Origin of the sequence: Coleofasciculus sp. F4-SAH-05 (genome assembly GCF_040222985.1) — a bacterium.
Classification (GTDB): Bacteria; Cyanobacteriota; Cyanobacteriia; order Cyanobacteriales; family Coleofasciculaceae; genus Coleofasciculus; species Coleofasciculus chthonoplastes.
In genome coordinates, this window is sequence record NZ_JAVKBY010000087.1 from 1 (window position 1) to 57,671 (window position 57,671).

The 57,671-nt window shown below is 45.2% G+C and carries 57 protein-coding genes (1 of these 57 running past the window's edge); 31 read left to right on the top strand and 26 right to left on the bottom strand.

What is annotated here, in order from left to right; all coding sequences use genetic code 11:
• The first annotated feature begins 121 nt into the window (after positions 1–121).
• Positions 122–1,882, top strand: a complete 1,761-nt coding sequence (locus tag RIG27_RS10565) for a DUF3370 family protein (protein ID WP_446344946.1) — start codon at positions 122–124, stop codon at positions 1,880–1,882.
• A 426-nt stretch (positions 1,883–2,308) separates the two neighbouring features.
• Here the strand turns inward: RIG27_RS10565 and RIG27_RS10570 are convergent, their stop codons facing one another.
• The 5 genes from RIG27_RS10570 to RIG27_RS10590 all read right to left on the bottom strand — a co-directional run bounded on the left by RIG27_RS10570 (position 2,309) and on the right by RIG27_RS10590 (position 5,235).
• Positions 2,309–2,803 (bottom strand): rhodanese-like domain-containing protein, encoded by a 495-nt coding sequence (locus RIG27_RS10570; RefSeq protein WP_446345143.1) that lies wholly within the window; start codon positions 2,801–2,803, stop codon positions 2,309–2,311.
• Between the two features lie 113 nt (positions 2,804–2,916).
• Positions 2,917–3,546 carry a class I SAM-dependent methyltransferase gene (locus tag RIG27_RS10575; RefSeq protein WP_446344948.1) on the bottom strand — a complete coding sequence of 210 codons (630 nt, stop codon included), beginning with the start codon at positions 3,544–3,546 and terminating at the stop codon, positions 2,917–2,919.
• Between the two features lie 236 nt (positions 3,547–3,782).
• Complete coding sequence (locus RIG27_RS10580; RefSeq protein WP_446344950.1) at positions 3,783–4,160, bottom strand: rhodanese-like domain-containing protein; 378 nt, start codon at positions 4,158–4,160, stop codon at positions 3,783–3,785.
• 236 nt (positions 4,161–4,396) lie between these two features.
• Positions 4,397–4,930 (bottom strand): cytochrome b6-f complex iron-sulfur subunit, encoded by a 534-nt coding sequence (gene petC / locus RIG27_RS10585; RefSeq protein ID WP_446344952.1) that lies wholly within the window; start codon positions 4,928–4,930, stop codon positions 4,397–4,399.
• 98 nt (positions 4,931–5,028) lie between these two features.
• Positions 5,029–5,235, bottom strand: coding sequence for a hypothetical protein (locus RIG27_RS10590; protein ID WP_446344954.1), 207 nt, complete (start codon positions 5,233–5,235; stop codon positions 5,029–5,031).
• On the opposite strand from RIG27_RS10590, the gene RIG27_RS10595 reads away from it, so the two are divergent.
• The 10 genes from RIG27_RS10595 (at position 5,234) to RIG27_RS10640 (ending at position 12,564) form a co-directional block, all read left to right on the top strand.
• Complete coding sequence (locus RIG27_RS10595; protein ID WP_446344956.1) at positions 5,234–6,544, top strand: NAD(P)/FAD-dependent oxidoreductase; 1,311 nt, start codon at positions 5,234–5,236, stop codon at positions 6,542–6,544. The genes RIG27_RS10590 and RIG27_RS10595 overlap by 2 nt on opposite strands.
• Positions 6,545–6,643: 99 nt before the next feature.
• Entirely contained in the window at positions 6,644–7,708 is a 1,065-nt protein-coding gene (locus RIG27_RS10600) for a ParA family protein (protein ID WP_446344958.1), read from the top strand.
• Positions 7,692–8,441 carry a HEPN domain-containing protein gene (locus RIG27_RS10605; RefSeq protein ID WP_446344960.1) on the top strand — a complete coding sequence of 250 codons (750 nt, stop codon included), beginning with the start codon at positions 7,692–7,694 and terminating at the stop codon, positions 8,439–8,441. Before RIG27_RS10600 ends, RIG27_RS10605 begins: the two co-directional genes overlap by 17 nt.
• A gap of 151 nt (positions 8,442–8,592) precedes the next feature.
• Positions 8,593–8,742, top strand: coding sequence for a HepT-like ribonuclease domain-containing protein (locus RIG27_RS10610; RefSeq protein WP_446344962.1), 150 nt, complete (start codon positions 8,593–8,595; stop codon positions 8,740–8,742).
• Positions 8,743–8,853: 111 nt separating this feature from the next.
• Positions 8,854–9,729 carry an ABC transporter ATP-binding protein gene (locus RIG27_RS10615; RefSeq protein ID WP_446344964.1) on the top strand — a complete coding sequence of 292 codons (876 nt, stop codon included), beginning with the start codon at positions 8,854–8,856 and terminating at the stop codon, positions 9,727–9,729.
• Between the two features lie 236 nt (positions 9,730–9,965).
• Positions 9,966–10,457: an SMC-Scp complex subunit ScpB gene (gene scpB, locus RIG27_RS10620; RefSeq protein WP_446344966.1), complete on the top strand. Its 492-nt coding sequence runs from the start codon at positions 9,966–9,968 to the stop codon at positions 10,455–10,457.
• A gap of 169 nt (positions 10,458–10,626) precedes the next feature.
• Entirely contained in the window at positions 10,627–10,995 is a 369-nt protein-coding gene (locus RIG27_RS10625) for a DUF760 domain-containing protein (RefSeq protein ID WP_006105547.1), read from the top strand.
• A gap of 390 nt (positions 10,996–11,385) precedes the next feature.
• The gene (locus RIG27_RS10630; protein WP_446340312.1) at positions 11,386–11,730 is read left to right on the top strand and encodes a TMEM14 family protein; all 345 of its coding nucleotides are present in this window, start codon (positions 11,386–11,388) and stop codon (positions 11,728–11,730) included.
• Positions 11,731–11,784: 54 nt separating this feature from the next.
• A complete protein-coding gene (locus RIG27_RS10635; RefSeq protein ID WP_446344968.1) occupies positions 11,785–11,973 on the top strand; it encodes a hypothetical protein in 189 nt (62 codons plus the stop codon).
• An 81-nt stretch (positions 11,974–12,054) separates the two neighbouring features.
• Positions 12,055–12,564, top strand: a complete 510-nt coding sequence (locus RIG27_RS10640) for a hypothetical protein (protein ID WP_446344970.1) — start codon at positions 12,055–12,057, stop codon at positions 12,562–12,564.
• 139 nt (positions 12,565–12,703) lie between these two features.
• Here the strand turns inward: RIG27_RS10640 and RIG27_RS10645 are convergent, their stop codons facing one another.
• The 3 genes from RIG27_RS10645 to RIG27_RS10655 form a co-directional block, all read right to left on the bottom strand.
• Positions 12,704–12,907: a hypothetical protein gene (locus RIG27_RS10645; RefSeq protein WP_446340310.1), complete on the bottom strand. Its 204-nt coding sequence runs from the start codon at positions 12,905–12,907 to the stop codon at positions 12,704–12,706.
• 406 nt (positions 12,908–13,313) lie between these two features.
• Complete coding sequence (locus RIG27_RS10650; RefSeq protein ID WP_446344972.1) at positions 13,314–14,603, bottom strand: DNA cytosine methyltransferase; 1,290 nt, start codon at positions 14,601–14,603, stop codon at positions 13,314–13,316.
• A 96-nt stretch (positions 14,604–14,699) separates the two neighbouring features.
• On the bottom strand, positions 14,700–17,861 hold the full coding sequence (locus RIG27_RS10655; RefSeq protein WP_446344974.1) for a DEAD/DEAH box helicase: 3,162 nt from the start codon (positions 17,859–17,861) through the stop codon (positions 14,700–14,702).
• A 463-nt stretch (positions 17,862–18,324) separates the two neighbouring features.
• On the opposite strand from RIG27_RS10655, the gene RIG27_RS10660 reads away from it, so the two are divergent.
• Complete coding sequence (locus RIG27_RS10660) at positions 18,325–19,095, top strand: hypothetical protein (RefSeq protein WP_446340307.1); 771 nt, start codon at positions 18,325–18,327, stop codon at positions 19,093–19,095.
• Positions 19,096–19,233: 138 nt separating this feature from the next.
• Here the strand turns inward: RIG27_RS10660 and RIG27_RS10665 are convergent, their stop codons facing one another.
• Positions 19,234–19,593 (bottom strand): DUF4342 domain-containing protein, encoded by a 360-nt coding sequence (locus tag RIG27_RS10665; RefSeq protein ID WP_446340305.1) that lies wholly within the window; start codon positions 19,591–19,593, stop codon positions 19,234–19,236.
• 370 nt (positions 19,594–19,963) lie between these two features.
• On the bottom strand, positions 19,964–22,033 hold the full coding sequence (locus RIG27_RS10670; RefSeq protein ID WP_446344977.1) for a M48 family metalloprotease: 2,070 nt from the start codon (positions 22,031–22,033) through the stop codon (positions 19,964–19,966).
• A gap of 762 nt (positions 22,034–22,795) precedes the next feature.
• On the opposite strand from RIG27_RS10670, the gene RIG27_RS10675 reads away from it, so the two are divergent.
• Both RIG27_RS10675 and RIG27_RS10680 read left to right on the top strand, forming a co-directional pair.
• A complete protein-coding gene (locus RIG27_RS10675; RefSeq protein ID WP_446344979.1) occupies positions 22,796–23,488 on the top strand; it encodes a hypothetical protein in 693 nt (230 codons plus the stop codon).
• Between the two features lie 547 nt (positions 23,489–24,035).
• A complete protein-coding gene (locus tag RIG27_RS10680; RefSeq protein ID WP_446344981.1) occupies positions 24,036–24,428 on the top strand; it encodes a hypothetical protein in 393 nt (130 codons plus the stop codon).
• Positions 24,429–24,652: 224 nt separating this feature from the next.
• Here the strand turns inward: RIG27_RS10680 and RIG27_RS10685 are convergent, their stop codons facing one another.
• Positions 24,653–25,546, bottom strand: coding sequence for a hypothetical protein (locus RIG27_RS10685; RefSeq protein WP_446344983.1), 894 nt, complete (start codon positions 25,544–25,546; stop codon positions 24,653–24,655).
• A gap of 708 nt (positions 25,547–26,254) precedes the next feature.
• Between RIG27_RS10685 and RIG27_RS10690 the strand changes: the two genes are divergently transcribed.
• A complete protein-coding gene (locus tag RIG27_RS10690; protein ID WP_446344984.1) occupies positions 26,255–28,384 on the top strand; it encodes a cellulase family glycosylhydrolase in 2,130 nt (709 codons plus the stop codon).
• Positions 28,385–28,418: 34 nt separating this feature from the next.
• The gene (locus RIG27_RS10695; protein ID WP_446340300.1) at positions 28,419–28,658 is read left to right on the top strand and encodes a hypothetical protein; all 240 of its coding nucleotides are present in this window, start codon (positions 28,419–28,421) and stop codon (positions 28,656–28,658) included.
• Between the two features lie 118 nt (positions 28,659–28,776).
• Here the strand turns inward: RIG27_RS10695 and RIG27_RS10700 are convergent, their stop codons facing one another.
• Positions 28,777–30,036, bottom strand: a complete 1,260-nt coding sequence (locus tag RIG27_RS10700; protein WP_446344986.1) for an FGGY-family carbohydrate kinase — start codon at positions 30,034–30,036, stop codon at positions 28,777–28,779.
• 78 nt (positions 30,037–30,114) lie between these two features.
• On the opposite strand from RIG27_RS10700, the gene RIG27_RS10705 reads away from it, so the two are divergent.
• Both RIG27_RS10705 and RIG27_RS10710 read left to right on the top strand, forming a co-directional pair.
• Positions 30,115–30,270: a hypothetical protein gene (locus RIG27_RS10705; protein ID WP_446344988.1), complete on the top strand. Its 156-nt coding sequence runs from the start codon at positions 30,115–30,117 to the stop codon at positions 30,268–30,270.
• Between the two features lie 460 nt (positions 30,271–30,730).
• Positions 30,731–31,714 (top strand): hypothetical protein, encoded by a 984-nt coding sequence (locus RIG27_RS10710; protein WP_446344990.1) that lies wholly within the window; start codon positions 30,731–30,733, stop codon positions 31,712–31,714.
• Positions 31,715–31,729: 15 nt separating this feature from the next.
• Here RIG27_RS10710 and RIG27_RS10715 read toward each other — a convergent pair whose 3' ends face one another.
• From RIG27_RS10715 to RIG27_RS10725, 3 genes are all read right to left on the bottom strand, one after another.
• A complete protein-coding gene (locus RIG27_RS10715; protein WP_446344992.1) occupies positions 31,730–32,023 on the bottom strand; it encodes a hypothetical protein in 294 nt (97 codons plus the stop codon).
• 169 nt (positions 32,024–32,192) lie between these two features.
• On the bottom strand, positions 32,193–32,360 hold the full coding sequence (locus RIG27_RS10720) for a hypothetical protein (RefSeq protein ID WP_446340295.1): 168 nt from the start codon (positions 32,358–32,360) through the stop codon (positions 32,193–32,195).
• An 80-nt stretch (positions 32,361–32,440) separates the two neighbouring features.
• Positions 32,441–32,722, bottom strand: coding sequence for a hypothetical protein (locus RIG27_RS10725; RefSeq protein WP_446340294.1), 282 nt, complete (start codon positions 32,720–32,722; stop codon positions 32,441–32,443).
• A gap of 342 nt (positions 32,723–33,064) precedes the next feature.
• Here RIG27_RS10725 and RIG27_RS10730 point away from each other — a divergent pair, with 342 nt between their 5' ends.
• The 5 genes from RIG27_RS10730 to RIG27_RS10750 all read left to right on the top strand — a co-directional run bounded on the left by RIG27_RS10730 (position 33,065) and on the right by RIG27_RS10750 (position 38,634).
• Positions 33,065–34,234, top strand: coding sequence for a hypothetical protein (locus tag RIG27_RS10730; protein WP_446344994.1), 1,170 nt, complete (start codon positions 33,065–33,067; stop codon positions 34,232–34,234).
• The gene (locus RIG27_RS10735) at positions 34,224–35,216 is read left to right on the top strand and encodes a pentapeptide repeat-containing protein (protein WP_446344996.1); all 993 of its coding nucleotides are present in this window, start codon (positions 34,224–34,226) and stop codon (positions 35,214–35,216) included. The genes RIG27_RS10730 and RIG27_RS10735 overlap by 11 nt, the downstream gene beginning before the upstream one ends.
• 390 nt (positions 35,217–35,606) lie before the next feature.
• Positions 35,607–36,827, top strand: a complete 1,221-nt coding sequence (locus RIG27_RS10740) for an L-lactate MFS transporter (RefSeq protein ID WP_446344998.1) — start codon at positions 35,607–35,609, stop codon at positions 36,825–36,827.
• Positions 36,828–36,855: 28 nt separating this feature from the next.
• The gene (locus tag RIG27_RS10745; RefSeq protein WP_446345000.1) at positions 36,856–37,143 is read left to right on the top strand and encodes a hypothetical protein; all 288 of its coding nucleotides are present in this window, start codon (positions 36,856–36,858) and stop codon (positions 37,141–37,143) included.
• A 297-nt stretch (positions 37,144–37,440) separates the two neighbouring features.
• On the top strand, positions 37,441–38,634 hold the full coding sequence (locus RIG27_RS10750) for an aminotransferase class V-fold PLP-dependent enzyme (RefSeq protein WP_446345002.1): 1,194 nt from the start codon (positions 37,441–37,443) through the stop codon (positions 38,632–38,634).
• Between the two features lie 236 nt (positions 38,635–38,870).
• Here the strand turns inward: RIG27_RS10750 and kaiC are convergent, their stop codons facing one another.
• From kaiC to RIG27_RS10765, 3 genes are all read right to left on the bottom strand, one after another.
• Positions 38,871–40,430 carry a circadian clock protein KaiC gene (kaiC, locus tag RIG27_RS10755; RefSeq protein ID WP_446345004.1) on the bottom strand — a complete coding sequence of 520 codons (1,560 nt, stop codon included), beginning with the start codon at positions 40,428–40,430 and terminating at the stop codon, positions 38,871–38,873.
• Between the two features lie 93 nt (positions 40,431–40,523).
• On the bottom strand, positions 40,524–40,838 hold the full coding sequence (kaiB, locus tag RIG27_RS10760) for a circadian clock protein KaiB (protein ID WP_446341388.1): 315 nt from the start codon (positions 40,836–40,838) through the stop codon (positions 40,524–40,526).
• A gap of 118 nt (positions 40,839–40,956) precedes the next feature.
• Complete coding sequence (locus RIG27_RS10765; RefSeq protein ID WP_446345006.1) at positions 40,957–41,874, bottom strand: circadian clock protein KaiA; 918 nt, start codon at positions 41,872–41,874, stop codon at positions 40,957–40,959.
• A 305-nt stretch (positions 41,875–42,179) separates the two neighbouring features.
• On the opposite strand from RIG27_RS10765, the gene RIG27_RS10770 reads away from it, so the two are divergent.
• Positions 42,180–45,593, top strand: coding sequence for an ATP-binding protein (locus RIG27_RS10770; RefSeq protein ID WP_446345008.1), 3,414 nt, complete (start codon positions 42,180–42,182; stop codon positions 45,591–45,593).
• A gap of 1 nt (position 45,594) precedes the next feature.
• Here the strand turns inward: RIG27_RS10770 and RIG27_RS10775 are convergent, their stop codons facing one another.
• Positions 45,595–47,004 (bottom strand): glycosyltransferase family 39 protein, encoded by a 1,410-nt coding sequence (locus RIG27_RS10775; protein ID WP_446345010.1) that lies wholly within the window; start codon positions 47,002–47,004, stop codon positions 45,595–45,597.
• A 439-nt stretch (positions 47,005–47,443) separates the two neighbouring features.
• Here RIG27_RS10775 and RIG27_RS10780 point away from each other — a divergent pair, with 439 nt between their 5' ends.
• From RIG27_RS10780 to RIG27_RS10810, 7 genes are all read left to right on the top strand, one after another.
• Positions 47,444–47,575: a hypothetical protein gene (locus RIG27_RS10780; protein ID WP_446345012.1), complete on the top strand. Its 132-nt coding sequence runs from the start codon at positions 47,444–47,446 to the stop codon at positions 47,573–47,575.
• A gap of 588 nt (positions 47,576–48,163) precedes the next feature.
• Positions 48,164–48,802 carry an aminotransferase class III-fold pyridoxal phosphate-dependent enzyme gene (locus tag RIG27_RS10785; protein ID WP_446345014.1) on the top strand — a complete coding sequence of 213 codons (639 nt, stop codon included), beginning with the start codon at positions 48,164–48,166 and terminating at the stop codon, positions 48,800–48,802.
• Between the two features lie 4 nt (positions 48,803–48,806).
• Positions 48,807–48,989, top strand: a complete 183-nt coding sequence (locus tag RIG27_RS10790) for a hypothetical protein (RefSeq protein WP_446345016.1) — start codon at positions 48,807–48,809, stop codon at positions 48,987–48,989.
• On the top strand, positions 48,968–49,432 hold the full coding sequence (locus tag RIG27_RS10795) for a pyridoxal-dependent decarboxylase (RefSeq protein WP_446345018.1): 465 nt from the start codon (positions 48,968–48,970) through the stop codon (positions 49,430–49,432). Before RIG27_RS10790 ends, RIG27_RS10795 begins: the two co-directional genes overlap by 22 nt.
• Positions 49,429–49,662 carry a hypothetical protein gene (locus RIG27_RS10800; protein ID WP_446345020.1) on the top strand — a complete coding sequence of 78 codons (234 nt, stop codon included), beginning with the start codon at positions 49,429–49,431 and terminating at the stop codon, positions 49,660–49,662. Before RIG27_RS10795 ends, RIG27_RS10800 begins: the two co-directional genes overlap by 4 nt.
• A 23-nt stretch (positions 49,663–49,685) precedes the next feature.
• Positions 49,686–50,240 carry a class I SAM-dependent methyltransferase gene (locus tag RIG27_RS10805; protein ID WP_446345022.1) on the top strand — a complete coding sequence of 185 codons (555 nt, stop codon included), beginning with the start codon at positions 49,686–49,688 and terminating at the stop codon, positions 50,238–50,240.
• A gap of 24 nt (positions 50,241–50,264) precedes the next feature.
• Positions 50,265–50,501 (top strand): hypothetical protein, encoded by a 237-nt coding sequence (locus RIG27_RS10810; RefSeq protein WP_446345024.1) that lies wholly within the window; start codon positions 50,265–50,267, stop codon positions 50,499–50,501.
• Between the two features lie 56 nt (positions 50,502–50,557).
• On the opposite strand, the gene RIG27_RS10815 is transcribed toward RIG27_RS10810, so the two are convergent.
• From RIG27_RS10815 to RIG27_RS10845, 7 genes are all read right to left on the bottom strand, one after another.
• A complete protein-coding gene (locus tag RIG27_RS10815; protein ID WP_446345026.1) occupies positions 50,558–51,514 on the bottom strand; it encodes a Uma2 family endonuclease in 957 nt (318 codons plus the stop codon).
• Between the two features lie 173 nt (positions 51,515–51,687).
• Positions 51,688–52,299, bottom strand: coding sequence for a hypothetical protein (locus RIG27_RS10820; protein WP_446345028.1), 612 nt, complete (start codon positions 52,297–52,299; stop codon positions 51,688–51,690).
• Between the two features lie 182 nt (positions 52,300–52,481).
• A complete protein-coding gene (locus RIG27_RS10825) occupies positions 52,482–52,859 on the bottom strand; it encodes an SDR family oxidoreductase (RefSeq protein ID WP_446345030.1) in 378 nt (125 codons plus the stop codon).
• A gap of 45 nt (positions 52,860–52,904) precedes the next feature.
• Positions 52,905–53,564: a DUF2301 domain-containing membrane protein gene (locus tag RIG27_RS10830; RefSeq protein ID WP_446341408.1), complete on the bottom strand. Its 660-nt coding sequence runs from the start codon at positions 53,562–53,564 to the stop codon at positions 52,905–52,907.
• Between the two features lie 7 nt (positions 53,565–53,571).
• Entirely contained in the window at positions 53,572–54,375 is an 804-nt protein-coding gene (locus RIG27_RS10835; protein WP_446345032.1) for an SAM hydrolase/SAM-dependent halogenase family protein, read from the bottom strand.
• A 218-nt stretch (positions 54,376–54,593) separates the two neighbouring features.
• Positions 54,594–56,327, bottom strand: a complete 1,734-nt coding sequence (locus tag RIG27_RS10840) for a glycoside hydrolase family 9 protein (protein WP_446345034.1) — start codon at positions 56,325–56,327, stop codon at positions 54,594–54,596.
• A gap of 222 nt (positions 56,328–56,549) precedes the next feature.
• Positions 56,550–57,671 carry the 3' portion of a glycoside hydrolase family 9 protein gene (locus RIG27_RS10845; protein ID WP_446345036.1) on the bottom strand. It continues 768 nt past the right edge of the window, so 1,122 of the gene's 1,890 nt are visible here — the last part of the coding sequence; its start codon lies off the right edge, out of view — the gene reads right to left on this strand; its stop codon occupies positions 56,550–56,552.

Sequence of the window (57,671 nt, forward strand, 5' to 3'; positions counted from 1 at the left end):
AGTTGCCTCTAAGAAGGCAACTTGTTCAGGAGAAGGTTGGAGCTTTACAACTATTGTGAGAACTTGTTTCATGGCTAAACTATACCACTACATGGGATAGAGATTGAAAATACTTCGGGGATTGACCCCTCGCATTTTCCGCTATCCCCCTACCCCTTACTTCGTTGAAGGGGTAGCCCCTTGCGATTCGGGTGGGATCACGTTTACAGATGTGCCACAGCGTCACTGGGCATATCGGGCAATTCAAGACGCTTATCAACGGGAATTTTTCGCGGGTTATCCGGGGCGGATTTTTCAACCCAGTCAACCGATTCCCCGTGTGCAAGCGATTGGGGTTTTGGCGGGGGCGAAGAATTACAGCATTCCTAGTAATCCATACTCTACCCTGGGACAGTATTTCCAAGATGCCTCTGGTATTCCAGGATACGCCAGGAATGCGATCGCGGCGGCGGCGGTAAATACTCTGGTGGTGAATTATCCCACAGTACGACAGCTTCGCCCCAATCAACGGGCGACTCGGGGCGAAGTTGCGGCGTTATTGTGTCGGGCGTTAAATATTTATGCAGTTCCGCCTGAGTATATTGCTGGGGTTGAAATTCATCCTCAACAGGTACGGACATTACCCGGAGGACTGAATTCTGTTCCCACATTTAATAGTAATTATCCGGAATTAGTCACAAGTGAAGGAATTTTGTTATCCACGTTTTCCCCAACCGGAAAGCGAATTCCTTCTGCCCATCTGAACTTTCCCTTTCAAGGACGTTTCGATATTTTTACCCATCATATCGCTAGGGCAGAAACTCAAGCAGAAACTCGTCCCCTTTATCAGGGATTACTGCTGCACAATCCCACCGATAAACCCGTAACGGTTGAGGTTTTGCAAGCGGCGAGTTATTTAAGTACTCCCGATGCACCATTTATTGACTTACCCGATATAGTAGATAATCCCAATGGTAAGATTTATTCAGAACCCGGTAGTCGCACGATGAGTGATGTACTGCGGGGGAGTCGTCAGGATGGGTTTCCGGAACAAGTGGTATTAGCAGCAGGACAAACTCAACTCTTGATGAATCAACCCATTCCTATCCGACGCGCACCTGCATCAAATGGGCGTTCCACGATGATGCGGTTAAGCAGTAATGGTGCGGTTTATGTTGCCAATTTAGCCATGAAAGCACCACAAAACTCGAATGGTACATACCGCGCCCCGACATTAGCAGAATGGCAAACCTTATTAGTCGAAGGGGAATTAGCCGAACCCCGGAATCTGAAGCCAACCCCCCTTGACCCGCCTAGAGAACCGACGGTATTTGGACGAGTCGCTGGGGTGTCCCAAGGGGCACAATGGTTAGCAGAGATTACGGATACTTTAGAATCCGATAGTCTAAGAATTACCCAACCCGGTGAGGCATTTTCCTATGTCTTAGGAACGCTCCATTTAATCACGTTGAATACAGGTCAAATTCAAAGTGCGCCGATGTTAGCCCGTTATCCAGATACTGCTTATTATGCTCATAGTAATTATGGCGTAGAATATAATTTAATGTTACCCCTGAAAAATACGACCAGTCAATCGCAAACAGTAACGGTATCAATGCAAACACCGTTAAAAGATGAGGTAGGGTCAGATAAATTACTGTTTTTGAATCCAACCGTTGAGCAGGTCTTTTTTCGGGGAACGGTTCGGGTCAGTTATGAAGATAATCAAGGTAAAAGTCAGACACGCTATGTGCATTTAGTGCAGCGTCGGGGACAACCGTCTGATCCCTTAGTGACGTTAAATTTAGCGCCAGGGGAACAGCGAAAGGTAAACGTCGAATTTATTTATCCACCCGATTCTACACCGCCGCAGGTGTTGACGGTGAAGACATTGGCGAGGTAACAGCCCTCACCCCCAGCCTCTATTCCAAGCTGGGTAGAGGAGAGTTAGCCTCATTCCCAGGCTTTGAGAAGAGAATACTTTTGGCGAGGCAGAACCTGCCCTAGTAGCGGCATTCCGCTCAGCATGACAGATTCTACCTTAGTCTACCTTAGACTGCAACTGGGTATAAAGTGCAACGACAAACCTGGCTTGAGCGTACCATTCCTGTTAAAGTTTATTGCCACCAATGACACAAAATGAGCCGTTATTTCGTCAAAGGTTTAGAGGGTCATCTGCATTTCATATAGGGTCTTGAATAAGGCAGGGTGTATCTGCTTTCTTTCGCTTTGCTGACTCTGGGAAGGGAATGACATAGGCAGATCCCTGTCTCCCGTAGTCTAAGATACTTCTTATTCCTATTAGGGTAATTCAAGGAATTAAAGAGACTTATTTTTCTAACGGTTCGCCAGCCGCCTTCCAGCCATTAATACTGGGAGGAAAACTGCGAACATTCGTATACCCTAACAACCGCAACGCCGTCATGCCAATTGCCGTGCGATGCCCACTCGAACAGTATAAAATTACAGGTTTATCCGTGGGAATTTTATCCAAATTTTTGGTTAGCGATCGCACGGGAATATTAATAGCACCAGGAATGTGTCCTGAAGCATATTCCGACGGTTGTCGCACATCCACTAATACTACATCTTTCTCCTTTTTCAACTTGTTCTTCAACTGCTTCACTGGCATCACTGTGTAGTAATCTCGTGGTAGCGAATTCAGCAACTGATCCACTGCTGTATAGACTTCTGCGCTAGGTGGACTCGTCACCTTAGAGTCTACGGCAGCTAGGGCAGATTTAGGAACGAATACACCACTCAACAGCATTAAAACCAGTAAAAATACCAGGAGTAATCCTGATATCATTTTTTTGATTTTCATCATTCTTTTTCCTTTCTCCAACGGTTTAAAATACTTATTTAGTAAGCTTTAGCTTACTTGAGCTTTGAGCCAGAAATTTATTTCTTGGCTCCCTGGCTTTTGCAAAATTCCTGTTATAACACATCTCTACTTTTAGTAGCCACTCCAGAAATATGAGGGCTAACAATTGGAAAAGAAACCTGAAACTGTTGATAATTTAGGTTTTCAAATCCAGCCTTTTCTAACGCCAGCCCTGTTTCCCGATTTGGATGACACCCATCAAACACCGTTTTCCAAATCGGCTCAATGCTACCTTGAATCTGCCGTTGCCAACTGCTACATTCAGCCGCCACATGTTCAATAAACAAAAAGCGACCCCCTGGCTTAAGAACTCGCCGGATTTCTTGCACCGTTTTGGTAAGATTGCTGACGGAACAGAGGACGTAGGTACTGACAACAGCATCCACACTATTATCCTCAACATCGATATGTTCAGCCGACCCACTTTTGATGTCAATCCGTTTCAACCCAACCTGTTTGGCTTCCTGTTTCAGGTAGGAATGCATAAAGGGATTCGGTTCAACGCCTATCCAATGGATGTCAGTGGGATAATACGCCAAATTCGCCCCAGCCCCCGGTCCAATTTCTACAACCTTACCCTGCAAGTCGGCAAATAAAGCCTGCTTGAGTTGAGCTAGGGTAGAATTGCTACTGCAATTTGCTAATTGAATAGCATTTTCATCGGCTGCGTTTGCTTTCGCCATTCCCCAAGCAAATAACTGTTTGTACCAGTTTGCACAGGGTTGTATTTTTAAGACCATAACGATTCACCATTTACAATTAGGGAACTTTCATGGTAGCAAGTTAGCATCAGGATTGTTTCCTATCAAAGCTTCACTTAAGAAGAATGGCGCTGACTTAAGCTGGGTTCGTAGTAGGCACTTTAGTGCCAGAAGCGCTTTAGCGCTTACTACAAACTCTAAAGTCAGTAGCATTACACTTACGAATTGGTTTGAATCTCTAATCCTAACCGTCGCCATTCCACCATACCGCCCGTGATGTTAAATACCTTAGCAAAACCCGCTTTAGCCAGTTGTTTGGCAGCAATGGGACTGCGATGAGCGGTTAAACAAATAACGGCAATGGGTTTGTCTTTGGGCAAATCTTGGAACCATTGCGGTAAAACCCAGCGGCGAAACATCGGGATCATGCCGATAATAATGCGGGGTAAACTGAGGTTAATTGCGCTGGGAGCATGACCCATGGCATATTCAAAGCCACTGCGGACATCGATAAGTAAAGGCTGATTTGCAGATTGGACAAATTCTTGGGGATAACAGTCTTTGACAGAAGGAGAGAAAGAGGAGACAGAATTCATAATTTATTCCCAATTCAAGTTAAAACTCAATAGTGTTACTGTTTCCATAGACATTTTTGACCGAAAGTCTATAGGAACGTCGGAAATGCAACAAAATCTCATACCATTTTTTCGTAACATGGCACTTAATATTCATTCACCCCTCCCAACCTCCCCTTGCTAAGGGGAGGTGCCGTAGGCGGTGGGGTCAAAGTGCAACGTCATACAAACTTGGTATCAGACAAAATGATTAAAGTTTACACCCACCATGGTGTTTCCCCAGTGCGGGGATCAGTTTCCGTCCAAGGCGCTATGCGGATGTAGTCACCTTCGATATTGACCTGCACCAGTTTTAGGGGGCGGTCAGCCGGACCCCGGACAACAGAACCATCGGGACTATAACGAGACCCGTGACAGGGACATTGAAATTGTTGGTCGATATTGTTCCAAGGAAAGGTACAACCTAAGTGGGTGCAGTTATCGACAATTCCGATTGAGTCTAAGCTGTTATCGTCGGTAACGGTCAAATACGTCGGTTCACCTGCTAAACCCGCGACCAAAGCACGGGCACCTGCACCTTGGGCGACTATCTGGGACACGGGGATGGGATTCCCTAATTTATCTTTGGCGATAATCGAACCATCTGCGCCTCCTTCCTGGGGTGGGACAAAGAATTTAGCGGCTGGATAGAGGGCGGCGCTAGCTGTGGCGGCGATGGTTGCTCCGGTGAGGAAGTTGAGAAGCTGTCGCCGAGACATTGAGGGGCTTTGCATCGATAGACTGTCTTCCATGGATATCCTCCGATTTGTGTAAAAAAGATTTACGAGTTGTTACCTAGTTTAATAACTATTTGGTTATTTAGTCAAGCAATAAGTTGTATGAGATTTGCTTAACCTACTTCAGGTGCTGGTGATGCTTCGCGGCGACCCGAACCGATTGAGTGGACGCCAGTTGTTGATTGATGCAAGCGGGTCGCCCCTACAGGGTAAAGGTGTTTCGTTTTGGCATCTCGCGTTTGTGGGGTGCTGCTAAATCCCGATAGATTGTAAATATAGTTACAAAGTTGTATAGTTTTAATAAACAGTGGTGTAATCATGGCTCATATTGTGGTAATCGGTGCGGGTATTGGCGGACTACCCACTGCTTACGAACTGCGGCATCTCCTGCCTCACGTCCACCAAATTACGTTAATTTGTGACAGACCTAAATTTACGTTTATTCCCTCTCTCCCGTGGGTTGCGTTCAATTTAACTCCACTCCAGCGAATTCAAGTAGACATTGCTTCTGTTGTCCAATCTCGTCAAATAGAGTTTGTCGAAGGTAAGGTAACGGGTATTGACCCCCAGGCTCAATGTTTGAGGGTGGGAGACAGGTCGATTGATTATGACTATGTAGTGATTGCTACCGGGGCAGAATTAGAGCTAGATGCCATACCAGGATTAGGACCCGATCGCGGTTACACCCAATCGGTGTGCAATCCTCACCATGCTTTAATGGCAAAACAAGCGTGGGCGAAATTTCTGGAAAATCCCAGACCATTGATTGTGGGGGCGGTTCCGGGTGCGAGTTGTATGGGACCGGCTTATGAGTTTGCCCTATTAGCCGATTGGATACTGCGGCGACAAGGATTGCGAGAACAAGTACCGATTACGTTTGTCACCCCAGAACCCTATGCGGGTCATTTGGGAATTGGGGGTATGGCAGATTCGGCGGAATTGGTGACTGAATTAATGCGTCAACGGCAGATTGAGGTGATTGAGAATGCTGAAATTACTGCCATTTATCCCCAACAGATCACCTTAGCAGAAGGTCATAGGCTACCCTTCCATTACGCCATGCTGCTACCGCCGTTCCGGGGACCCCGTTTTGTCCGAGATGTCCCTGGGTTGAGTGATGAGAAGGGTTTTCTACCTGTATTACCGACGTATCAGCATCCCTCATTTCCCTCTATCTATAGTGCAGGCGTGGTGGTGCAGTTATCGCCACCGGAAAAGACTCCTTTGCCTATCGGTGTGCCAAAAACGGGGCAAATGGCGGAGGCGATGGGTATGGCGGTGGCGCACAACATTGCTAGAGAATTGGGTGTGATTCAAGCTGCACCGGTGACGCCAACTTTGGCAGCGATTTGTATGGCGGATTTTGGTGATACAGGAATTCTATTCTTAGCTGATCCCGTTTTGCCTAATCCCAAAACAGGTCAACGACGCCGTGCGATCGCAAAACGCGGTCGTTGGGTAAGCTGGTTAAAGATTGCCTTTGAGCGATTCTTCCTAACTAAGATGCGATGGGGGTTATCTGTTCCTTGGTTTGAGCGTTGGAGTCTGCGCTTGTTGGGCTTATCGCTGGTAGAACCAATTCCAGTATCAAAGGATTATCCAATTGAGTCAAGTTTGCAAACTAGATAAGCGATTAAACTAACAGTTTGGCAGAGTAAGTTTGGAAAAGTCAGGCTTACGCTATACTAAAGTCTAAAGTTGGAGGACTAAGAGGCAATAGTAAGTGCAATGGTTCAAAAAATAGCCCTCTTTAATCACAAAGGCGGAGTTAGCAAAACTACAACCACATTTAATCTTGGTTGGATGCTTGCCTCAAAGGGAAAAACAGTAATTCTTGTCGATACTGACCCCCAGTGTAATCTAACGGGTATGGCTTTAGGGCAAGGAACAGAGAGCGACGAGGCAAGAATTGAGGCGATTTACAATACCCATTCAAATATTAGAACAGGGCTAGCACCAGCTTTTGAGTCACAGCCAAGGGCTATTGAGGCAGTAGACTGCATTCCCATTGAGGGACAAGATGGACTGTTTTTACTACCTGGTCATGTGGGTTTTGCGGAATATGAAGTCACATTGGGAATTGCTCAAGAGCTAAGTGGCTCAATTCAGGCTCTCAAAAACTTACCCGGCTCTATTCCAGATTTATTGAATAAAACTGCTGAAAAGTTTAGTGCAGATTACCTTTTGATTGATATGAGTCCGAGTTTAGGAGCAATCAATCAGAATTTACTAATGACCAGCGACTTTTTTATAGTACCTACTACTGCCGATTTCTTTTCTGTAATGGCAATTGATTCATTAGCTAAAGTTCTACCCAAATGGTACGCATGGGCTAAACAGGCTAGTTCGCTTCCTTTATTGAAAGGAGCATCCTATCCATTTCCTGACATTACACTACGGTTTTTAGGTACTATTGTTCAAAATTTTCGGATTATTCGCGGCAAGGAAACGGCTGCTTTTGAAACATGGATTAATAAGATTGAGCAAGACGTTTCCTCTAAGCTGGTTCCGATTTTACGTCAAAATAGTATGTTAATTTCTGATAAATTATATGCTGAACATGGAATTAGTGACAGTTTTTGCTTAACAAAAATTTCCAACTTTAATAGCCTAATTGCTCTTTCTCAGGAACATCAGACTCCAATCTATGCCCTCACGCCTCAACAATTAAACCAAACAGGAATAGTGCTAAAAAATAACCAAGCAAAACAAGATGATTTTAAACAAACATTTGCCGAATTAGCCGATAAGATTATAGGACTCACTTCTCCTTCCTATGCAGTCAGCGCTTGATCAATTCCGAATCAGCATTGCTCGTGTTCGAGATCTGATTTCTATTCACAACTCTGTCAAGGCTCAATCCACTCCTGCCCTAGATTTGTCAGATATTTTGAGAGCTGCTCTAGTTCTAGCTGTGAGCGCCTTGGATTACTATGTCCATGAAGTTGTAACACTAGGAATGCTAGAGATTCACAGGGGTCAGCGTTCCGAACCTAATCCTCCACGCAACAGTTCTCAATCTGCATTTTCTCGTTTTCAAGTTTCCCTAGGTGGCGCACGCCAAGAACGATTGATTGCGATGGATATTGCATCCTGGTTAGAGAATGAAATCCAACAAAGTCAAGGTTCCTCATTTTTGCAGCAATCTCACACAGTCTCAGCTTTGCTCCCAGTTATATCAAATAGTGTTTTGAACAGACTGAATAATGCCTCTTGGCTAGAAGATGAAGTTCGAGAACGTCTTAGCTATCAAAGCTTTCAGCAACCCGAAAAAATAGCCGATGCCATGCGACTAATTTCAGATAATAAATTGTGGGAAGAGGTTGCTCAGAAGTTGGGCAGATCCGCCAAAGATGTTAAACAACAACTGAGTGCGATAGTTGATCGTAGAAACAAAATTGCTCATGAAGCTGATATAGATCCTACATATAATATTGGAAGCCGCTGGTACATTGATGAAGTTCTCGTCAGCGATGCAGTTAATTTTGTTGAGCAGGTTGTTGAGACTATTCACCAAATCCTTTAAGTTTGCGTGCAATCGGTGTATTTAAGTATAAGTTATTGTTTAGTGCCAAATTTAATCAAAACCTTGAAGCGGGCTTAGGTTAGGAGCATAGAAGTCACTGGCGAAGCGGTTAAACAACTACCCGATACACTAAGTCAGAACTATACCACAATTGAATGCCGTTGAATGGCGTGCGATCGCGGGAATGCGTGACCGCTTAATCCATAACTACTTCGGCGTTGATTACGATATTGTATGGGACGTTGTTACCAGCAAAGTTCCTGAGTTATACCAAATCCGGGGAACGCTACCCCCGTCATAACCTAGTCCGCGCAGGCGGACGCAAGTTTGTGTAGCAGCGATTTCAATCGCCGTGCCACTCTCTGCCAAGATATGATGAAATGTAAAGTTGTCCTACGATGAGTCAGACCGGATGTCCTCTGCTGTTTGTGTCCAACACGTCCAAAAAACCTACGATAAAATTCCTGTGGTTAATGACCTCTCCTTCACTATCGAATCGGGAGAGATATTTGGTCTACTCGGTCCCAACGGTGCAGGGAAATCAACGACGATTCGCATGTTAACCACCTTAACCCGACCCACCGCAGGGCAAATTGAGATTGCGGGTTACAACGTAGTGCGTCAACCGGCTGAGGTTAAGCAAAATATCGGCGTCGTGTTGCAACAAACCAGTGTTGATAACGACCTGACCGTTTGGGAGAATATGGAACTCCACGGACGTTTGCACCACATTACCAATCCCCGACGGCAAACCCTAATTAACCAGTGGTTGGAGTACGTAGAATTAGCCCAAAGGCGGGATTCGCCCGTCAAAACCCTATCAGGTGGGATGAAGCGTCGCCTGCAAATTGCTAGGGCGCTACTGCACCAACCCAAAATTCTATTTTTAGATGAACCCACGGTGGGACTTGATCCCCAAACCCGTCGCCGCCTGTGGGAGATTATTCGCGATTTAAATCGCCAAGGGATGACTATGCTGCTGACGACGCATTACATGGACGAGGTGGAGGTGTTGTGTGATGCGTATGGGGCAAGTCAGCCGGGACGCATCGGTATTATGGACTGTGGTAAGCTAATTGAACTGGGAACCCTGCAACAACTGAAAGCTAACCATGGCGAAGGGTTGCTAATGAAACAAATTGGCGATCGCTTCGAGTATAAGTTCTTTCCGACTCTAGACGATGCCAATGCCTACCTTGACAGCTTACCGGATAAAACGGGTATGATGGTTCGTCCCTCAAATTTAGAAGATATCTTTGTGGAACTAACGGGACGACAACTCGATTGATGAGCATATCGGTACTTGCCAATCCCCAATCACTCAAAATTCTCGGACTTGGTCGGGGCGGGTTTACTTAAGTTAGTGGTTTGAGCCAAAGCGTTATCGGTAAAACCCGCCCCTACACACCCACAACTCAATAAGGGAAGAGGGCGGGTTTTGAATCCAAATTATCGTCAACAGCTTGAGCGAATTCCCTAAACCCGCCCCTACACATTCAACACTCAAAAGGTCCCCAATCCCCAATGCCTCGTTTAGCGACCCAAATTGAAGCGATTCTATACTTAAAGGGCAAACCCTTGTCCCTGGCGGAAATTGCTGAGTGTGCCGGATGCGATCGCGAGGCGGTAGAAGATGCTTTAATTGAACTGATGTCAGACTATGCCTATCGAGACAGCGCCCTAGAAGTCGTCGAGACACCAAAGGGCTATAGCTTGCAGTTACGGGCTTCATTTGCTACGTTAATGCAAAGTATAGTGCCTGCTGAATTAGGTGTAGGAGCATTGAGAACCTTAGCTGCGATCGCAATCAAACAACCTATTGCTCAAACTGAACTGATCGACTTACGCGGTAGTGGTGCGTATCAACATGTTCAAGAACTCATCTCCCTCGGATTTGTCAGCAGACGCCGACAAACAGATGGTCGTTCCTATTGGTTGCAAGTCACCAATAAATTTCATCAACACTTTGAACTCGATAACCTCCTACCGTCCCTACGCACATCCTCTCAATCTTAAGCACTACTTCTCCATCTTAAGCACCACTTCATCTGATCTTATCCTTCAGCCCCAAGGACAATCCTGAATTTCTTCCTTAAGAATTAGGACTGTTGAACCAAAGCACCAAGTCGGTAGCTAGTACAATCGTTTAGAGTAGAAACAAGTAAGTCACATCTTTTAATTTCTAATGGTATTTAACTCTGACTTCCTCAATTCTCCCCCTGAAGATGACGCAACCAACCAACTCCTGAGCTATCTCCAACACCAATCCCCCGATGTGCTGTCCCAGGTTGCCAAATCTGCCAGCCCGGAAATTCAGCAAATCATTTCTCAGAATGTCCAGGGACTGGTGGGTATGCTTCCATCTGAGAGTTTCAATGTACAAGTTACCACAGATCGCGAAAACTTAGCTGGATTGTTGGCTTCGGCGATGATGACGGGCTATTTTCTGCGTCGCATGGAACAACGCATGGAACTAGAAGATAATATGACTGACACCATGAATTGGCATGGGCAATCCCATTACAACGACCACTCTAACGGTTCTTCCCTCTAAACTCATTCGAAGAAAAAGCCTAATAGAGTCATGGAAAAGCTATTCCCCCGTCTAATGAAGACGGGAGGCGGGGGATTGGGCTGCCGTAAAGGGCAGTCGTTTTTGTAGGATTTACTACCATAGCGCGGCGGAAGTAACTCATCAGTTAACCACAGACGACAAAGCAGATATAGCACTACGCATTCAGGTTAGGACAATAACATTGAGTGAAAAGGCAACAGGCAACAGGCAACAGGCAACAGGGAAATGTCCTAACGTATCTCCGTAATGCGATACCAGAAACAAGTGCAGCCTTGGAGCCTTTACATCCCAGGTAGCGGCAAAGCGAGTATAATTAATACGATAAATTAGTGGATCGTCAGTCTTGATATCCAGCAAAATTTTCCTAACATGAACAACTTATTGCCAATTATTACCGGATTTGTTTTAATCTACGCTTTACTCGTTTTGGTGGGTGGCGTAATCGGGTATGTCAAAGCCAAAAGCCAAAAATCCCTAATTTCGGGTATCAGTAGTGGTTTAGGACTGTTGGTGGCTTGGTGGCTTTGCCGGATTATCCCCATTATGGGACTCGGACTCGCCACATTCATTTCTCTAGTGTTATTTATCGTTTTTATTATTCGCCTTTTCCGCACCCGCAGTTTTATGCCTTCTGGTATGATGATGGTTTTTTCGCTAATGGCTACGATACTCTTTTCTGTAGGATTATTAGCAGCAGAGGGTTTCTTGCAATAGAAGAGTATCTTTTCTCAATAACCCGGACGCTCAAGCAAAGTAGCAGGCAATAAGATGAGAAAATCTTTTAAAACTCCCTATGTTGCACTTCCTATCTTATTGGGCTGCTGCTTTTTCGTTTATTTCATCAGTTCGGGTCAATATCCTTGGCTCAAATCTTTTTCTTTAGATATTGCCTCAGAAATTACTGGCATTCTAATTGTCGTCTTTTCGATTGATCGGGTCATTGCGATCGATCAATAAAATCAACGCAGAAAACTAGAAGCTGTGGCATTCCTGCAACTAAGGAGACCGCTTCGACGTCACTTTTATTTATTTTTTAATATGTTTAAGGCGGCTATTGCCGAAAAACCCGATAAAAATTATCAAACAGTCGTTGACTTATTTGATCATACATTTTTTGAAGAATTAGCATTTCTAGATTTTTCAAAACCAGCCCCTGTATTGGGCGCAATTGAAGCGGATTGGTCAGATTATCTATTACGTGAATGTTCGCAGTTTAAGGATTCCTTAAACCGCACGATGGAAAAATATTGTTTATTTTTACAACCTGAACTAATTGAATTGATGGAAGAAGTTATTAATTCTCCATTTCTTTGGATTGTCTTCAATGCGCCTGTAATTCGGCAATTCAGTGCAAAAAATAATACATCAAATTCTTATAATTTATTAGCCCGACAAGAAATTCGGGATTTACTGAAAGAGTATATTCAACTTATTACAGCGTTATTAGAGCAATATAATCAAAGAGTTTTCGAAGACAAGCAAATTAAAATTTCTGATGAATTATGGGCAAAGGAAGTTCTACCAAAAATTGGTAGTGGTCGAATCTAATGCAGCGGGCATGAACATACTTGAGCAGCTTCGTAGATACAATTAATCTGGGGGAAGCTGGGGAAGCCAATGTAGAGACGTGCCATGGCACGTCTGGGAGCTAGGGGAGATATTAATTGATAAGCCCAAATTAATTCTATTAAACGACTCGAATCCATCCTCGATTTAAACCTTCATAAATCCGTTCAACTAAGTGTTCCTCTTCCATTGAGAGTGATTGCTTCGATAAAAGGGCTGACATAAACAGTTGTTGATCAATCCAGCTAATTTGACGCATATCAATAATGCGATGGGCAATTTGCTGGACGGGAAATTTGGGAAAGCAAACTTGAGCAGATTTCATTGGGTCTTTGGCAACGTGGTGTATCTCTCCTTGTATAAAATATATTAAAGAACTTATCGATTTTCTAACGTGATCAAATCAGCCGATTGTCAGTGATTATGACTTAACCAAAATTGTGATAAGTATTGATTCGCCAAGTGATGCTTCCTGATGAAGGATTATGATAAGTTTGTCTTCTTTAGGTGATCTAAATCACAAAATTTTGGGAGTGACACTATAATTTAAGCTGAATGGCACACTTCCTAAGGCTGGTGGGCAATGCCCACCCTACGGATATCTTAAGTAGGTTGGTGGAAATAAACTTAACTATGTTCAGTTATATAAATACTCCTCAAACCCTTACAAAGGACAAATGACGAATGACGAATGACCATCTTCACCGTTAACTTTAATTGTCCCCACCTAATTAATAGGTCTTTTGTTTCCAATACTTAAATGCTTTGACCTGACCTAATTCTAATAGGTGCGAGTCTCTTAGGGTGAGGGTAAGGGTTGGCGGCGAGGGTTCAACTCCCAAGGCGGCGATGATTTGATCACCTAAGACTCGTCCGAGTCGTGGCGGTACAGCATTCCCTACCTGTCGAAATCCATGCCATTTCGTAACATGAAAGCGAAACCAGTCCGGAAATGAATGTAAACGTGCGGCTTCTCGGACTGAAATTACCCGTGGATATTCAGGATGAATGGGACGGGGGGAAGTATAGCTACCCCGATCATATCCAGTACCTGCTCGTAGAGTGTAGCAGGGTTTGCCCCAGTCTAGGCGTTGTAAGCGACTAATTGCTTCCAATTGACCAGGTGGTGTTTGATTAAACCGTTCAATAGAGGCTAGATTATGTTGGGTTCGCTTAGAACTGGTTAAGAGGAACGGATTCCATTGGCGGGGATGGGCGAAATTAAAGGGATCGGTGATGATATTTCGTAGTTTTTCTACGTAAGGCATCGCTAATGCCTGGAGTAATTGTAACTGGGGGAGTGTCAGTTCTACCGAGTCTAAGGTCTGGAGTTCAGTAAAATCATCTAAATTCGGTAAATCCGCGATCGCATCCCGAACGGTACAAAATTCAGAGGGTGATTGCAATTGAGGTTGAGGATAGGTTAAAGGTTTAACTCCCACCTGATTTCCCAATACAAATAACCGTTGTCGCTGCTGCGGGACACCGAAATTAACCGCGTTGAGGACTTGTATAGGTTGAGTTATCTCATATCCGGCTGCTGTAAACTCGCACTGCAACCGATTCAACAAATCTTGGTATTTGTTCAGACCTAAACCCGGAACATTCTCCATGAGAAAATAACGAGGCTGGAGTTCTTTGATCAAGCGACAGAACTCAAAGACTAAAAGGTTACGTTTGTCACAAACCTGGCGTTTCCCGATCACAGAGAATCCCTGACAAGGCGGTCCACCAAATACTAAGTCTATGTCCATCCTGTCGCGATCGCTAACTAGAACCGGACGTTTTTGGCGATCGTACCAATCCCGCAAGGCTTCTTGGATATGTGTTCCTGTCAACTCAGTCACATCCGCGCACAAGACATGAGTCTGGGGAAAGTTAAACCCATAGACAGCCGCGTGAATCGGGTCTTTTTCTATTGCGATCGCTACATCAAACCCCGCCTGTTCGATTCCCAAGGAAAACCCACCCACACCTGCAAATAAATCAATGGCGACAGGTCGATACCCTAATTTTGCCATCCCCTCATCCGTTGTTTTATACCAAGTTGCAGTCTGTAGGATAACATCAACAAAAAAGCTTTCTGCCTTCTGTCTTCTGCCTTCTGCCTTTTTAGCCTAATTTTCAGAAGTTAGAGGTAACGTCTCCATCTGACTGATAATTTCCAATAGTGAAAGTCCCAAACTCTTGTTCAACGCCGCATTACTTTCAGGACAACTGTGCTGCATCAAACAGCGAGGACAACCCTGATCACAGTCACACCCTGCGGCTAACACCTTAGCTTTGAAGGCAAAGTCCCAGAAGCGATGAAAAATAGCCTCAGATACCCCATTTCCTCCTGGTGTTGTATCAAACCAATACCCAATTGTGGGTAAGGTGTGTTGACGATTAGGTTTGTTTACGATTAGACTATTTACCTCCTGAGTCTCACTCAAAATTAATAAGGGTACAGCCAAATTAATTTGGTGAGTAATAGAATGTAACGCAATCCGTTCTGGCGGACAAGACCAAAGACAGGTATAGTCACTAGGAATATTCTTGCCATACTGCTGAATCAATTTTTGTTTGACTTGTTTAACCTGTTGAGTCAAATAGTCCTGAATCGGTTGATTAACTTCAATTTGCAGTACAGGTGCTTCCAGTCGAGTTAAATAAGGCTGCTCAAAATTCACCGTTTTAATCCGTTTCTGGATTTCAGCAAACCGTGTCCTGCGCCGACAGGCTGGACATTGAGCTTCTTTGACAGGTGTATGGTAACGCCGACATTGAAAATTTTGACAGGTTTTATCGTATTCTAGACTGTAGAGTGTATATCCAGTCACGTAATCGGTAATTTCTCCCCAACCCAGAATTAGGCGTATTCGTCCTTCCGGAATTCTTGTTTGCAGAATCTTCGGTTCAGCTAAGTGAGCTTTGAGTTCAATCTCAGTTTCTTGCTCCGCACGAGTTAACTGCTGGGGATCTTCAGCTAAAGGTTTTAAAATTGCCTTTTGATTCTGCAAATCCAGACTTTGACAAGAATACCAAACTCGCTCTCCTCCGGGCGACTGATACTGATAAATTGCCTCAGGAAATACTTCTCGCTGGGCGTGTTTTTCATCCAATTCCTCAAATTCTTCCCCCGTCTGTTGATCCACTAATGTCACCGTAAAATGGTTCGTTCCTCGCATTTGCACTTCTTTATGGGGATAAGGTTTCGTCCACAAGTGCTGGTGGCGAGAGAGGGATAACTGGTTTTGATTCATCAACTCAATAGCAATGTCTGCGGCGGACTGACCAAAATACTGATAGAATTTATCCAACGGAATACCACTCTCACAAGCCCCACAAAGTAAATGCTGTTTGAGGAAAACTTGGTAATCGGGATTACATACCGCACTTTCAACTTCACCTCTTAACAATAAGTCCGGGTTATTCCCATAAAAATAATCCAAGGCGTTTTGGGCAATGGGCAGAAAAATCACTAAACCAGGGCTTTTCCGTCCCGCCCTTCCTTGACGTTGACGTAACTGCATCAGTGAACCGGGATAACCGCGCAGTAAGCAACAATCCAGTTCCGGAATATCAATCCCTGCTTCTAAGGCTGAGGTTGCCAGAATAATGCTAATTTCTCCCGCACTCAGTTGCTGAATAATTTGGCGACGATGATGAGATTTAAGGGAACCATAAAATATCCTGACTTGGGATTTAAGATAACCTTGTCCCCGTTGCTCTAAATGTTCTTGGATTTGATTTAAGAGAGATTTGAGGGAAATGCGACTATTGCAAAAAACAATCCCCTTTAATCCTTGCTCTAACCAAGATAAGACAATCGCACAAGAGTCCATATTGGCATACTTAGATGGGGCTAAACAGAGGGTTGTCCGCGCCGCCGTTGCTGCACCACTGTTCTCGATTAGGGATAAATTTCCCTGTCTGCCACTAAAGGTTTCGGCTAATTCCCCTGGATTGCCAATCGTCGCCGTGGCAAAGATATGTTGTAATTGAGTGGAATCTCCACCACTTTGGTCGATCGCTAATCGTAATCGTCGCATTAGATTGGCAAAGTGGGCACCAAAACTACCGCGATAAGTATGGGCTTCATCAATCACTAAATAACGCAGATTTCTCAGCAACCATTGCCACGATTGCCATTGTGGTTTAAAAAGCTTAAAAAGTTGATGGTGGAGTAAGTCAGGGGTGATACAAATAATTTGCGGTGATTGTTCTAATAATTTAATCCGTTCAGCCATGGGAACATCTCCCGTCAGCATGACTACATTAATCCGCTGAAACTTCGGGATCAGATCAATAATGTCGTGAATTTGCCGCAACTGATCCACCGCTAACGCCTTTAAGGGAAAAATAAATAGGGCGGTGGCGTGGGGATTGAGCAGACAGGTTTCTAGAATCGGGAGAAGAAACGCCAGAGTTTTGCCACTGGCTGTTGGGGTTGAGAGTAAAATATCTCCCCCTTGACGCAACGCCTGTAATGAGGCGTACTGATGGGACCATAAAGAGTTGATACCAATGGTATTTAAGGCGTAGTGGAGAACCTGGGGTAAATCCTGGGGTAAGGGTGCCGCCTTTTCCTGGGAAGCGGGAGTAATTTCTAGAGCGGTTAACTTTTCTGCATCGAGTAGGCTTTGCGCGATCGCACGAAATGCAGGGGGTTGAATCGCGGCGATTTCGGCTTCACTGACTTGGGGGGTTGCTGACGGAGACGATGCAGGGGTTGAGGATAGGATAGGATGGCTGGGTTCAATTGACTCATGCTGTCGAATTTCTAGGTAGGCGCATTCCAGATGCATTTCTATCTCGGCTCGTTGATCGGGAAACGCGGCGGTGTAGACGGTTAAAGCGGCTTCCAATCGTTGAATGGCTTGGCGTAGGTTCTGAATGCGATCGCCTTTATTGCGCTCTATGTAAATTAACCCCAAATAATAGTTAGTTTCCGCCCAATCCTGGGGATCATCAGCCTGAGTGAAAACCTGAGCAGCAATTTCGTAGCCAATGCGGACAATTTCCAGATTATCCGTGCGATCGCCGCCAGGAAACTGGTTAATGAACTGACTAATTCCCTGTAGGCGTCTCGCCAGATCCGGCTTGTGACGATCATCCAATTCAGCCAAACTTGCGATCGCCCATTCCTGTAGCACCAGGGCAAACGTCTCATTCAGCTTATCAGAGTTCTCTACCAGGAACGTATGCACCACAGATACATCCTCGTTGCTGGGTAAAGTAATCAACAACAATTGGTGGAGAAACGTTTTCAGGGTTTCCCAGTTTGGATCAGCCATGATCTAAGCCAGCATTCTGCCAGCGCGTTATTCCTATCAGGTCTGCTTGTTCAATTATTGTACAGTAGGGGACAAGGAAAGCTTCGGTTAACCTTCAATCCCACCAAGTAGTGCGAGCATCTTGCTCGCTACTAATACGCAATTTAAATGCATGACAGCTTATTCCTTAAAATGAGGCAATGTCTAAGCGGTTCGTTATTTAAACCTTGTCGTCAAGAATTGCCGAATCCTTGTCGTGCAATTAACTCGCGACTTATACCCAATTTAAATGTATGACAGCTTAAGATATACCTTCGTTTATCCCAGCTCCAAGATTTGATCGTACATACCTACACAGTATGCCAATAAAATTGCTATGATAGTCAGTCGATAGGACTACTATAACATTGGTTCAGCCATCAAATCCGATGCTGTTCCAGACGTAGTCGGTTAGGGAAGCATCTCAATTAATGACAAATGACGAATGACTATGCTCAGTCAATCTTACCAACCGTCTGCCCTTAAAATGCGCCGCCTATCTTTTTTTCGGAATTGGACGATTGTAGTCCTACTATTGCTTTGGTGTACAAGCTGTTCATTTCAAGACTCAGCCGATATCAATTTAACACTTAACGCCCAAGCCGCAGGTCGTCCTGGGTTCTACAGCTTGAGTGGCACAACTAATCTCCCTGATCAAAGTCAAATTACCGTAGCCGCAATTCGCGATTTACGGTTTCCGGATCAGGCGGTTTATCGCGGTGAATCGTATTCTCCTTATTCCATTCTGGATCGTCAAGTAGTCAGAGTTGAGGACGGAAAATGGCAAGCCACGCTAAATTTATGGCAAGTAGCGCCCGATGGACATTTCCGGGAAGCATGGCAACTGGATCAATCGCCCATTGGTGACTCCTTGCAACCCTCTGCTGATGTATCATTTGTGGCATTATTTGATCCACAGGGTCAACTGCCAACTGTAGAAAATCAAACCATCCAAACACCCGAACTAGAAGGTCAATTGGTTCGCTTTACCAACGAGGGTCAGCCTTATGTTAAGGTCACTCAAAGCCAACGGATTCCTCTGCCAACGGGTCGAAAAACTCCCCCTGTGGTTAAACCTGAAGATAGGAATTGGGGTTGGGGAACGCAGCGCTATGAACTTCCCTCAAAACCCCCAACGCCTGGGAATGTGCGCCCGCCGACGTTGACAACTGAACAAACAAATCAACCCCTTTTGCCTTCAGAATTTTTGCGCTGATGGGCGAGAGGAGGTAGTCAATTGTAGGGGCGGGTTTAGCCATTCAATTGGCTTGTCAGTGATAACTGATCAACAAAACCCGCCCTGATTTAAAAGCTTTTCCTCCCCAATCCTCTGATTTTTCCAATTTCCCCAAAGTTATTCTCGTCGCTCAATCACGAGTTTCAAACGAGCAACGAGCGCCCCGATCGCGCCGACAGCAGCGATGACGGGAAACAGCGTCACACCAACGACTCCACCCACGACGCCAACGGTTAGGGGAATTTCGATTAAGATTTGATCCTCTTCGTTCTTGACGATAATCCGGCGAATGTTACCCTGATGGATCAGTTCTCTCACTTTGCCAACTAAGTCATCGCCACTAATGGTGAATTCTTCGACATTGACTTGGGTTGTGTTATCAACGTCGGGTTCAATAGACTGTAACTCATTTTCTACAGGAACAGTGTTAGCGTTAATCTCCTCGACGCTTTCTTCTGTGCGAATTGGTTCGTTCATCGTTAAGCTCTCCTATGTCACTATCTTTCAGGGTAGCGAACTCAGTTGCTGGAGAGTTCACCAGTTAGGTTGAATTGATTGGATGATTCGGGACACTATAAAGAAATCTCTACCGTATAGTTTTGCACAATACATCTATAGGCACTTGACAAAGAAAGAAAAAATGTATCCAAAAATCTTGGTAATGGTTTTTTTCCTGACTGGATTAGGATTAGCGGTTGAAACCGCAGCTACACAAACTAAACCCGCCTGCGCGGGTTTCCACACCCTTAGTTTTTGGTTACTCCGAGATCAAGCAGACTTTGTTTCGTTTGCTTGTGCAATTTCCTTTTCAACCAGGCTTAAGATATGGATAGATAAAAATACCAATCTACTCTTCAAGTATCTCCTCTTGCTCTTGGTCTTGTTCTTGCTCACACTCATCATTTTCCTCGCACTCCTGCTGTGCTTCGTAGTCCTTGAGCAATTGCGCCACTCGCGCTTGAATTTCCAAATGTCGGGCGACGCCTTCGTAGGTATAACGGTTGTACCCATTGCGCTCAATTAGGGTTTCAATGTTGCTAATCCGTTCATCTGTATTCGGGTGAGTAGACAGCCATGCAAATAAGGGGCGATCGCGGTCTTGTTCATTTAACGTAATCATAAGATTATGCAGTCCATCTGCTGCATAGCCGCCAGCGACTAAAATCTTTGTCCCTAACGCATCAGCCTGACGTTCCATGTCTCGGCTATAGTCGAGAACAATTAAATTGGTGGCAGTGCGACCAAAGGGAATATACTGGGTAACATTGGCAATCAAATTCCCCTCCGTCACCAACTGGAAGCCATGAGATAATACGGCATGAGCCAGTTCATGAGCCAATAACCCCGCTAACTCCGCCTCTGAGTCTGTTTTCATGATCGCGCCAGCATTGACAAATACCTTCCCACCGGGTAGAGCAAAGGCATTGAGTTGGTCATCCATAACCACATAAAACTGATACTCAAACTCATCCCGCCCAGCTACGATCGCGAGTTTATTGCCAATTTCCCGGACATACTCTAGAACCTGTTCATCTTCAACCATGGGGAGTTGCTTTTGTACCCTTCCGGCGAAGCTTTCACCCACGGCGGATTCACCGCGCAGCATTAACGTCGTGGTTTCAATTGCCGAAATCGGACCAAAGAGATTTCCGGTAAAAATATAACCCAACGCCCCTGTAATCACATTCGCGATCGCATTCCCTCTGAGTTCACTCCGCAAGCGCGATCGATACCGTTCCAAATTCTCCTCCGCTAGCCCCTCAAATTCCGCTGCTTGGGGATGATTGAAGTTGAGCATGGCAAACTGGCGGGCGGCTAAGGATGCTTCTAACCAGCGTTTGGTATCGGCGAGGGCGGTAACTTTGGCTTTAATTAAATCCGGCTGATTGGGATATAACGTTGTCGCCCGTTCCAATACCTGAATCGCCTCCTCCTGGCGATCGTACTCCTGGAGGGTTTGAGCATAGCGCAAATGACCGGGAATAAATTCCGGTTGCTGTTCGACTAAAAACTGGAGGGGGACAAGAATCTTGGTTTCCAGTTGCTGTTCTAACCCTTCTTCCGACTGACGCCAGTACACCGCACCCGCAGGTGAGAGTTCAGTCGGCTCATAGATAGCGACGGGTTTCTCTAGGGCTGCTTCCGTGTCAAAAGAGGCTTTGGCTTCCCGATAAAGCTGTTGGGCGGCGGTAAATTGACCACTCATGTAAAGGCGATCGGCTTCAATCAGCTTTTGTTGACGTTCTCGTTCTTCAGGCGTCAGTTCGGGGATTTCTGCGGTAGTTTCGGTGTCTTCTTCTGTATCAGTCGAGTCATCGCTGGCGGTTTCTGAGGTTTCTGTCGTCTCGACTTCAGTCGAGTTTTCTGCGGTAGTTTCGGTGTCTTCTTCTGTATCAGCGGAGTCGTCGCTGGCGGTTTCTGGGATTTCTATTGTCTCAACTTCGATAGAGTCTGGCGCTGTAGTTTCGGAGTCCTCTTCTACATCTGCTGAGTTTTCTGCTGCCCCTGCTTCCTCTGCTGCCCCTGCTGCCCCTGCTCCTCTATCCCTTGCAGTATCGGGAATTGAAGTGGGTACAGCCTCTGGAATGACGATAGTTTTTGGCGTTTCCGAGGAATCCTCAGCGACGATAACTGAAGTGGAAGCGGCTGAGGGAGTCTCTGGAATCGCGATCGCTTCAGCCCTGTTTGCGGGTAATTGGTGTTCAACCGCGATTTGTTCAGGTAATCCGATCTGCATCGGGTGATGGAGGGGATCGGGCGTCTGAACAATTGGCTCAATTGGGGAATCTGAAACGGTGAGATTCTGAGTAGAACCAATGGATTCAGGGGTTTTCGCAGACTCGGCTAAAACGATTGGGGTCGAAGTTGGCAGTAGGATGCCTAAAGAGAGTAGGAGGGAATTCCAGAGCAGTTTCATCAGCCGATCTCCAGGGATTGCTCAGTAGGGTGTGATTGTCGCAATGGGGTAGTGGCGCGAGTTGGCTCTACCTAGTTAATTAGGGTAGCTTAGTTCTGATTGAATGCTTTAGCTTTATCGGCGATAAGCCTCACGGTCTAATCTTTGATTGACCGACCAGATGAATCGCCAGTCTATTATTGAGTCTAGCATTGACAACTTGTTTTTCGCACGCTATTATTGATGGAAAAATTGTTTTTGTATTTCATTTACTTGCGCTGTAAAAGCTGGTAATTTGACAGCAGAAACTAAACTCACTTACTAAAGTTTCTCTTGCGATAAGCAAGAAGTGGGGCTGGGCATATCCTCACTGTAAAATGCTGGAGGTATAGCTAAAGGTTGTACTAAAGGAAGCCTACACGCTCCCCTACGGGTACAGTGTAGGAGGATGTCACATGACTCTCGCGACGAGGCTGGGTTCCGTCTCAGTTGCACTAGTTTTTTTAGACAGGACTTACGCAGATACGCCATCCATAGCGGGAATGGTGGGTTACGCTGCGTTAACACACGATGGCGGCGTGACATAGCTAAAATGGTATATTAGTAGGGGCGCACCGACGTGCGCCCAATTTAACCGATTTAATTGTCAAATCTATTCCATAATTTTAGTTGTGTCAGTCCACTACTGGCGTGACCCAAAGTATTAATTTTTGTATCAATTTCCTGTTTCAACCACAGACCATCGAATAGTTCTGTAAAATCTCCCTTTTAGAAAAAGGGAGAGTGTCAAAAACAAAACATCAAGAGGTAAAAATGCTATTTCATATATTTCATATTAAGAATGGATGGACTATCAAATTTTTGTTGATGGTTATATCCTTACTAACAGTTTTATATTCTAAACCTGCTTTTGCTAATCAGGCATGTTCTATTGTTGAATTTAATGGTTCGGATGCCAAGCTTCGTTATACTAATATACAAGGTAATGCAAGTAGCAGGACACTTTCCCAATCTAATTCAGTGAGAGGTTGGAGTTACAAAGGTCGTCTAGCTAGTTACGTTATCTTCAACGGTAGTGAATCAGTTGTCATTGTACAGGAATTTAATCCAGACACAGGACAATTTGGTCGTAAACTAGCAACTATTAATATTTCAAATAGTGATAGCATTCGCGGATGGGATTGGGATGAGTCAAAAGGAATAGCATCATTTTTGTTCGCAAATAGCTCAGGTACTTTCGTAGCTGTACAAGAGTTTAGTTTACAAGGATTCGGTTCTCGAATAGCAACCGTAAAACTTTCTAATAGTGCTTTAAGTAAATTAGGTTCTTCTTGGACATGGAATGCTACCTTAGCTGAATACACTTTAAATGGTCGAACTAAAGTACAATATTTTGATAGTGATTCTTTTGGTTCTGTACTTCCTAACGAGAGCCGACATGTTGGGAATAATATAGTTGGAAGAAGTTGTTACTAAGAGCCTTAAAAAAGTCAGATACAGACATTGGTGAGGGTGCATGTCAACGCAAGTAGGTTGGCCCCTTGGAACGAAACCCAACTCCCTTGGTTAACTTGAGCATTTTGTGCCAACCTGACATGCTCCCCATTGGTGACAAGTTAAAACTGGAGTTTAGACTAATTCAACGGAACCGGAAACTTGCTTTATGGAAATAGCCTCATTGATGGACTCAACTGAAACTGCCTCTGCCTGGGCATTCGAGCAGTTTTTCAGACCATTGTCCATAGCTTGTGCTATGAGGTATAGCAACCGCCAAGACGGTTAGGACACCATGGATTTGTAGAGACGTTCCGGCGGAACGTCTCCATACAGTGCTCATACTGTCCCATGTAGAGATATTACCGACAACGTCTCTACTCGTTGAATTTACTGATTTTTATTTTTCAGCAAATTATCCTGTCCGTAATTATACGGTATTTCTTGTAGAGAAGCTCGACAATCTTTTATAAAATTTGATTAAATAGGACAAAAATCATCCACATCCAGATAATCAATGGGCAATCTTATGCAATCACAGGCAGCTTCCTCCCCCAATAGTCACCCTTGGTATGAAAGAGAAGACGGTACTTGTACTATTTTGGAGCCAACCCTCGTTGACATTGGAGCCAATCAACCGCCTCACCTGATGTTCCCAGTCCACTGGGCTAAATCCCTGGAAATTTTGCCGAAAGCGAAACAGATAGCAGACGAACACCAAGCCATGTTAGTTTTACTGCTCCATGGAGAGGCATCAAACAGTGAAATTATGTCGCTAGTCTTACAATTAGCCGAGACTCAAGTTCTACCGTTATGGATTGGTGAACAAAATCGCCGGAAAGTGGATCAAATTATTTCCATGTTGTCCAACCAGCTTCAAGAAAATTCTAACCGGGCAGAGGAGAATACCAGTCCGTCTTAAGCGGTTCGGCATTTAAACCTTAATGTCAATAATGGCAAGCCTCTTGCTCGCTACTAAACCGCGTCTACGTTTTTCCCTTAAAGAATCTCCAGTTTTTAACTTGGACGGGGTATAATACCCAATTGAAAGGCATGACAGCTTAACCGAAAGTAGCTCGCTTGCCAAGATGTTGAATTCTTGGCTCAAATAAGCTATAAAATCGGTATCAAGACATTGACGAATCCCTAAGAAATCTTTTCCACCGACCAATTTTTAATCACGCGCAGTTGGGTTGGGTGTGCTGTTCCTGAAGCATTGGGTGCATCCGGCTGGGCTTGTATTGCCTTGTTGAGAAATTCCATTTGCTCTTTAATCTGTTGGAATTGACTTTGCAGTTTTTCCAAGTCTGAGGGAGTGAGTGCAGGGGTCACATTCTGCGGTTCGCTTGGGGCTTTTTTGGACGCATAAGCCATGTAGCTTTGCGCGGAAGCAAACTTGGCGGCGGCGGATTGCACGGTGGCTGGAGTAGAACTCTCATAGGGCGTCGTCGCGAGTGAAGTATTAATCACAAAGGGAGGAGACGAGGGTGCAGGTGCTGGTTTGACCTCTGGCTGGGGAGTCGGTGCCGGTGCTGGTTGAGTCACTTGGGGTAGTGACAATGCAGGTTCCGGTTGACTCTGTTCAGGTGCTGGTTCTGATTCGGATTGAGCTGGCTTTTCCTCTGGAGACGACTGGATGTCGGTTTGGAGTTCTTCATCCAAAAAGGAGGTTAAGCCAGAAGCGGTTAGTCGAGATTCTTCCGCTTTGAGAGACTCTAATAATTCGTCTCGTTCTTTTAAGTTTTGCTCCAAACTGGAGAGTTGTGCTTCCGTCTGTGCCGATTTACGGGCAGACTGACGCCAACCGGTTATCGCGATGCTAGAGGCTCCTGCTGTCAAGCCGAGTATAGCCGCTAAACCCAGGTAAGGCATAGCCACATTAGGATCTCGGAGTTCCCCATGAAATATAGGTTCGTCTTGGAGTTGAATGGTGACTGGCTGATCCCCAAAGATAGCCAGAGGTAAGGTTAAGACACCAAAGACGGCGGTCGAGATAACGGCGGGTGTAATGAAGAATCGTTGTAGTGGAGAGCCCGTCATAATTTGTAGTTCCTAGTGACAATTTCCAGTGTTCGTCGTACTGTACTGTTAATTACTATTAAACGTTAGCGAGAGAAATTCCAATTGGCAGGAGGACTTCAAGGGGGACTGTTTTAAGGTTAATCTTTGTGACAAAAAATGTCCATGTATTTTTATAAAGTTACGATTAAGAATCAGAGGTTAATTCCGTATTTTTACGCAAACTTTATAAACCTACAATCTCTTTACAATTAAAGTTCAAAGAGAGAAAATATTACTAAGACGAGGGAACTTCAGATAGAGACTTCGGGTCAAACTCGACAGGGTGAGGAACAGTCTTGACCCAAACAGAACAAGCTCTCCCCTGTTCTGACAATTTTTGGCTCATTTCTTAACCCTAAGCCAGTTGGCGATACCCCCTAGTGCAGCGGGCATAAAAATACAAGAGCCGCTTCGTAGATACGATGAAGCCGGGGGAGCAATGTTCCAGACGTAGCATGCTACGTCTGGGAGCCGGGGGAGCGTAGAGACGTAGCATGCTACGTCTCTTAGCTGGGGGAGATGTTAGCTGTTGGCGTTATTTCTGCCTGCTTGCACTAGACTTTATCTAGAATACTTAGTAGACAGGAAAGCGATCGCTTGGGAGCGTCGATTGGGATTACAACTCCCAAAAATTGCCAAGTCGGGATTGCAATTGTTACCGTTTCTGATTCGGATATCCACACCACTATGTTTAACATTTTCCAAGACCTACTCTTACCCATTAGCCATATCCCATCCTTGATGCTACGCCGGAGGGGAAATCCTTTGATTGAAGACAAACACAAAGTAGGTAGATGGCAGAAGAAGCCAAAGGCAAAAGCTGGGGCGCGATCGCCAGGAAGCAAGGATTTATCGTCCCCACTGCAAAACAATACCCAGGAACGAAGGCGAAAACTCCGGGGCTTACGCCGAGGGATTTGTTTCCTGTTAGCATTCCTGTTATCACTGATGATGGGCGTCGATTGGGCAACAGATTTACCCGTGGCGGCGACGAACAATCCGATCATTACCGTTACCTTTCCCCTTTCGACCGAGGGAGCAAAAATCGTGGATGCGACAGGTAAACCTGTCATTCTGCGAGGCGTAAACTGGTTTGGTATTGAAACCGAAATGCACGCCCCTCACGGGTTGTGGAAACGGGATTATAAGGAGATGCTGGCGCAGATGAAAGCATTAGGATACAACATGATCCGACTGCCTTATGCCGTAAAATCCCTGAGGTCTCCAGAGGTGACTGGGATTGATTATAGTATCGGTGCAAATGCTGAACTGGAAGGGAAATCGCCCCTACAGGTGATGGATATGATTATCCAAGAAGCCGATGCAAGAGGGTTAATGATTCTGTTGGACTCTCACCGACTCAACGACGAACGGATTCCCGAATTGTGGTATGGTGATGGCTTCACTGAAGCCGATTGGATTGACACCTGGAAAGTGTTAGCCAGACGCTACAAAAATCAATTAAACGTGATTGGGGCTGACCTGAAAAACGAACCCCATGGTCGCGCCAGTTGGGGAACTGGGGATTTGGAAACCGATTGGCGACTGGCGGCGGAACGGGCTGGGAATGCGATTCTGGAGATTAACCCGGATTGGTTAATGGTTGTCGAAGGGGTAGAAAATAACGTTCCCGGTCAACAACTGGATATTCATTGGATGGGCGCGAATCTAGAGGGCGTGGGACGTTTCCCAGTGCGATTGTCCCGTCCTAATAAAGTGGTCTATTCTCCCCATGAATATGGTTCGGGCGTCTTTGATCAACCCTGGTTTTCTGAACCGAGTTTTCCCCAAAATCTCACCCGACGCTGGGAAATCGGCTGGAATTATATTGCCACAAAAGGAATCGCCCCCGTCTTTATCGGGGAGTTTGGCGGACGACAAGTTGATTCCCAATCCAAGGAAGGTGTTTGGCAACAGAAACTGGTTAATTTTGTGCAGAAAGAGGATTTGGGTTTTGCCTACTGGAGTTGGAATCCCAATAGTGATGATACCGGAGGACTGCTCAAAGATGACTGGCTGACGGTGCAGGAACCCAAGCAAGACTTACTACAAGGAGTCCTAATTGCCACTCGGTTTGCCCACAAACCCGCCATGGCGTTCATTCCTGATATTAAACCTAGTCCATCCCTAGGGATGAATCCCACCCTCAAACCCCGTCCCCGTCAACCAGAATTAAAAGTCACCTCAACGATGCGATCAGATTGGCAAGATGGGTTTTGTATGAGTATCGAGGTGATCAATCCCACGGATCAGGCGGTGAGGGATTGGCAAGTGCAGTTCCAGATGAATCAGGCGACAATTAGTCAGACCTGGAATGGGAATTTTAAAGCCCAGGGTTCAGAGTATGTCGGGAAACCCTTGGACTGGGGACGTGCGATCGCACCAGGAAAAAGCCGCGAGTTGGGATTTTGCGCCAATAAGCGAGGTTCAGATTATCAGCCGCGACAACTGTCAGCCGTGGCGGTTAGGAGTGACGCTGAGTTTCCTCCCTCAGTCAGGATTCCCACCACTCCACCGCAATTGAAAGTCATGTCTAATCTACAATCGGATTGGCAAGAGGGATTTTGTATGAGTTTAGCGGTGATTAATCCCACGGATAACACAGTGCGCGACTGGCAAGTGCAATTTGAGATGAATCAAGCTGCGATTAATCAGAGTTGGAATGGGAATTTTCAACAGAAAGGATCACGATATATTGTCACGCCGATGGATTGGGGACGGGTGATTGAACCGGGACAAAAGCATGATTTGGGATTTTGTGCGAATAAGCAAGGTTCCGATTACCAGCCGCAGCAACTGATGGCGTCGAGTCGATAATCGGATATCAAGCCCTGAGGGGGTGACAAGGGACTTGAAGGTACTACTGGGTGTCGGGTGTCGGGTGTCGGGTGTCGGGTGTCGGGTGTCGGGTGTCGGGTGTCGGGAAAAATTGACGCTTCGACTCCGCGAGGGCGTCAACACCGAGCGGAGTCGAGGTGTTGAACTTTACTCAGGGAGTCACCAAAAACTCTATTGTTTATTCATTTTGACCCTGAAGTCCTTCCAGTTGAGGGCGTTGCCTCGCCTGGAGAGCGCTCGCTCCTTACCCTAGTTCCTCTTCTGGGTTTTTGTATTCCTTACCGAGAAGCCCCACACCCCACACCCCATACCCCACACCCCATACCCCACACCCCATACCCCACACCCTGCCTACCTTTGACGCGAGCTTGTCACCCCTTCAGGAATAACGCTGTACCGTAAGCTGCTTCTATGTGTCTGGGGGGTTGAATGGCAACCTGTAGCTGACGTTGGCGAATCGCTGTCCATGTCGTATTTTTAGCACCTCCTCCCGCCGTATAGACACAGGTGAGGGGAGTCGCACCGAGTTGCTGTAATAGTTGATAGCCTCGTGCTTCAATACGGGCAATGCTTTCGAGTAAACCGTGGAGAAATTCTACAGGGTTGGCAGGTTGAGGTTCTAATTTGGGAGACAGATGAGGGTCATTGATGGGAAAGCGATCGCCTCTTTTTAATAATGGATAATAATCTAGGGGACTTTCTTGCTCAGGGTTGATTTGATGGCTCAGTTCTTCAAGTTCTCTGTCACTGAAAAATTGTCGCAGTACTGCACCTCCGGTATTCGATGCACCTCCGGTTAACCATAAATTACCGAGTCGGTGAGAATAAATGCCGTAACCCGCATTCTCGACGCGGGTATGACTCAATAACTTCAGGACTAATGTAGAACCCAGAGAGGTTACAGCTTCACCGGGATTCTTTGCACCACTGGCGAGAAATGCAGCAATACTATCTGTTGTACCCGTACAAACCTGGCAGTCTGGGTGTAATCCTAACCGGGAAGCAATCTCTGGAGTGACGTCACCGACTGCCGTTCCCGGAGCCAGGACTTTGGGTAATATTGGTGTGAGAGGGAGTTGTTTCATCCAAGTGGGATACTCTAGCTTTTCTGGGTCATATCCCAGCTTTAAGGCATTGTGATAGTCGCTAATTCCGAGCTTACCGTGTAATAAAAAGGCTAACCAGTCGGCTTGATGGAGGAAGTAATAATTGTCCAGAGTGCCTGGTGTATGGTGAATCAACCACAAGAGTTTCGCCAGACTCGAGGTAGCACTGAGAACGACGGAATTAGCTGGAGCAATCTGCTGTAATTGTTCCATCACGTCTATCCCTCGCCCATCATTATAGAGAAGTGGCTCAGTGATTGGAGTACCTTGGCGATCGCATAGCAGTACAGTTGCCGATGTCCCATCAATGGCGATACGAGTAATATCCTGTCGAATCGATGCCGGAATTTGTTCAATTAGCCGATACAGAGTGCTTTGCCAAATTGCCGTTAATTCAGCCAGGGGAGTCGCCGCAAAGGTATATTGCGCTTCGGCTTGAACTGCACCTGTGGCGTCAATCACAATCGCCCGTGCGCCAGATGTACCGAAATCGATCCCCAGGTAAAGGATTCTGGAGTCTGCCATAAGCCCTTGATAAATCCCTCTTAAACTAATACTGACATGATTGAACTGTATCCTGTGTTCAAACAATGGGGGGCTTTGATGATGAACACAACACCCCAGCGATTGGTTGTCCGGCTCAGTACAGTTGCGATCGCACTTAGCTTGGCTGTCGGATTGAACTCCTGTACATCAAACGTTCAGTCTCAACAACCGCAACCGATCAACTTATTACGCAAACAACCTAAGTTCAAGTAGTCGGACAAAATTAAAGTTAAACATGAGGACAAGGCAACAGGCAACAGGCAACGGGCAACAGTAAGAATTTGAGGTTTGTTAACATTTCTTAGGAAGCTGTCACGCATTTAAATTGGGTATTAGTAGCGAGCAAGATGCAAAGCCTGCGGCATGGCTTCGCTTAACGCACTACATACAAGGATTTCGTCATTATTGACATTTCAGGTTTAAATGCCGAACAGCTTACAGCGACCAGAATTTATGTCCAGGTACCTAATCAGGACGTTTTGAGTGTTGAATGTTGAATTTGTAGGGGCGGGTTTCACTATTATCGTTTCTTCCCTCACCCGGATACAAATAAACCCGCCCCAACCGCATGAGAGAGTTTTGAGTGTTTAGGGTTGAGCGCGAGAGATTAACGCTCACATCTCCTTGATCAGTGAGCTAGATTGAATTCAGTGTCTGAATCTCGAATAACCTGATGAAGAAACCATTCCTCCTAAGTGCTGCCTTCTTACTGATTACTGGATGGGGAATAACGCCGCCATCTCCCTCTGTCCATGCTCAAACACCCTTGATTGAAACCATTCCTGACTCAGCCGAAAGTGCGACTGAAGCGAAATCAACGATAGTCTTACTTGATCCAGGTGTTCAACCTCGGCAAATTTTGCGGTTTAAACCCGCCGCCAACACCAAGCAAACCACAATCCTGACGATGAATATGGACATGACAGGGGCGGTGGATGGTCAGGTGATGCCGAATGTCAATATGCCAGCTATACAGATGACCATTGAGTCAGAAGTGACTCAGGTTGAGACGAATGGGGATGCTCAGATTAAAGTGACTTACACGGATGTGGATGTAGTCTCGGATACAACCGCTCCGCCGGAACTAATTCAAACTCTGCGATCGCAACTGCAACAACTCCAGGATGTAACCATTGACTTTGTGATTGATCAGCAGGGAATCACTAAAGATGTGGACGTATCGTTACCAGCGGATCTTGATCCCAACCTCCAACAACTTTTACAGCAAATGTTGAGTTCCTTAGAGCAATTATCGGCAGCACCGTTTCCCAAAGCAGCGGTGGGAGTGGGAGCAACATGGCAAGTCTCTAGCGCTGTACCTGTTTTTGGGTTGCCATTGGATCAGGTTCAAGTCTTATATGAGGTGGAAGATATTAAGGAGAATCAGGTGACGCTGAAAATGAGTACGCAACAGCAATCTCAGGAATCGAGCCAAATGAATCTTCCCGGAACGCCTCCTGGTGTGAATTTTCAGATTCAGTCTTTTGCCATGCAAAGCGCGGGAACAATGACCATCGGGTTTGATCAGATCATGCCGCTTAGTGGAATGATGTCTACACTTTCTAACATGGAGTTTTTGGTGACAGAACCCGAAAGTAAGCAAGAAATGCTGATGCGGATGAGTTCGTCTATGCAAATCGAGATGGATTCTCCCTAAGATCTACTTATTCGTTCAAGCGATCGCCATTGCTTCTGCCTCTCCTGCACCAAAACGTTGACCATACTCTAGGGCAAGTTGAAGCTCCACAATATCGTCGCCTGGATTGACCTCACTTCTGGGGATTTGCAGCCAACCCTCGTCCAATGCCTGATTAATGACCTGTAATCTAGTTCTACCTCGTAACCAAGGATATTTCCAACCGCTATCAATTCCTGCCTGAATCTCCTGTAGAACCGCTCGACAAATAAAGGCTCTACTTTCATAAAGCTGTCGTAAGATATCAAAAGCCTGTAAGCTGTTCGGCATTTAAACCTTAATGTCAAAAACGGCAAAACCCTTGTAATGCGTTAAGCGAAGCCATGCCGCAGGCTTTGCATCTTGCTCGCTACCCATTCCCAATTTAAATGTGTGACAGCTTACCAGAGCAAAATTACTCAAGACGGTGTTATCGAAAATGATGGGTGATGCTTCTGGTTTAGGCATTCTCAATGTCATTCAATAGTTCTAACTCCCCACTCACACCCAAGTCTAATGGAGCATTCCGAGCCTCAACTTGGACTTTAGCTTCTTCAACTGGAATCTCCAGCAGTTCAGCTAGTTTATTCAAGCTGATGTAACCTAAACAATATGCCTCAAATGCCATCTCTGTGTACTCTTGGGGAAATTGCTTTAACCTTTGGGTCGTGGGATAAATTGATTAGGGAGCTAATTAAACAGAATGGTTTAGTTTTGATAGAATTTACCCTCGATATGATCTAACTTTTCCTCAATTTCAAAATGGTTGAGTTGTTCCCAGGCATCCGCGATCGCCAGAATTTCGCCAATTACGGAATGGGCATTTTGGGAGGGCAAAATATCAGACATTTGCCAAATGCCTTGATCGAGAACCGTATCCTCCAACATGATAATGTTGTGTTCAAGTTCTCTTCTAGCCTCTTGGAGTAATTGACTGAGCCGTTTGGCATTGCGTTTTTTGGCTTTGAGTTGTTGACGAGTAAGTAACATAGTGATTTAGAAGGAGTCGTAATCGACTACTGATAAGGGATTAAACTGCCACTAAAATGGGGTCAGTATTTATGTTTTTCTGAGCCTATGCCAGCCGATCAGGATAATTTATGGGGAAGCTAGAGGAACCTGTTCTAGATCTAGCCGGCTACGTCTGGAACATCCAGCAGTCTTGATATCATAGAGTTGGAAATCGGTTTAATCTAAAATATTGACAAAATAAATAATATATGTTAATAACTCTAAGCAGGTACATCAGTTCAAGGCATCCTGCTCAAAAACAAAATGCGGCGGATTATTTCTCCATAAAAGCGATAATTTCACAATTCATCATTTAGATTAATGCCAGGGTTATTGAGTTTAGATAGAATTGTTAAAAATCTAGAAACCCACGACAATTCAACGCGGATAAAAAAGTTAATGGTTTATACCTGCCAGAGTCAGTGGGAAAACGATTTGTCAATTCTGAATCAGTATGAGTTCTCTGATTTAATCCAACAACTTCGCGTCTCCCATGTCAGTCTGGAGCAGCTTCGTTCAAGGCTTTATAGCTTTGCGGAAACCTTGAACCGCCAAGCTGAATATTTACTCGTGGCGGATACGATTATTCATCAATTAGAACCCCTCTATAGCGAACCGGAAGAATTAACTCAAGTCGTCGCGGTTAAATCCCAGCCTAAAGCGGCGACTCAACCCCCATGGATAGTATTAGAAACCGCCAGTGAACTGGAAGAAGATAGTAATATCCTGCGAATCAAAAAACTCATGCTTTATGTCGGTCAAAATCACTGGGAAACCGACTCGCAGATTCTAGAGCAATTGAACGTGGCGGATTTAATTCAAGAGCTAAGAGACTCTTACCCTAGCATCGAGAAACTCAGTGCAGCACTCAAGCAGCAAGTGCAAACCCTCAACCGACAGGCGGAATATATTGTCGTAGCAAAAACGATTCTCAAGGCGCTGCAAAAACTCTATACTGATGATTCAGAAATTACCAGTGTGAAAGCCGTAAAAGCGGTGCGATCGCAGCCACCAGCACCGCCACCGAAAACCTTGCCCTCACCGATCAATCGAGGGAACAGGAATACCCAACAACGAGAAGATAAAAACGAATTTACCCATCAGCAATCAGCAATCAAAAATCAGCAATCATCAGGTGTTACAAGTCAAGAAAATGGACAAAATTTAACTCAGGATTCCACGTCAAAGCCATGCCCGTATGACCCGTTTGATTTGCGATTAAATGTAATGAAATATACAACCCCATTGCGGGCAAAATTATTAATTTTTTCGGTACTCTATCATCCGATTAAGAAAACGCACCATGATTGGTTATTGATGAAAGCCAAGCCCCTAGACGATTTGTTATTTGAATTGTTCTCGACTTGTCCCACGATTGAGGAACTTGAAGCCAAGCTTTTCCAGACAGCACAAGCCCTGGAGGACGCCGATGAAAATATTCAAGCCGCTGGCGCGATCGCACAATCAATGAAACGATTCTATGAACGTTAAAGAACTCCTACAGCGCTATGAAGCGGGAGAAACCAAGTTTACGGGTGTCAGCCTCAGCGGTGTCAATTTGTTTGGCGCGGACTTAATTGGCATTGTTCTCAATGGGGCTGATTTACATGGCGCGACGTTAATTTTTGCTTACCTGAGTCGCGCGAATTTAAGGAAAGCGAATTTAGTAGGGACACGGTTAAGTGGCGCAAATTTAAATCAGGCGTGGCTGAGTGGGGTTAATTTAAATAATGCCGATTTACATGGGGCAAGTTTACAAAGTGCTGACTTAAGAAGCGCCAATTTGACATTAGCCAGTTTGCTCGATGCTAACTTAATGGATGCTGATTTGCGGGGGGCTAATTTAAGTGGGGCGGATTTAACTGGGGCGTGTTTACGCGGGGCGAATTTGCGAGAAGAAAAGCGGATGTATACTGCCAAGCTGCGGGGCGCCATCTTACAGAACGTCGATTTACAAGGGGCTGATTTGTGCGGGGCAGATTTATTGAAAGTAAACTTAAGGGGTGCCAATTTAAGGGAAACGAATTTGCGGGAAGCGGATTTGCGGGGGGCAGATTTGAGTGGCGCGAATTTGAGTTCGGCATTTTTGACGGAAGTGAATTTGATGGGGGCGAATTTGCGTGGCGCTATGCTGAAGAATGTCAAATTGGAACGGGCGATGTTAAGTGAAGCTGATTTGACTGGCGTGAATTTACAGGGGGCTGTAATGCCAGATGTCAGGTTGAATAAAGCCCAAGTCAGTGGGGGAAATCTGAGTTTTGCCCGATTGAATCGGGCGGATTTGAGTCGGACAAATTTACGGGAAGCGAATTTGAGTGATTCGGATTTAATTGAGGCATATTTGGCAAGAACAAACCTGATGGGGGCGAATTTGAGCAATGCTAATCTGACACGGGCAGAATTGAGTACCACGAATTTAATGGGGGCAAATTTGCAGGGGGCGACAATGCCTGATGGTAGAATTCATGAGTGATATTGGCTCTTCGAGAGTATTTATGATAAAAACAGATCAAAAATTTCGGAAATCGGCTCTTCCGGACTTACTATGCCAAACTGTTAGTTAAAACGGCTCCAAATTTAGTTATACCGTGATTTTATGGATAGAATCAGATTCCAACCCGCAACACGCTAAGTTAGAAAATCTTGCTAGCCCCATTGAAAATGAGGGGAGAATGTCAGAGAAAGCAGACATTCTGCAAGCTACCTGCTAAGTTGGCTTGTTCTTCGAGAAGGTTCTACCTACGTACCTCAACCCAATCGACATAGGGGATCATAGAGCCGAAAATTAACTTAACCCAGTTAGCTGATCAGATACTATTCAGGTGGTATCCTCTTGGATGATTAGCTGTGTGTAGGAGATTCTATGGATAACTGGCAATCTGTTCGCGTTTTTGGCTTGCCAGCAGAGAAAGGCAGATGGTTTTTAATCCCGTTAGGCTCGCTTATCCTACTGTGTTTAGGCACAGTCTATTCTTGGAGTATTTTTCGTAAACCGCTAGAGGACTTATTTGGCATCAGCGCCACTCAAAGTTTATTACCGTTCACAGTTTTATTAGTCCTCTATGCCCTGTTGATGCCAATTACGGGATTTTACATTGATAAGATTGGCGTGAGCAAAATTACAGCGATTGGTGGCGTGGTGACGGGAATTGGTTATATCCTTTCCAGTTTCGCCACGAATATCATCCTCTTAACGATTACCTATGGTGTAATCGCTGGTGCGGGCGTTGGTATTGCCTATGGTGTTCCCCTGGCAGTTTCCGCTAAATGGTTTCCCGATCGCAAAGGGTTGGCAGTGGGATTGACGGCGATCGGGTTTGGACTTTCTCCCTTGGTGACGGCACCGATGGCAAAGGGCTTAATTGCAGCGTTTGGGGTTCTTCCTAGCTTTGCAATTCTGGGGATTAGTTTGACGGCAATTATTCTCGTTATCTCAATCACCCTAAAATTACCCCCAGTCGGATGGAAACCCAAAAACTGGACGCCAAAACCGATCGAAACAACCAAAAATCAGCGGCGACAACTCTTGCAATCGCCATCCTTTTATGCGCTCTGGTTTTGCTATACCATCGGCACGTTTGTCGGACTTTCGGCGATCGGTATTTCTAGCCCCGTGGCACAGGAAATTATTAAACTCGATGCGACTACCGCCGCGATTACAGTTTCTATCTTTGCTATCTTTAATGGCATCGGGCGTCCTCTATTTGGTTGGTTAACAGATCGCCTACAGCCCAAGGGAGCAGCGATTATTTCCTATGTGTTAATTCTGATAGCTTCAATTTTGATGCTCAATGCTGGAGAGGGGCAAGCTTTGACCTATCTGGTTGCCTTTTCGCTGTTCTGGCTTTGCTTAGGAGGATGGTTGGCGATCGCACCGACAGCCACCCTGATTCTGTTTCCTCCAGAGGACTATGCTAAGAACTATGGGATTGTCTTCACTGCCTATGGCGCTGGAGCATTTTTAGGAACTCTAGCCATCGGACAACTCCGGGATTTATTGGGCAGCTATACTTATGCTTTCTATCCCACCGCCATTTTAGCCATTATCGGCATTATTATCGCCCAATTTAAGCTTCGCGCTTAAGTATTGAACTTTGGACAAAAAAATAAATTTGCGTGATTTATTCGCCAAGGCATTTGGGGCAGAAAAATTAGATGTAGGGGCGGGTTTAGGAATAATTGTAGGGGCGGGTTTAGGAATAATTGTAGGGGCGGGTTTAGGAATAATTGTAGGGGCGGGTTTAGGGACTCAATTCAAATATCCACCAATAATGGAACAACAAAACCCGCCCATTCCCCCACCGAAAGGCAATCGATTAATCCGAAACTGGACAACCCAACCCACCTTATTCTCAACCGCGATCGCAGTGAAAGATTGGGGCAGGGCGGGTTTTGTATAAAGGTGATTTGTGGCTCCATTAATTTTGTCCCTAAACCCGCCCCTACATTGGGTTTTATGTCCCGATGGTTTCAATCGGCTGGGACGCAATAAAAATAGGAAATTGCTTTTAGATGTCTATGCTGCCTACCAGAATACCTTTACTTCCTGTAACAAATAATCCGTTGATTCGCTGAATAATCCTACGCAGAATGGCTGAGTTTCTCAGAAACTGATCAGTATATATGCTTATTGTGTTGAAAAATTGGGATGATTGGGATTATAATGATGCATTCCTGGGGATAGTAAAAACTTGCCAATGACAGACATCTCTGGTGCATCAACTCATCTGCAACACCATCGACAGCAGTTTCCGGCTTTAGCCAACAAAGCCTATTTCAACTTTGGCGGTCAAGGGACTCTCCCCGCAAGGTCGTTAACGGCGATTCAACAAGCTTATGAGTATACTCAGCATCACGGACCATTCTCCGGTAAGGTTAATGAGTGGCGCTTGGCACAAACCGGGCAACTTCGAGGTGCGATCGCATCTGAGTTGAGAACGCCTCCCGAAACGATTACCCTCACCGAAAATGTCACCGTTGGCTGTAATATTGCCTTCTGGGGGATAGACTGGCAAGTTGGCGATCGCATCCTGCTGACGGATTGTGAACATCCGGGTATTGTGGCTACAGCAGAAGAGATCGGACGGCGATTTGGCGTAGAGGTGTCCACCTGTCCAATTATGGCGACGCTGAACCAGGGTGATCCTACCGCCGTAATCAAACAACATCTGACACCGCGTACCCGGTTAGTCGTTCTTAGTCATATCCTCTGGAATACGGGTCAAGTTTTGCCCTTAAAAGAAATTGTAGAAACCTGTCGTAATGCAGTAACCGAAAATGCCCCAATTCAAATTTTAGTCGATGCGGCTCAATCTGTTGGTTCCTTACCCTTAAATTTAAGCGAACTTGGGGTAGACTTTTATGCCTTTACAGGTCATAAATGGTGGTGTGGACCTGCGGGGGTTGGCGGTTTATACGTGAAACCTGATGCGTTAGAACACCTGCATCCGACGTTTATTGGTTGGCGCGGTATTCTCATGGACAAAACCGCTAAACCCATCGGTTGGAAACCGGATGGACAACGCTTTGAAGTCGCCACCTCCGCCTATCCTCTCTATGTCGGATTGCGAGAGGCGATCGCAACTCATCAGCAATGGGGAACGGATCAAAGCCGCTACGAACAAATTTGTCAGCGTAGTCAGTATCTTTGGCAACGTTTATCCCAGTTAAACTCGGTGCGTTGCTTATTGACGTCTCCCCCCCAAGCGGGTTTAGTGTCCTTTGTCTTAACCGATAGCACCCCCTCTTCCCAATTCGTCAACCAATTGGAAGACAAAGGTTTTCAGCTTCGCACCCTGCGTGATCCCGACTGCATTCGCGCCTGCGTTCATTACTTTACAGACTATGAGGAAATGGATCGGTTAGTGGATGCGATCGCGAATCAATTGTAGGGGCGGATGTAGGGATAATTGTAGGGGCGGGTTTAGGGACTCAATTCAAATATCCACCAATAATGGAACAACAAAACCCGCCCTTATTTAATTAGAATCTCCGTGATAACATCTCAACAAAACCCGCCCTAATACCAAATCCTGACAAATGACCAATGACCAATGACAAATGACCAATAACAAATGACAAATGACCAATAACAAATGACCAATGACCAATGACCAATGACCAATAACTATTCCGTTGACTTTTGCCGCACACCTTGCACAATCCGCGAGAGTTCACTCTTTTCGTCAACCGTAATCCGACTGGGGGAACCACTGATAATCCGCTCGTAATTGCGGAATGAATCTTTAATGTCTGCCCCATTTTTGCTAATTAGATACTCTCGAATTCCGGTATCGTGCCAAGACCCCCGCATTTTAAATACATTAAGTGCGCGGGACATTTGCCCGCGAATTTCTACGTATTGCAACATTAAAATTGTATCAGTAATCGTAGAAATATGAGAATCTGTAATTGAATTCGATCCCATAAATTGATCCGTTGTATTGGTGAAGAACCCGGTAATTTCTTCTTGCTTGGCGTAACCAGTCACACTAATCACGAACTGACGGAATGCATTATTGCTCACTCCCCGTGCTAACGCCGAAAGAGAATCAATGGCAATCCGAGACGGTTTGAACTCCTGAATTTGGGTTTGAATAATTTGCAAATGATCTTCTAATCCTGCCGATTCTGGGTAAGAACAAAGAATTTTTAATAATCCTTTTTCCTCCATTTCCTCGAAATCGATTCCCCAGGATAAACCGTTTCGCGTGAGCTGCGCTCTGGATTCTTCGTAAGCGAAGAGAATCCCCCGTTCTTCATTTAAACAAGCATCATGAATAAACTTACTGACTAATAAGGTTTTTCCGGTTCCCGTAGCTCCCGTTGCTAGAATAATGGAATCTTTAAAGAAGCCACCGCCACACATTTCATCCAGGGTTTTAATTCCAGAGGATACCCGAACATTAGACGAACGCTGAGTTAATTGCATGGCACCTAAGGGGAAGATATTAAATCCTTGATTGCTTAGGGTAAACGGGTATTCCCCTTTCATGTGGGTTGTACCCCGTAGCTTAAGTATTTCAATGGTGCGGCGTCGCCGTTCTCCTTCCAAAACATTGCGAACAATTACCACATTATCGGAGACAAACTCTTCCACGCCAAACCGAGCTACGGGTCCATACTCTTCCACGCGCTCCGTCGTCATCACCGTCGTCACGCCAATTTGTTTGAGACGAGCGACTAAGCGAAAAATTTCTCGCCGCACCACTGAAGCGGCATCGTATTGTTGAAATATGGCAGTAATCGAATCAACCGAAACCCGCTTGGCTTTGTACTTGCGAATCGCGTATTGAATCCGCTCAATTAAAGCGGACAAATCAAAGTTGCCGACAACTTCTTGTCCTTCGGGATCAGGAGAAGCATCCAGAATAAACAGTTTGCCGTCATCAATTAACTTTTGCAGATCCCAGCCTAAACTATGGGAATTTTTAATAATATCGTTGGGAGATTCTTCAAAGGTAACGAAGACACCCGGATCATCAAATTGAGTGATCCCGTTATGAAGAAACTGAACCGCAAACAATGTTTTACCCGTACCAGAGGTGCCACTAACCAGTGTGGTTCGAGCCACAGGTAACCCCCCATGGCTGATATCATCGAACCCTTCAATCATCGTCCGGATTTTATGGACTCCTGGGGTGGTAAATTCATCTGGTCTTTGCTCATCTAGATTAAATGGACTCATATTTTTTCGTCAAATTTAAAGATATAACTAAAATCGCCGTCATCTGAGAATAGATCTCGAATTTGCTATTATCTCATAAAATCTGAATATGCTCTAAAAATCTATCTCTCCATCCTGAAGTTCTTCATACAGCAGATCCAATCCGATTAAGACTTTTTCGCGATCAGACAGATCCCCAATAATTTTTCGCACCGGAGGGGGTAAAACTTTCGCTAGAGTTGGCGTTGCCAAAATTTTATCTTCCTCGGCAAGTTGAGGACTTTTGAGAACATCAATCACTTTCAGGGCGTAAACCCCTTGAAATTCCTGTTCCAGGATATTTTTGAGGGTTTTCAATGCGGTAACTGAGTGGGGAGTATTCCCAGCCACATAAAGCTTGAGGACATAAGTTTTTTTTAGGGGACTCATAGGGTTAGCCATTAGGAATAAGCGAAGGATAGTTGCCAATTTAAAAGTAACCCGGAATAAATTCGTTCACCGTGGACGTTGATGGGTCGGGAGCGAATTGCTAATACCACAATTATAATTATAACTCTCTGGGAATCGAGCGACGATACATTTCACCTAAATGAGCAATTACATCGATCAGTGTTAGACGATAGTCTGTGAGAATATCTTCCTTGCGCCCCTCTAGCTTGAGTTGTTTAGAAAAATTATCCATCAAATCCATGTGAATTTCTACAATCTTAGAAACGGATATATCGGCAAAAAATGCTTCGTTGACAAAATTATCAATTAACTGGTTAATTGTGGTGTCTTGACTGAAGTAAATTAAAACAATCTCACGATAATCACTCTTAAGCTTTTCGATCAGTTTGCTTTTTTCATTTTGCGATAAATAGCGAAAGAAAAACTGAGGATTTCGTTTATAGTACACACCGAGATATCCCAGCCGCTCTTTGAGTTTTTCAGATAACCGAGACTGCTGCTTCATTAAAGAACCCCGATGAATTTCTTCGGTTGTCTTATCCGCATTAGCCGGAAGAATAGGCAAGTTGCAGTTCGGAGAGAGGGAAAGAAACTGGCTAATTGCCTGTTCTAGGAAATGTTCTAGATCAGAGACTTGGCTAATATCGAGTCGAACTTCAGCGGCGTGAAACAAATAATGCACCTCCCCTGGTGTACAACGAACGGTTGTCTGAATTGGGTTTGGCTGAGCATTTGTGACAACAACAAAATCATTGTTTTTTGATTCTTTGGGAAAAATAACTAGAGGAAGTAGGCTTCCTTGTTCGTACAACTGATTAATAACGGGTGGTAAGGCGTCGTCATCTTGCAGCACTAAACAATCGATATGCTGCTGTTTTTGTTCCACGAACTCCAGAAACTCAGAGGCTGAGTTCGCGATCGATAACAGATAGCGATCGCCACTTAACACCTGGCTCAGTGACTGCGCCAGGGCTGGGGAATGAACAAAAATACCAATCGACAGTTGAGGATGCAAAACGATAGGACTTTAATGTTGAATAACAACCTTACCAATTGCCGAGTTCAATTCCTCGACTGTAACGTATTTTAACAAAATTTTTCTAAAGTTAATTAACATTACGTTAAGTACTCTAAGAATTGTAAGTAATTGTAAGCACTTTGCCCTTTCCCCCCCCCATCCAGCGCAATAATTGAACTAGAGCGGTGATTGTGCTGGTTAGCGTCAGAATGCCTGACGCGATTCAGCTTATGGGTAACGTACAGATAGTAATATCCTGCGACCTAGCCGCTTCCCCTGATTTGAGCTAATTGGTCATATCCATGTCAACTCCCAGTTTAAAAGAATGTGCTGCTCCGGTTCCGATTTGTTCCCAAACCACTAATATAACTGCCCTACTGGAGATTTTTCACGCATCAGGGAGTGACTCGATTGTTGTCGTCAGTGAGCAGCATTATCCTCTGGGAGTTGTGAATCTGCGACAGGTTATGCCCTATCTCCTAACCGGAGTAAGCTCAGCAGCAACTCTAGGAACAACTGCAACTAGAGATTTCTCTCAACGGCTCTCGGAATTGGAACCCTCTGTAATTGAACCCCTAGAGATCATACCAGCATCGTTGACAATCAGCCAGTTCTGGACTATCTTAACCGATTTGGATAGGGGAAGATCAGACACACCATTCGATACATCCACCATTCCCTACCCGGAAGGTTCCAGACAATGGGCATTAGTCGAACCCACTGGTAGATTTTTGGGACTGCTCAATAGCTGGCAATTATTGAAATTCTTAGCACCATTACCCCAGACTGAGGATGTAGAGACGTGCCATGGCACGTCTCTACGTCAGGGCGGGTTCTGCACAAACGTTACCATCAATAGCCAAAAGAAAGTTTCATTACCCGCCCCTACAAACCATTCCCTCGATAGTCGCGAAGGGTTCCCCAATCCCCAATCACCCTTAATCCAACTCCTCGAACAACTACCACTCCCCCTGAGTTTACAAACCGCAACCGGGCAAGTCTTGTCTGAAAATCGGGCTTGGCGTCAGCAGATAGGGTTATCCTGGGAGCATCCAACTGGGATAGAATCAACCTCGGTTGAATCACCCTCCAACCTAGGCATCCTCAACCCTAACACTCAGCCTGACTCAACCCGCTACTGTGCAAATGGGCAGACAAATCCTCAAGTGACAGAACCATTAGCGGTAGCTGAGCCGAACCCCACCCATAAGCCGTTCAACAATAGGGAGAAGCCAGTGGCTTGGGGTGTTGGTGATCAAACTCAGCCAACATTCACTTCCCCTAGAGCGATGGGTTATGACTGTGCAGGCGATCGCACCCACCTCATGGCAACCCATGCTCAACATCCAGAATTTGAGTCTACCGCGACATCTCAGTATCCTCAAGACTCACGCAGGGATGGGGAAACCCTAGAAATGACGAAAAAAATCCAGGATCGCCAGTTTGTGTTGACTAAAATGCCTCTACCTCCCTCGTTGTTCCCCGAATTGACAACTGAGGATTGGAAAGGCACACCATGGAAAGATGCACCATGGCACATCTGTACAGAACCAGATACAGCTAACCCAATGATCCCGAATCCCCTCAATCCCCCTAATTCACAGCTTTGGTTAGTCATGGCGCAAGACACGACGGCTCAACAGCAAGTCACTCAAGAACTGACTGCCAAAAATGCGGATTTAGTCCAACTCAACCGCCTCAAAGACGAGTTTTTAGCCTGTATTAGCCACGAACTGAAGACGCCACTCACCGCTGTTTTAGGATTATCAACCCTGCTCAAAGACCAGTTATTAGGCGAACTCAATGAGCGTCAAGCTCGTTATGCTCGGTTGATTTACCAAAATGGGCGTCAACTGATGGCGGTAGTCAATGATATTCTGGATCTAACGCGCATGGAAACGGGTCAGCTGGAACTGACGTTAGAACCAGTGCAGATTCAAAGCCTGTGCGATCGCGCTTATCAACAAGCCCTGCAAGTCTACTCAGACAACAATCCTAACCACGAAGGCGCAACCCCCGACATCTCCTTTGTGTTAGATATTGAACCCGGTCTAGACACCATCATTGCCGATGAACTGCGGCTGCGGCAAATGCTGGCACACCTGCTATCCAATGCACTCAAATTTACCGACAGCCAAAACACCGTAGGTTTAAAGGTTAACCATCAAGATGGCTGGATAGCCTTTACCATCTGGGACACAGGGATTGGCATTCCCGAAGACAAACAGCACTTGATTTTCCAGAAATTCCAGCAGTTGGAAGAACCGCTCACTCGTCGGTTTGAGGGGACAGGGTTAGGATTAGTCTTAACCCAACGCTTGGCTCGCTTGCATGGAGGAGATATCTCGTTTATCTCTAAAAACGGTAACGGTAGCGAGTTTACCCTGCTGCTTCCCCCCTGTCCACCTTCTGGCAGGGATTTGGCAGAGACTGAGGACTGGGGAAAGGCAAACACCAACTTCCCATCCCCCAATCGTAACCGCTTGGTGTTAATTGTCGAAACTGTACCCCGGTATCTAGAAAACCTGACGGTGCAGCTAAAACAGTTAGGCTACTGGGTGGTCAATGCTCGTTCTGGTTCAGAAGCACTCTCCAAAGCTCGTACCTTACAACCGAGCATTATCTTACTCAATCCCCTCCTGCCGCAAGTTTCAGGTTGGGATGTACTGACATTACTCAAGTCTGATCCGCAAACCCGTCACATCCCCATCTTAGTTACAGCAACTCAAGCTGAAAAAGAACAGGCTTATCAAAATAACGCCGATGGCTTCTTAAGTTTACCGGTTCAAGCGGAAGCATTAGCCAAAAGCCTGACTCGCTTGGGTAAACATCAGCCTCCCCCCAATCAGGTACTAACGCTGCTTTATGTCAGTGCGGGGTTAGTCGAGGTTCCCCCGGAATCGTCAAGACTAATTTCTCAGTTAACTGATATACTCAGTTGCCAACATTCAGATCTAAGATACCGGGTATTGGAAGCTGATGATTTAGAACAAGCAGAATTATTGGCGCGGGTTTGGCATCCAGATATCGTTTTGCTGGATGGGGCTGGGATCAATGATGCCCCAGGTTACTTTAAAACCTATTTGTTATATCCCACATTAGCGGATCTACCCCTGATTACCCTAGATCATCGAACCACACAAGCCGCCAATCAAGCGATCGGTCTTTCTGTCTATCCTTGTTTAGCACCGGATAACCCCCAGAAAATTACCACACTGCTGGAAGTGATTCAAATTGCGGCGGGAGTGAGTCGCAAGTCAAGCCTTCTCATTTTTGATCTGGGCGACACTCAAGGGATTAGTCCCAATGGCTACAACACGAATCCTGTCACACCTTACACCCCTTGGCTACGGGCATTGATTCAATATCTACAAGCGGCTGGATTTAGAAGTTTATTCTCCAAGTGTTGGTCGGATGTTTACCATCAACTTCAAGCACAAATGGTTGATGTACTGTTGATTCGGATCAAGGATATTGAAAATGATTTGGGCGTGGTTCAAGGATTAAAAGAGTTGAATCAGCTCCCTAATCGACCCCCGATTCTTTTGCTGGATCATCGATTGCCCGATTTATCCCTCAATGTTGGAGTTTCTGAGTCAGATCAGATAATGATAGAATTCGAGTCGCAATTGCAAAGCGTTGCTACTAAAATTTTGCCCGGACGTTCCTATTCGATGAGTCAATTGCTCGAACAAATTTATCTGGTTCTAGCCTAAGTCAATGTATCTTGCTCGAATCTTTTGGGGGACTCTGAACGAGAAATACATTTAATCCACCGACTTTTTGGTCAATTTCAATGAGAAATTTTTCTTCAATGACCTCGCGTAATACCTGATTATTGTCCTTGCCATAAACAATCCATAAACGGGATTTAATCGGTGGTAATTCGCCCAGCCAATTTTCGACATCGGTTTTCTGAATGTTGTCTATGTTCTTTTCAACTTCAATTAAGTCTTTTACGTAAATAGGGGCAGAACCGCGATGGTAGTGTTTGAGCGGTAATGCAGTGCCATGAATAATTGACCACACAATGATATCATTTGGTTTTTCATTGGCATTGATGATTTGGGCGACACGGCGATAATGATCCGATCCTCCCATGTAGCGTTTTTGTGTTGTGTAATAGTAAAATAAGCCACTACTGACGGCAACAGTATAAACAACGGCTATACTCCAAGTAACGGGACGCCATTGATACCAAATCTCTCTAAAGCCGATGGCTAAAAGAATCAGAATATACGGCAGGATAAGCATCACATAACGGGTATTCCAAATCGAGAAAAAGAGGTGAGAAAATACGAGAATTGTTCCTGTAGGCACAAACGCCCACGCTGTAACCCAAATCAGCTTCTCTGATTGTCGTTTCCGGACTACAGCAATCCCGATGACAGCAACCAATAGTAGGATATAAATTTGGAGAAAGCGAGTCAGATAAGGAGGAGGTGGCGGGTAGGAAAAAGCAGTCAATATTCTCAGTTCCCGTAAAACCTCATTCACACCCGGAATTGGCAGGATTTGCAGATGCGCCCCTGATGACGCTTTCACCGATAAACCCACAGGGATACTGGCGACGAGTATGAACAATAATGCTGTGCCGAACTTGACGAGTTGGGCAGGTTGTCGATAATATTTCATCCCGACTATTGTTAGATCTGGAAATAACAATGCACCGTTCAGGGGTGTGGTAATGATTGCCAAAAATCGACTGAAAACCCACAAGAAGCGACTGAAAAAATTACTGGGATGATCAAGGGCATAAGCGAGTGCAAATGTGCCAGCTAATCCCAAGCCAACACTCATTGTGTAGTAACGGACTTCTTGGGCATGGTTAATAAATAAGGGCGAAAGTGCTAACATCAAAGCCGCAATTAAACCGATCGCGTCGGTAAACAAATAACGACCTAGCTGATAAACGAGGAAAACACTGCCTAACGCAAAAAGAATCGCTAATCCTCGCAACCAGGCATCACTGTTACCGAAAAGCATCCAGAAATGGAGTAGGATATAGTAAAGAAGGCGTCCCCGGTTAAAACTAATGTCTTGAGCATCGGAAATACTAATGAACTCATCAATCCACAACCCTCGTTGCTCTAGTTTATAGAGATATAGCGTTGCCGCCAGCAGCATAATTATACTGATGGGAAGCCATTGTCTTAGTCTCCTCGGCTCATAAAAAGCTGGCGATATTTTTAACATTTTATTGTTTTGAGTATGAAAAAATAATTATTGGTGATCATATCAAAAATACTGGTGTAAATCAATAGTCATAATCCAGTTTGGATAGGGTTTTGTATCCTCGATAACAAATTACTTGGTATATTGAGGGTTATTTTCACCTCTAAATTTGAGGCTCTGTCGAAATAAACGAGAGTTGCGGTAATCATCGCGAGTCCGATGAGGATAACTCCAATATCATTTTTTTCCATGGTAGTATGCCTTCATTGCTGACACCTTCAACAATAGACGGCTGACTCCATCCGGAGAAAATAGATAGGGCAAGTTGTTGAATTGACTATGGCATCAGGGTTTAACTCAACTGATACCTGGGAATAGTTAGCCTTGGGGAGTGGACAATTTCTCAGCTAGCACGACTCAGGGTTGGGCGATCGCCTGCGCTACCCTGGTCAAAAGTCTGAAACCATTGTCTGTACTCCTAGAGCGCTGGTCAAGTATTCCCAGAAACCGGGAAAAGGCGTGAGGATGACAACGCCATATCAACCTTTCACCCAAACAAACCCGGTTTCTTGACCGATATCCTAGGTGATTTAGGCAAGTGCATTTAAAATTTCTGTAACGCCTATTTAGTGGTAGTTTGAGTCGATTGAGTTAATTTGACTATTCTCACTCGGTAAGTTTCCGGCTCTGTTGAATTAGTCAGGACTTACGCAGCGACACCACTTATGGGGGCTTGCGGTGCGTTACGCTGCGCTAACACACCCTACGAATAGAGGCTGTGCGTAAGTCCTATTAGTCTAAAGTCCAGTATAAATTAAAGTAGTATAAAGTGATCAATAGTGGTCAGACTCTAAAGTATGTTTGAGAAGACACGCAATTTTATCGAAAGTATCGATTTACCATCAGGGGATCTATATAACCTTCCTAGCTCCGAACAACGATTTCCTGATGGGGCACATTTTCGCATAGAAGTACCAACCGTTAATCACCTGACAACCGCCCAGGCACTTTTAGCATAAAGCGAAGGTTTTGGTGTAACAGTTAACCGAATTATAGAAACCTATGGTATGTTTCGTCATAGGGCAGATGAAATCAAATCATTTGTGAAACTATGTCAGAGCCAGTTCAAGGTAATGCCGGTATTATTGTGCCAGATGTAGGCTATTTGCAAAAGGTTCGACAAATCTGCGATCGCGCGGGTTGCCTGATGATGCTTGATGAAGTGCAAACGGGAATTGGTCATACGGGTAAAATGTTCGCCTATCAGCATGAAGATATCGTACCCGATGTGTTGTGTTTAGCCAAGGCACTGGGGAATGGTATCCCGATTGGCGCCTGTTTAGTTCGAGGTGCCGCAACCGGATTAATCCAACCGGGTCAACATGGTTCAACCTTGGGGGGAAATCCCTTTGCTGCTCGTGTTGCTTTTACGGTTTTAGAAACAGTTGAACAGGAAAAATTATTGACTCAAACTGCTGAGGTTGGTGACTATTTACTCAAGGGATTACATCAGGCGCTCATGTCTCACCCGATGGTTACCAGTATTCGCGGGAAAGGTTTGATGATTGCGGTAGAATTAGACCGTCTTGCTGCCGATATTCGACTCATTGGACTCGAAGCAGGTTTAGTGTTTAATGTAACCGCACAACGAGTGATTCGCTTACTCCCGCCTTTGGTGTTAACGATTGAAGAAGCGGATATATTAATAGATCGTTTGGTTACTTGCCTTAAAAAATTTAGCCCAGTTTAGTCTAATGAACTCAAATGATCAACAACTACTGCAAGATTTTTTCGACCTGATTGTTGCTTATGTTCAAAATAACCCCTTAGAAAATGATGCGGTTGTTAACTACCATCACTATTCGGCATTAGAGGAAACGTTTGATACTCATATTCAGGCTGAAAGGCTGAAGGATTGTCGAAAAAAGACCTACTGACTACTGTTCAAGCCTATCTCCAGTCTACAGTTAGAACCATCCATCCGCAATTTTTCGGGAAATCTTATGGCGCTTATACGGTACCCAGTTTGATGGGAGAAATTTTAGCCGCGGTGACAAATACCTCAATTGCTACCTATGTGGGGGCACCATCGGCGACGGTTCTGGAAAATGCTCTGATTCAGAAAATGGCTGAATTGGTAGGATTCCAGAATGGAGATGGGATTTTCCTAACCGGTGGAACCCAGGCAAATTTGGTGGCGCTACTTTGTGCCAGAAATCAGGTTCTGCCCCAGGTGAAGCGACAGGGATTACAACAGAACAATTTAGTCTTTTTTGTTTCCGATCAAGCTCACTATTCATTTATCAGTGCGGCTAATATTTTGGGCATTGGTATGGATAACCTAGTCAGGGTTCCAGCTAATCAGCAAGGGCAAGGGTGAGTGTTAACCTCTGTTTTCGATATCGATCGCCGTCAATCACAGATATTGATGATTTTAACCGTATGCTTCGCAATCATCTGATTCAACAAGGCAAACCCTTTCTCAACTATTCCACATTTAGAGGTCAAGGTTTTTTGCGGATTAACATAACCAATCCTGACTGTGGTGAATCAGATATTGATCACGCTTTAGCTGCAATTATTTCCGCAGCGAGAGCCAAGGAAAGATAGTCATAACGTTTTAGGTTTTGTCGATGAGTAAAAGTAACATGATGACGGGAATCTGGAAACCTATTTCTGCGGAAAATTCTGCGATTGCAGCACCTGTTTACTCGGAATTAATTTCCGAACTTTATGGTTCGAGTTGGTATGGCAGATTATCATCTGCGGAAATTGACTATTATCGCCGTTATATTCAAGGTGGTACAACCTTAGAACTCGGTTGTGGTACGGGAAGGCTGTTAATTCCTTTATTCCAAGCCGGTTGCGATATTTATGGTATGGATATATCAGCCCCGATGCTGGAGCGACTCCAAGAAAAATTACCGGCTGATGAGTGTCATCGGGTGATTCAATGGAATGCTTTAAATGTCCCTTATCCCATCGATGATGGGAGTTTAGATTTGATTACGGTTCCCTTTTCGTCTTTCAGCTTAATGCATGATGGCTATATTGACCGAGTGGATGAGAATATCGCGTTCCGTGAGTTTTACCGCATCCTGCGATCGGGAGGCTTAGTCATCCTCAATGATGCCAGAACCTACATTCATGATAAAGCCGGAGGGTCAGCCGCGATCGCGCAACAATAATTAGATGGGAAAGAAGATAAAGATATGCAAGGGTGGGTGGATAACGATACGCTGATTCTCACCTTTAAGCAACAGCATCCCAAACAGGGTGAGATTAAAGAGGAATGGATCAGTAAGTTTTCCCTCAAAGAAACCCGCATCATCCCTAAGCTGGTAATTAGAGAGCGGGAAATTGTCTTTACTAATTCGTTCAAATTCCTACCGCTCGTCTCAAAAATAGGATTGAGCAACTGTGCGAGCCGTATGGAATTCAGTTCGTAGAAACTGAAGAAAGCTATACCTCTAACACCTCGATGACGGGCATGGGGCATACTCCCCTATAAATTGTCTGGATCAATGCCTAATTCTCGCAACCGTTGTGCCAATTGTTGGGCGCGTTCTTCGGCTAATCGAGCCAGTTGGGCTTCCTGTTGGGCGCGTTCTTCGGCTAATTGTGCGAGTTGGGCTTCCTGTTGGGCGCGTTCTTCGGCAGCAATTGCCTGTTGTTGGGCTAATTGTGCGAGTTGGGCTTCCTGTTGGGCGCGTTCTTCGGCAGCGATCGCCCGTTCTTCGGCTAATATAGCTTGTTCTTGTGCCGCGATCGCCCGTTGTTGGGCCATAGTTGCTTGCTCATTATCCGTGGGAATCAACTCTCCTGAAGGCGTCATCCATCGCAACCATTGTCCGTTAATCTCACGAAACCGTCCTGACCACAATCCCAAGCTTAACCCTAACTCTGGCATGAAAAACCGATTATCGGTTAAATTCACCTGTTGATAATTCCCTTCAATTAAACGAAAGATGGAAAGCTCATGAGTATAGCGGCTAAAAATTACATAGTACGGTACTCGCAAAATCTGTTCATAAACCTGCCATTTCGTGGGTGGATTTCCCGTTTGTTGTACCGTTCGTCCCAAATCCTCATCCTCTGTACCGGGAGATAATAACTCTACCACCACAAAAGGACTAATTTCTTCTTGCCAAATCACATAACTTAAGCGCAAATCTCGCTGTTCATACAAGCGCGGAATCCCGACAACGCCAAACCAATCGGGACGCTTGTACCAGTGAGTATGATTGACATCGTAATAAAGATTCAAATCGCAGGCAGAAAACACCTGCTCCCAATTCCAATTAGTTGGTTGAAAGGTTAAAAGGAGTAGCAGAGGTTGAAAAAAGTGAAACTCATCGGGCAATCCAGGGTCCTCCGGATTATCACTGGGTAAATCATACATTGTCGGCAAGGTTTGCCGGGGGAAAGGTGGGGGATTGGATTGGGTGGGCAGACGAATCATGATCAGATGAGGGATGGATTCGAGTAAAATCTATTTCACCATTTTAGTTTAGTCACGCCACTACTGGTATGACCCAGCTAAAATAGGGCTTTGTTTGTCGTGATAACTTTAGTTCTCGCTCCGCCTAGCTGGAGAGGGCTGAAGCCCTCACTACGAACACCGACTTACGGCTTTCAATGTAAATCTTCTTCCCAAATCCCGATATAGATTCGTCCCTCTTGTTGGCGTTCAATCACGCCTTCGAGATAGTCTAGCTGAAAGGAAAACTGCCGAGATTGACGTTGCCACACTTGTTCTAATCCCTGTTGGATTTGCTGGTTCAGCTTGCACCCTAACATTCCATTCAATGTCAACAATACTGTCTGGGAATCAACTTCAGCCGTAAAGGAGGCTTCGGTTTGTCGAATTCGGAGAGAATTTCGGTCAAACAGAAAGCCTAAGCTAATCTGATCTGGTATTAATTCATAGAAAACAGCACGAGTATTGGGCCAATAACCGCGTGCGGTTCCGGTGGGAGCGCCTAATAAACGCATCACATCTTCTTTGGTAATTCCTGGCTGAAAGGCGGGAATACCAACACCAGTCGGGACTTCTCGACATCGCGTTTCAATCATGTCCCCTAGAGGAGGTGGAAAGACGTTGATGGATTCTAAGGGGAATGTAGAGGGCTTTGAGGCAAGTAGGGAACTCAGTTGTAACCGCGTCAGTGGTGAGAAAAATTGAGCGGATAGCACGACAGGGAAAACCTCGGCTATCAGGCAACTTATAATGATGACTATTACCATGACAATTTTCTTATGATTTAGAGTGGCAAAGCACCGCAGATAATCGGGTTAATTTACCTAATAATTGGCAATTACAAAGTTATCAATAGGATTAGATTTATACTCAAATAATGGCGCATTTTTTAGGACTATCAAACCATTACGCCTTAAATAATTCGGGCAAGAAAACTGTCGCTCGTTTTTTACGAGTAAATCATTTTTCTGGTCATCCCGCCATCAATGACAAAATTCGCACCCGTCACAAATGCGGCAATGTCTTCGGGTTTGCCCACTCTACCCGCCGGATGTTGTTGATGATCCTGGGGGGTTAATTGGAGTTGATGTCTGACCAAAACATCGATTCTGCCCCATTGGTTTTGGGTAGCTTGAATCGCCTGTTTCACGGAATCTTCCTGGGAAATATCCGTTTGAGTAAATTGAATTGAACCAAGAGGTTGAAACTCGGCGGCTGTAGCTGTTCCGGCTTCTGGATCAATTTCTGCGATCGCGACGTTCATTCCCTGTTCTAAGAAGGCTTTCGCGATCGCGAAAGCCAATCCCTTGTCCGCCTCCGGTAACAATGGCGACTTTCCTGTGCAAGCTCATCGGTTACTATCCCCTAATCATTAGGATTGAGCCGCCCGTTGTTGTTTCAGATAGGTAAAAACTGACTTGTCGCCAATGTCAGGGGGAATCGGCTGGATTGCCTTACGCACCGCAAAGACTAAAAATAGAACTGTCCACAGTCCTAAAAGCACCTGTTCCCCGGTAGCGGGTAACATATTAACTAAATGTCCTAGTAATAAGACGGGTACGAGGGGAGTCAGCAGTTTGGTTTCAAAGCGGTTGAAACAAAAGGCTTCTTTGAAATAAATCCCCGTTAACGCCACAAACACAAAGCCAATCCCGAAGAGGGTAACAGGTTGGTTATACACGAAAAGGGCAAGGGGTTCGCTACTCTGGATGGCAAACACACCAGCCGCAATCGTGCCAATTCCCCAAAACAGTTGTAGGAGGCGGTGTAGGGGGGCTAAATAGATATGAATCGTTGCCAGACTCACACCTAGCGCCACACAGAACAAGCCATATAGGGGCGTGAGGGCGGTTAAAATAGTGGGATTATCCGGTTGCCACAAGACCAAGCCACTACCGATCGCAAAACTCAATGCCGCAATTATCAGGCTACTGCGGTATACAATAACCCCGACGCGATCGCTGTCGGTAATTGTAAATTCGCCAAATTGACCCTGGTAAACCTCAGAGTCCCATTGTTGCTGTAATACCATGTTTATCTCATCTCCTCTCAATACCAGGAAGGGCCACGTCTACCCTCTTCCCTAAATCTAACTGCAACTCGGATTGAGCGCTACCGCCATTCACAGCAATTTCAACCCAACCGTGACTCCCAATTAAGGCGATGAGTTCTCCTAAAGGGCGATCGCTATAGGTTTGATTCGTGGGGATCTGGCGCTGATTTATCGTGACTAACCAAGTTTTTCCCGTCACGTCAGAGGCGGGAATGTTGGTGATTAGGTTACCGAAATGGTCAATATACTGGATAGAACCCGTGATCCCCGTCGCGGTTTTGGTCAATTCTGGAATCGGCAATTGTACCAGAGTGCTGGGTTCGATCACCGATCCCAACTCTGCTAAGGGAACACCACTGGCAAGATGTGCGCCGACGGGGGCAAATATATCTCGACCATGGAATGTTTGACTAGGGGTGGGGGTGCGCCAAAATTCTGGGTTAGTGAGTTCAACAGCAAAAACAATCGTACTTTGGGTTAAAATACCGCTAAACAATCCATTATCGGGTCCGACTAGGAAACCATTATCCACTTGTAGTGCGATCGCACGGCGCTGACTGCCTACACCCGGATCAACTACAGCAACATGGATGGTGCGATCGGGAAAATAGGGATAGGCGTTCATCAGGTTAAATCGGGCAACGGCGATGTTTTGCCGAGGAATCTCGTGGGTGAGATCGATGATCGTGATGGCTGGGTTAATTTGGGCGATGACGCCTTTCATGACTCCCACGTAGACATCATTGATGCCAAAGTCGCTTAATAGGGTGATGATTGGATTTTGAGACATCCATTACCTCACTATCTCTCAGAAAAAATCTAATATGAAAAAATATTAGGATGATATTGATACCACCAATTTGCTATTTCTTTAGCATAAACTTGTCTAGCTTTTAGATGCTTACCCACCCTACATAAAATCGACTTAATCGAAGAACCCGCGCAGGCGGGTTTGGTTTGTGTAGCTGCGGTTTCTAACCGCCAAGCCTTTCTTCTAACTCGTACAAGTTAACCTTCCGCCATCACCATTCCCATCAGTGCGATCGCAGGAGCATTATAATCAATCGCATATTCGTTCGTGGCATAAGATCGCTCATCATCCACATAACTTAGCGGACCTAATCCTTTCGGAGCAATTCCATCCTGGGCTTCTGTATTCGCCCCCCCTACCATTAACCCGGGAATCACCGTTTTTTTCGCGACAGCAACTCGGTGATGGACATTGCGGACTGAATTTGACCCCACAGCCGTAACAAAGGATAGATTAAAATGATTGCGTCCTAACAAATAATCTAACTGATCCACCGCCGCCTGATAATACGCTTGATTCCCGGTCAGTTTATAGGCATAAAACAAGGTAATTCCTTCCTCCGCTACCATCTTATTCGACGCCCAAATAAACTTATCCAGTGCCAAGCGATAGCCACTGCGATTCACCGTATCCAGTAAACGATCTGCCCGTTCTAATAACTTCTGCTTCATTTGCGCCTTCAGATTTTCTGAACCTTGCTGACGCGGTTGCCACAGATAATCTGCCATCCCCAAAGCCGAGGGATCTTTCCATTCAAATAGAGTATAAGGCAAGTCAGGAAGCTCTTGTTCTAAATACGCCGCAAAACTTGCCTCTCCTGTCGTAATCAACAACTCTGCTGCCGCCCAAAAACGGTCATCCTTATCCGTTTTTAACGACGCTTCCGTATCCCACTCCCCAGCCAGATATTTCCCCGAACCACTATCATCCCCCTCAACCCAATCCACACGCATGGAGGGTTCATTTTGTAAAAATTCCCAGGCTTTTTGCGCCGCTTTCAAATAATTCTTCGCCAATAACACATCATACCCTGAATACACTCTCGCCGCCATTGCCAATGCTGCGGCAAATTTCGCTGTTTCTGGTGTGGAAATTCCATAAATATAGCGAGTTTGGATATCCTCATTCGGTAGAATCATGGGGGGCCATTCTTTCCCCGAAAGCTTGCGATAAACCGCACCATCGCGCCGTTGCATGGTCAGCATCCAATCCAATCCCACCTTCATTTCATCCAGCAAATCGGGTCTGCCATTACCACTTTCAGGAATCATCAGTTGGCGGTCAGAAAATAGCGATGGATATTGCTCATATAAACTTAATAAACGACCCACTGTTACCGCCGTTGGTCCCACATATTTACCAAAATCGCCCGCATCATGCCAACCCCCTTGGGCGCGTTTCATTTCACCCGCCCGATGCATATCATCCGTATGGGCAAAGGTGCCATCATTTAAATGGCAAGGAGAATGACCAATCCCATTGATAGAATCCCGTATGGCTACCCCACAGCGTTGTAAATAGTAGGAACGTAGCATTTTGTTGAAAGCATATTGATAAATAGCTTGACCAATTTCAAAGGGATAAGACTGAATCTCTCCAATTTTCAGATAATAGCGTCCGGGACGGTTGAATGTGGTAAAATCAATCCGTTGGATACTATCTTTGCTGGCTGTATCTTGGAGCGGTGATGACAACTCCACCTCGAAAACGGGGCGGTTAGTACGGGCGTTAATTAATTGGACGGGATTGGTGGTAGAAGAATTGGAATTGAGTAAAAATGCTACCTTAGGATGGGTTGGAGAATATCCGACTTGATTAATCAAAAGTTTACTTTGGTTATCTGGGTTTACCGTTTGCGCTTGTCCTTTAGCAAAGAATCCATACACCATTGATATTGCCCAACCGAGGAAGAAACGTCTATCGATTTTCATGAGATTATTCCATCCTATTCATTTACAGAGTTTAATCTGTAGACGCACCTTTAATTCCTCAAAAAACACCTGATTATACAAAGGTTTGAGAAGAGGACGATCCGAGGGTCTGTAGGGGCGGGTTTTACCGATAACATACAAGCAAAAACTGGTACCTTATATAAACCCGCCCTGTTTCTGGAGTTGTTTATTGATGCCAGGGGGTCACCCCTACATTTGATTTCATCCCTCCTTTGACGGTTCAATTCCCCAAATTAATTGTCCACTATTATAAACCGGAATATGAGTACGTTTGCCCTTCCCGGCTTGTTCTAGCACCTCTTGGTACGACCAATCGTTATTCATGGTCCAGATACCTGTCGGCGTATTCAGCTGAAATTGGACATCTTTTTTATAATAAGTTTCTCCCCCAGGATAGAGTTGTGTCCCATCCACATCCACCTGAATATAATAAATCGTTGGCGAATTTTGCCAAGGATTGAGTCCAGATACCGTTATTCCTGATTCAGAACTGACATTGACTGTAATATCCGTTGGGTTGACTCCGGCTTCAATCACCTCACTACTATCGATAAAATAGCGAAACGATAAATTAGGAATAATTCGGGCGGGCCACGCGGATTGGTTATAAATTGTGGCTTGAACCTCCATTAAATTATCACTCAGTTGATTTCCTTGCGCTTCGACAAAAAATTCATCACTTCGTTGTTCTGGTTCCGGAAAATTGGCTAAGGGTTTACCCCCATATTTCTGATAGAGTTTCGCCACAGCCCCCGTAAATCCGGCATTATAATCTGTGGCAACTTCAGTCATCTGAAAATTAGATCGTTCATCGATATAATTATCCTGCTGATCGGGTCCACCCACTAAGGCTCCATACAAAATATGCCGCGTTTCTTCCGGAATTTCTTTACTATTTGCCCAAGAACCATGGGCTGTTCGATGATGGGGTTGTCTGGGTGGGTTATTGCCAAATCCAACCACATAACTCCGCTGATCTGGATTCGATCCTAACATATAATTAATCTGCCGTTCGGCAAAGGCATGATACTTTCGTCGCTTCCAAGCCGAGTCTACTGAGTCCCCATAAATAAAGGCTAAAAATGCCGTTTTTGCCGTATATCTTAACGAACCCCATTCATCCAGCCAAGCCAGTCCTCCTGGAGTATAAGAGATGTGCTGCCACTGACAGCGATCGCACCAATAGTCTAACCAACGTTCGGCGTCTTGTCGATACTTGGTTTTTCCGGTTAATTCAGCTAATAAGACATAACTGCCATAAGATTTATCATCCCAGGTATGCGTCCAATTATAAGCGAGAGTCGCATTAGGTTGATCCCTTAA

Excerpts from the sequence above, each read along its gene's own strand:
- RIG27_RS10570 (WP_446345143.1), bottom strand. The coding sequence starts at position 2,803 with ATGAAAATCAAAAAAATGATATCAGGATTACTCCTGGTATTTTTACTG.
- RIG27_RS10575 (WP_446344948.1), bottom strand. The coding sequence starts at position 3,546 with ATGGCGAAAGCAAACGCAGCCGATGAAAATGCTATTCAATTAGCAAAT.
- RIG27_RS10580 (WP_446344950.1), bottom strand. The coding sequence starts at position 4,160 with ATGAATTCTGTCTCCTCTTTCTCTCCTTCTGTCAAAGACTGTTATCCC.
- petC (WP_446344952.1), bottom strand. The coding sequence starts at position 4,930 with ATGGAAGACAGTCTATCGATGCAAAGCCCCTCAATGTCTCGGCGACAG.
- RIG27_RS10595 (WP_446344956.1), top strand. The coding sequence starts at position 5,234 with ATGGCTCATATTGTGGTAATCGGTGCGGGTATTGGCGGACTACCCACT.
- RIG27_RS10590 (WP_446344954.1), bottom strand. The coding sequence starts at position 5,235 with ATGATTACACCACTGTTTATTAAAACTATACAACTTTGTAACTATATT.
- RIG27_RS10600 (WP_446344958.1), top strand. The coding sequence starts at position 6,644 with ATGGTTCAAAAAATAGCCCTCTTTAATCACAAAGGCGGAGTTAGCAAA.
- RIG27_RS10605 (WP_446344960.1), top strand. The coding sequence starts at position 7,692 with ATGCAGTCAGCGCTTGATCAATTCCGAATCAGCATTGCTCGTGTTCGA.
- RIG27_RS10615 (WP_446344964.1), top strand. The coding sequence starts at position 8,854 with ATGTCCTCTGCTGTTTGTGTCCAACACGTCCAAAAAACCTACGATAAA.
- scpB (WP_446344966.1), top strand. The coding sequence starts at position 9,966 with ATGCCTCGTTTAGCGACCCAAATTGAAGCGATTCTATACTTAAAGGGC.
- RIG27_RS10625 (WP_006105547.1), top strand. The coding sequence starts at position 10,627 with ATGGTATTTAACTCTGACTTCCTCAATTCTCCCCCTGAAGATGACGCA.
- RIG27_RS10630 (WP_446340312.1), top strand. The coding sequence starts at position 11,386 with ATGAACAACTTATTGCCAATTATTACCGGATTTGTTTTAATCTACGCT.
- RIG27_RS10635 (WP_446344968.1), top strand. The coding sequence starts at position 11,785 with ATGAGAAAATCTTTTAAAACTCCCTATGTTGCACTTCCTATCTTATTG.
- RIG27_RS10640 (WP_446344970.1), top strand. The coding sequence starts at position 12,055 with ATGTTTAAGGCGGCTATTGCCGAAAAACCCGATAAAAATTATCAAACA.
- RIG27_RS10645 (WP_446340310.1), bottom strand. The coding sequence starts at position 12,907 with ATGAAATCTGCTCAAGTTTGCTTTCCCAAATTTCCCGTCCAGCAAATT.
- RIG27_RS10650 (WP_446344972.1), bottom strand. The coding sequence starts at position 14,603 with ATGGCAAAATTAGGGTATCGACCTGTCGCCATTGATTTATTTGCAGGT.
- RIG27_RS10655 (WP_446344974.1), bottom strand. The coding sequence starts at position 17,861 with ATGGCTGATCCAAACTGGGAAACCCTGAAAACGTTTCTCCACCAATTG.
- RIG27_RS10660 (WP_446340307.1), top strand. The coding sequence starts at position 18,325 with ATGACTATGCTCAGTCAATCTTACCAACCGTCTGCCCTTAAAATGCGC.
- RIG27_RS10665 (WP_446340305.1), bottom strand. The coding sequence starts at position 19,593 with ATGAACGAACCAATTCGCACAGAAGAAAGCGTCGAGGAGATTAACGCT.
- RIG27_RS10670 (WP_446344977.1), bottom strand. The coding sequence starts at position 22,033 with ATGAAACTGCTCTGGAATTCCCTCCTACTCTCTTTAGGCATCCTACTG.
- RIG27_RS10680 (WP_446344981.1), top strand. The coding sequence starts at position 24,036 with ATGCAATCACAGGCAGCTTCCTCCCCCAATAGTCACCCTTGGTATGAA.
- RIG27_RS10685 (WP_446344983.1), bottom strand. The coding sequence starts at position 25,546 with ATGACGGGCTCTCCACTACAACGATTCTTCATTACACCCGCCGTTATC.
- RIG27_RS10690 (WP_446344984.1), top strand. The coding sequence starts at position 26,255 with ATGTTTAACATTTTCCAAGACCTACTCTTACCCATTAGCCATATCCCA.
- RIG27_RS10700 (WP_446344986.1), bottom strand. The coding sequence starts at position 30,036 with ATGGCAGACTCCAGAATCCTTTACCTGGGGATCGATTTCGGTACATCT.
- RIG27_RS10705 (WP_446344988.1), top strand. The coding sequence starts at position 30,115 with ATGATGAACACAACACCCCAGCGATTGGTTGTCCGGCTCAGTACAGTT.
- RIG27_RS10710 (WP_446344990.1), top strand. The coding sequence starts at position 30,731 with ATGAAGAAACCATTCCTCCTAAGTGCTGCCTTCTTACTGATTACTGGA.
- RIG27_RS10715 (WP_446344992.1), bottom strand. The coding sequence starts at position 32,023 with ATGCCGAACAGCTTACAGGCTTTTGATATCTTACGACAGCTTTATGAA.
- RIG27_RS10720 (WP_446340295.1), bottom strand. The coding sequence starts at position 32,360 with ATGGCATTTGAGGCATATTGTTTAGGTTACATCAGCTTGAATAAACTA.
- RIG27_RS10725 (WP_446340294.1), bottom strand. The coding sequence starts at position 32,722 with ATGTTACTTACTCGTCAACAACTCAAAGCCAAAAAACGCAATGCCAAA.
- RIG27_RS10730 (WP_446344994.1), top strand. The coding sequence starts at position 33,065 with ATGCCAGGGTTATTGAGTTTAGATAGAATTGTTAAAAATCTAGAAACC.
- RIG27_RS10735 (WP_446344996.1), top strand. The coding sequence starts at position 34,224 with ATGAACGTTAAAGAACTCCTACAGCGCTATGAAGCGGGAGAAACCAAG.
- RIG27_RS10740 (WP_446344998.1), top strand. The coding sequence starts at position 35,607 with ATGGATAACTGGCAATCTGTTCGCGTTTTTGGCTTGCCAGCAGAGAAA.
- RIG27_RS10750 (WP_446345002.1), top strand. The coding sequence starts at position 37,441 with ATGACAGACATCTCTGGTGCATCAACTCATCTGCAACACCATCGACAG.
- kaiC (WP_446345004.1), bottom strand. The coding sequence starts at position 40,430 with ATGAGTCCATTTAATCTAGATGAGCAAAGACCAGATGAATTTACCACC.
- kaiB (WP_446341388.1), bottom strand. The coding sequence starts at position 40,838 with ATGAGTCCCCTAAAAAAAACTTATGTCCTCAAGCTTTATGTGGCTGGG.
- RIG27_RS10770 (WP_446345008.1), top strand. The coding sequence starts at position 42,180 with ATGTCAACTCCCAGTTTAAAAGAATGTGCTGCTCCGGTTCCGATTTGT.
- RIG27_RS10775 (WP_446345010.1), bottom strand. The coding sequence starts at position 47,004 with ATGCTGCTGGCGGCAACGCTATATCTCTATAAACTAGAGCAACGAGGG.
- RIG27_RS10785 (WP_446345014.1), top strand. The coding sequence starts at position 48,164 with ATGTCAGAGCCAGTTCAAGGTAATGCCGGTATTATTGTGCCAGATGTA.
- RIG27_RS10790 (WP_446345016.1), top strand. The coding sequence starts at position 48,807 with ATGAACTCAAATGATCAACAACTACTGCAAGATTTTTTCGACCTGATT.
- RIG27_RS10805 (WP_446345022.1), top strand. The coding sequence starts at position 49,686 with ATGAGTAAAAGTAACATGATGACGGGAATCTGGAAACCTATTTCTGCG.
- RIG27_RS10810 (WP_446345024.1), top strand. The coding sequence starts at position 50,265 with ATGCAAGGGTGGGTGGATAACGATACGCTGATTCTCACCTTTAAGCAA.
- RIG27_RS10815 (WP_446345026.1), bottom strand. The coding sequence starts at position 51,514 with ATGATTCGTCTGCCCACCCAATCCAATCCCCCACCTTTCCCCCGGCAA.
- RIG27_RS10820 (WP_446345028.1), bottom strand. The coding sequence starts at position 52,299 with ATGGTAATAGTCATCATTATAAGTTGCCTGATAGCCGAGGTTTTCCCT.
- RIG27_RS10830 (WP_446341408.1), bottom strand. The coding sequence starts at position 53,564 with ATGGTATTACAGCAACAATGGGACTCTGAGGTTTACCAGGGTCAATTT.
- RIG27_RS10835 (WP_446345032.1), bottom strand. The coding sequence starts at position 54,375 with ATGTCTCAAAATCCAATCATCACCCTATTAAGCGACTTTGGCATCAAT.
- RIG27_RS10840 (WP_446345034.1), bottom strand. The coding sequence starts at position 56,327 with ATGAAAATCGATAGACGTTTCTTCCTCGGTTGGGCAATATCAATGGTG.